Genomic DNA, 57211 nt, shown 5'->3' with positions numbered 1-57211 from the left:
CTGGAAGACCCTCGCCGACCCGGCCACCTACGGCGGCAACCTGAGCTGGGGCAACTACACCGTCTCCGCCGACGTCCTGCTCGAACAGTCCGGCTACGCCCAGATCCAGGGCCGCGTCGGCACCACGAACCTCGACCCGATCGGCCGGTACAACGGCTACTTCCTGCGGGTCACCGACTCCGGCTCGTGGTCGATCCTGCGCAACAACACCGCCGGGCAGCTCGCCACGCTGCGCAGCGGAAACGTCGCGGCGCTGGGCACCGGCCGCTGGCACAGCCTCGCGCTGGGCTTCTCCGGCACCACCATCACCGCCACCATCGACGGCACGACCGTCGGCACGGTCACCGACTCCACGTTCGGCACCGGCCAGGTCGGCTTCGGCACCAGCCAGGGCGAGACCGCCCAGTTCGACAACCTGTCGGTCGTCGCCGGCCCGGGCGGCAACCCCGGGGGTACGAGCGGCGCGTGGCTCAACCCCAACTCGAGCCGCTGCCTGGACGTGCCGAACCAGTCCCAGACAAACGGCACCCAGACGACGTTGTGGGAGTGCAACGGCGGCACCAACCAGCAGTGGACGACGACCTCCGGCCGACAGCTCCAGGTGTACGGCACCAAGTGCCTCGACGCCGAGGGACAAAGCACCTCGTCCGGCACCCGGGTCATCATCTGGGACTGCAACGGCGGTGCCAACCAGCAGTGGAACGTCAACACCGACGGCACGATCACCGGCGTCCAGTCCGGACTGTGCCTGAGCCCGAACGGCGGCGGGACCGGCAACGCCACCCCGATCGTCCTGTCCGCCTGCACCGGCGGCAGCAGCCAGAAGTGGAGCCGGGCGTGACGGCCCGACCTTCGCCGACCGTACCCATCCGCCGCGGCGCGGCCTACCGGGGAGATGACCTGTGAACTCAACGCTATGGAGACCCGACCGCCGGACCAGACGATGGCTCGCGCTGGCCGTGACCATGCTCGCCCTGCTCGGGCTGGCCCCGGTCGTCGCCGGCGGGCTGAGCCCGACCGTCGCCCGGGCGGACAACCCGATCGTGCAGACCATCTACACGGCCGACCCGGCCCCGCTCGTGTACAACAATCGGGTCTACCTGTACACCGGCCACGACGAGGACAACTCGACCTGGTTCACCATGAAGGAGTGGCGGGTCTTCTCGTCCGACGACATGGTCAACTGGACCGACCACGGATCGCCGCTCAGCCTCGCCACGTTCAGCTGGGCCAAGCAGGACGCGTGGGCCGGCCAGGCGGTCCACCGCAACGGCAAGTTCTACTGGTACGTGCCGATGGTCGTGCGGGCCACCGGCCAGATGGGCATCGGGGTGGCGGTGGCGGACAGCCCCACCGGCCCGTTCCGCGACGCCATCGGGCGTCCGCTGGTGAGCAACGGCGAGATCGACCCGACCGTGTTCATCGACGACGACGGTCAGGCGTACCTGTACTGGGGCAACCCGCGCCTGTGGTACGTGAAGCTGAACGCGGACATGATCTCGTACTCGGGCAGCCCGACGCAGATCCCGCTGACCACAGCGGGCTTCGGGGCACGGACCGGTGACGCGAACCGGCCCACCCTCTACGAGGAGGGGCCGTGGGTGTACAAGCGCAACGGCCTCTACTACATGGCGTTCGCGGCCAAGTGCTGCTCCGAGTTCGTCGCCTACTCGACCGCGCCCGGGCCGCTGGGCCCGTGGACGTACCGCGGGACGATCATGCCGACCCAGGGCAGCAGCTTCACCAATCACCCCGGGATCATCGACTTCAAGGGCAACTCGTACTTCTTCTACCACAACGGCGCGTTGCCCGGCGGCGGCGGTTTCACCAGGTCGGTGGCGGTGGAGAAGTTCTCCTACGGCGCGGACGGCTCGATCCCCACGATCAACATGACCACCACCGGCGCCCCGCAGGTCGGCACCCTGGACCCGTACGCCCGGCAGGAGGCCGAGACGATGGCCTGGGGGCAGGGAGTGGAGACCGAGGCGTCCTCCCTGGGCGGGCGGAACGTCGGCTACATCGACAACGGGGACTACATCAAGGTCAAGGGCGTGGCCTTCGGCGCCGGCGCGACCAAGTTCACCGCGATGGTGGCCTCGGCCGGTAGCGGGGGGTCAATCGAGCTGCGCCTGGACAGCGTGACCGGCCCGCTGGTGGGCACCTGTCAGGTGACCCCCACCGGCGACTGGCAGACGTGGACCAACCCGAGCTGCCCGGTCAGCGGTGCCACCGGCACCCACGACCTCTACCTGCGGTTCACCGGCGGCAGCGGCTCGCTGTTCAACATCGACCACTGGTGGTTCACCTCCAGCCTCAGCGGCACCCCGCCGCCGGTCCCGCCGTCGACCCCGCCGCCCTCCTCTCCCCCGCCGCCCAGCACGCCGCCGCCGACCGGCGGCGCCTGCACCGCCACCTACCGCACCACCAACTCCTGGTCCGGCGGTTTCCAGGCCGAGGTGACGGTCACCGCCGGCGCCGCGGCACTCAACGGCTGGTCGGTGCGGTGGAACCTCGCCGGTGGCCAGAGCATCAGCCAGGTCTGGAGCGGCACGCTGAGCACCAGCGGATCCACGGCGACCGTCCGTAACGCGGCGTACAACGGCTCGGTGCCCGCGTCCGGCTCGACCACGTTCGGTTTCATCGCCGACGGCTCCCCGTCCACCCCGTCCCTGACCTGCACCAGCCCGTGAGAGGAGCGTTCATGCGTACGACAGTGAGGAGATGGCTCACCGCGGGCGCCGCGCTGGCCCTGCTGGCCGCCGGTGTGCTCACGCCCGCCGGCCCGGCGGTCGCCGAGTCCAACGGCGGCACCCGGGTGATGCCGCTCGGTGACTCCATCACCGAGGGCACCCAGGTGCCGGGCGGCTACCGGATCGGCCTGTGGCAGCGGCTGGCCGGCGGCGGCTACCGGGTCGACCTGGTCGGCTCCCAGTTCAACGGGCCGGGCAACCTCGGCGACCACGACCACGAGGGCCACCCCGGCTGGCGCATCGACCAGATCGACGCCAACATCACCGGCTGGCTGAACGCCTACCAGCCGCGCACCGTGCTGCTGCACATCGGCACCAACGACATCCTGCAGAACTACAACGTCTCGACGGCGCCCAACCGGCTCTCCTCGCTCATCGACCGCATCACCACCACGGCGCCGAACGCGGACGTGTTCGTCGCGCAGATCATCCCGCTCGCCAACTCCGGCCAGGCGGCGGCGGTGCGCACGTTCAACGCCGCGCTGCCCGGCATCGTGCAGTCGAAGGTGAACGCCGGCAAGCGGGTCCACCTGGTCGACCAGTACTCGGCGCTGACCACCGCCGACCTGATCGACGGCATCCACCCGACCGCCACCGGCTACGACAAGATGGCCGCGGTCTGGTACCGCGCGTTGCAGTCGGTGTCCGGCAGCATCGGCACCCCAGGCAGCAGCGGCGGCACGTACCAGAACGTGCAGCTCGTCGGCGCCGGCTCGGGCCGGTGCCTGGACGTGCCGAACGGCAGCACCACGAACGGCACCGCCGTGCAGCTGTACGACTGCTGGGGCGGCACCATGCAGCGCTGGACCTACACCTCGGCCAAGCAGTTGCAGGTGCTCGGCAACAAGTGCCTCGACGCGAGCGGGCGGGGCACCGCGAACGGCACCAGCGTGATCATCTGGGACTGCAACGGCCAGCCCAACCAGCAGTGGAACCTCAACGCCAACGGCACGATCAGCGGCGTCCAGTCCGGGCGCTGCCTGGACGCGGCCGGCTACGGCACCGCCAACGGGACCAGGATCAACCTCTGGGACTGCCACGGCGGCACCAACCAGCAGTGGAGCGCACGCGCCTGACCGGCGTGCGACGGGCTCCCCGGCGGGCGACACCGCCGGGGAGCCCGTCCGGGCGGCGCCCGCCGCATGACCAGCGGCGGGCCCGGCGGGTACGTAGAGTGAGAGCCATGTCGAAGCCGCCGCTGCCCGAGCCCGCCGTCGCCATGCTGGGCAAGCCGAATCCCGCCGTCATCGCCACGCTGCGCGACGGCCAGCCGGTGTCCGCGGCCACCTGGTACCTGTGGGAGGACGGCCGCGTCCTGGTGAACATGGACGAGGGCCGCCGCCGGCTGGCACACCTGCGCAGCGATCCCCGGGTCTCCCTGACCGTGCTGGACGAGGGGAACTGGTACACCCACGTCAGCCTGATCGGGCGGGTGGTCGAGCTGCGCGACGACGAGGGCCTGGCGGACATCGACCGGATCTCGCAGCACTACACCGGGAAGCCGTACCCCCGGCGGGACCGCGCCCGGGTCAGCGCCTGGATCGAGATCGAGCGCTGGCACGGGTGGGGCGCGCACAAGGACAACAGCCAGACCGGCTGACGGCGCCCCCACGATGTCCGACCCATGCGGAAGAGTGTCGGGCATGAGTGAGCCGTACGACCCGAAGGCAGCGCTGCACCACTACCTGCGCGCGATCCGGGAGAACCTGATCTGGAAGCTCGACGGGCTGAGCGAACGTGAGGCCCGGCTCCCCCGCACCGCGACCGGGAACAACCTGCTGGGGGTGCTCAAGCACTGCCTGAACGTCGAGGCCGGCTACTTCGGGCCCACGTTCGGCCGCGAGTTCCCCACACCGGCGGAGCTGGTCGCCGCCGAGACGTTCGACGCGGACCCGCAGGCCGACTGGTACGCCCGCGAGGACGAGACCAAGGACGGGCTGATCGACCTGTACCGCCGGGTCGGCGCGTTCGCGGACGAGACGATCGAGACGCTGCCGCTGGACGCGCCGGGGCGGGTGCCGTGGTGGCAGCCGGGCCGGCAGGACGTGACGCTGCACCAGGTCATCGTGCACGTCTGCGTCGACCTGGCCCGGCATGCCGGGCACGCCGATGTCATGCGTGAGCAGCACGACGCGGCGATCGGGCTGGGGCGGGACAACCGGAACGTTCCCGAGGGCTACGACTGGCCGGCGTACGTCAGTAAGCTGTCGGCGCTCGCCGACCGGTTCGCGTAGGCGGCCTTCCGGTATGGCGGGCCGGAAGTTTCAACCATATTTCGGACAGCGGATCGACAGGACCAGCAGCATCGTGAAGCATCTATCCCATGAAGATCCGGCCCGCCGTCGCCCCGCCGACCGCTGAGGACACCGGTCCCGCGCAGCCCCCCGCCGACCGGCCCTCGGACGACCGCCCCACGGACGAGCGCCCGTCGGACGGCAGGCGCCGGTGGCGGCCGAACCCGGAGTGGACGCTGGCGATCCTGGGTAGCCTGCTGCTGGCGGTGGTGCTGACCTGGCCGACGATGCGGCACCCGGCGACCACGATCCCGGGCGACCTCGGCGACCCGACGTTGCAGGCGTGGCAGGTCGCCTGGTCCGGGCACGCCCTGCTAAGCGATCCGGCGAACCTCTGGAACTCGAACACGTTCTATCCGGAGCGCTACACCTACGCCTACAGCGACACCCTGCTCGGGTACGCCCCGTTCGGGATGCTCGGCTCCGGCTTCGAGGCCGCGGTGATCCGCTACAACGTGCTCTACGTGCTGCTGCACGCGCTGGCGTTCCTCGGGGCGTACGCGCTGGCCCGGCAGCTCGGCGCCAACCGCTGGGGCGGTGCGGTCGCCGGGATCGCGTGGGCGTACGCGCCCTGGCGGCTGGCGCACTCCGGTCACCTGAACATCCTGTCCAGTGGCGGGATCGCGCTGGCGCTGGCGATGCTGGCCCGCGGTCACGGCTGGTCGCTACGCCACGGCTACCGGCCGGAACGACGCAAGCCCGGCTGGGCGGTGGCCGGGTGGCTCGTCGCGGCCTGGCAGGTCACGCTCGGCTTCGGCATCGGGCTGCCGCTCGTCTACTTCCTGCTGGCTGCCGTGCTGGTGGCGGCCGGCTGCTACGGCTGGTCCTGGTGGCGCAAGCGGGAGCGGCCACCGTTCGGCCGGCGGCTGCTGATCGCCGACCTGGCCGGCGGCGCCGTGTTCGGCACCGTGACGCTGCTGCTCGGGCTGGTCTACCTGCGCGTGGTCGACCTCAACCCGCAGGCCGTCCGCTCGCTGGACTGGACGAAGATGTTCTCCCCGCCGCTGATCGGGTTCATCACCGCGCCCGGCGACTCGTGGTTGTGGGGGGAACGGCACGCCGCCGCCCGCGAACAGCTGACCTGGCCGCCGGAGATGGCACTGCTGCCCGGCATGACGCTGATCGGGCTGGCCGCGGCGGGGTTGTTCGTCTCGGCGTTCCCGGTGCGGCACCGGGTCGCGCTGGGGCTCGGCGTGACCGGCACCGTGCTGCTGGGCCTGGGCGCCACGCTCGGCGGCGACGGCGACCCCGGCTACCTGACGTTGTCAAACCTCCTGCCGGGCTGGGACGCGTTGCGCACCCCGGGCCGGATGATGCACTGGACCAGCCTGCTGCTCGCCGTGCTGGCGGCCGGGCTGGTGACAGCGCTGGCCGAGTCGTGGCGCCGGCCCGCCGCCGCGCGCGCGTCCCGGGCGGTGGCGGCGCTGGTCCTGCTGGTGCCGCTCGCCCTGGTCACGCTGGAGGGCGTGAACCGCACGCCGCACCCGGTGGTGCCGACGCCACCGGCGGCGATGCGGACCGCGCCGGAACCGATGCTGGTGCTGCCCGCCGGCGGGGTGGGCGACCTGAACTACATGCTGTGGTCGACCGACGGATTCCCCCGGATCACCAACGGGCTCGGCGGTTTCGAGCCGGTCACCCAGGCCCAGACACGGGTCGCCGTGGCGACGTTCCCCGACGCGGGCAGCGTGGCGTACCTGCGCGGAATCGGCGTGCGGTCGGTCGTCGCGGTGCCGAGCCGCGCGGCGGGTACGCCGTGGGAGGGCATCGAGACCCGGCCGGTCGACGGGCTGGGCATCACCCGGGAGGAAGTCGATGGCACGCTTGTCTACCGCCTCTGACGCCGTGGGCACCGGTCCCGCATGCCCGGGCCGGGCGGGGTGAGCGCCGTGCGGTTGTCGGTGGTGGTGCCCTGCTTCAACGAGGAAGCGTCGGTGGAGCGGCTGCACGAGATGCTCAGCGTCGCGTTCGCCGAGCTCACCGATGTGGACGTCGAGGTGGTGTACGTCGACGACGGAAGCGAGGACGGCACGCTGGTGGCACTGCGCCGGCTCGCCGCCGCCGACCCAGCCGTCTGCTACACGTCGCTGAGCCGCAACTTCGGCAAGGAGGCGGCCATGCTCGCCGGCCTGCGCCGGGCCACCGGCGACGCGGTGGTCATCATGGACGCCGACCTGCAGCACCCGCCGCGGTTGCTGCCCGAGATGGTGATGCTCTACCGCCAGGGCTTCGACCAGGTGATCGCCCGCCGGGACCGCCGTGGTGACCGGTTCATCCGGATGGTCGCCTCGCGCTCCTTCTACCGCCTGGTCAACTGGTGGATAGACGTACGCCTGCTCGACGGCGCCGGCGACTTCCGGCTGCTTTCCCGGCTCGCGGTGAACGCGATCCTGGCGATGCCGGAGTACAACCGCTTCTCCAAGGGCCTGTTCTCGTGGATCGGTTTCCGCACCGCCGTGGTGGCGCACCGCAACGAGACCCGGCAGGCCGGGCGGAGCCGCTGGACGTTCGGCAAGCTGTTCAACTACGCGTTCGACGGCCTGCTGTCGTTCAACAACCGGCCGCTGCGCCTGGCGATCTACGGCGGCCTGTTCCTCACGCTCATCGCCGTGGGCTACATGGCCTGGGTGGTCGCGGACGCCGTGGAGAAGGGCATCGACGTGCCCGGCTACACCACGATCATCGTCAGCGTGATCGGGCTCGGCGGCATCCAGATGATGATCCTCGGGGTGATCGGCGAGTACATCGGCCGGATCTACTACGAGACCAAACGCCGTCCGCACTATCTCGTGCAGGAGACCGAGCGCGTCGTCGATGCCCCCGGCCGGACCTCCCGGATTCCGGAGCAGCGTACGGTCACCGGCGAATCGATGGCCGGCGAAACCGGCTGAGCAACCCCGATCGGTGGGTGCCGATAGGCGCAGAATCGTTCTCTTTTCGCAGGTGGCGGGCGGTTGCTATGGTCGCCCGCGACGCCGGAGACCGGCGCCGAGGAAAGGGTTGCGATGGGGCTGATGGACAAGCTCCGGGGCGAACTCATCGACATCATCGAGTGGCTGGACGACAGCCGCGACACGATCGTCTGGCGGTTCCCCCGGTATCAGAACGAGATCAAGATGGGCGCCCAACTGGTCGTCCGGGAGTCCCAGACGGCGGTGTTCGTCAACGAGGGGAAGATCGCCGACGTCTTCACTCCGGGGACGTACACGCTGGAGACCCGCAACCTGCCGATCCTGTCCACCCTGAAGGGCTGGAAGTACGGCTTCAACTCGCCGTTCAAGGCCGAGGTGTACTTCGTCAACACCCGGCAGTTCACCGACATGAAGTGGGGCACCCAGAACCCGGTCATCCTGCGCGACGCCGAGTTCGGCGTGGTCCGGGTACGGGCGTTCGGCGCCTTCGCGGCCCGCGTGGTGGACGCGTCGCGCCTGCTGCGGGAACTGGTCGGCACCGACCCGCAGTTCCGCACCGAGGAGGTGCAGGAGTACCTGCGGCAGCTCATGGTGGGACGCCTCGGCGGCGCGCTCGCCACGGCCGGCGTGCCGCTGCTGGACCTCGCCGCGCACCAGGACGCGATCGGCCGGCGGCTGGCCGCCGTGCTGACCGAGGAACTGGCCGAAGTCGGCATCGCGATCCCCAAGTTCGTCATCGAGAACGTGTCTGTGCCGCCGGAGGTCGAGCAGGCGCTGGACAAGCGGACCAGCATGGGCGCGGTCGGTGACCTGGACCGGTACACCCGTTTCCAGGCCGCGAACGCGATGGAGGCCGCGGCGAACAACCCGGGTGGCGAGGCGGGCGCGGGCATCGGCCTGGGCATGGGCATGGCGATGGGCCAGCAGATGGCCCGGTCGATGGGCGGTGGCGCGGCCACGCAGCCGGCGCAGCTGGCCGCCGCCGAGCCGCCGCCGCTGCCGGGCCAGGCCCAGTGGTACGTCGGCGTCGGCGGCCAGCGCCAGGGTCCGTACGACCTCGGCGCGCTGGCCGAGCAGGCGAACGCGGGCGCGCTCGGCGCGGACACGCTCGTCTGGCGTACCGGGATGGCGCAGTGGCAGCCCGCCGGGCAGGTGCCCGAGCTGGCGTCGGTGCTCGCCAGCGTCCCGCCGCCGCTTCCGCCGCAATGAGCGACACGGCTGTCTCGCCGCCCTCCTACCAGTGCGGGGGGTGCGGCGCCCGGGTCGAGTTCGCACCCGGCACGACCGCGCTGAGCTGCCCGTACTGCGGGCACCGGCAGGAGATCGCCGGTGCCGGCCGGGAGGTGCGCGAGCATGCGTACGCGGAACTGGCGTCGCTGCCCCGCAAGCCGGTGGCGAGCGTCGGCGCGCACACGTTCGTCTGCCCGGGCTGCGGCGCACGGACGGAGAGCGACGCGCTGGCGCAGCGCTGCCAGTTCTGCGCGGCTCCCCTGGTGGCCGACGCCGGGGCGGGTGAGCTGATCGCGCCGGAGGCGGTGCTGCCGTTCGCCGTCGACCGCAACGGTGTGCGGACGGCCCTGGGCCAGTGGTGCCGCAGCCGCTGGTTCGCGCCCGGGAGCCTGAAGAAGATCAGCGAGGCGGAGACGCTGAAGGGCACGTACCTTCCGCACTGGACGTTCGACGCGCGGACCGTGTCGGACTACCAGGGTCAGCGGGGCGAGCACTACTACGTCACCGAGACGTACACGGTGACGGTCGACGGCAAGCAGGAGACGCGGACCCGGCAGGTGCGGCACACCCGGTGGCATCCGGCCGCCGGGACCGTACGCCGGGACTTCGACGACGTGCTGGTGCCCGCCACCACCCACCTGCCCACCGAGCAGTTGGACAAGCTGGCGCCGTGGCCGCTGGCCGAGGCGGCCGCGTTCCACGGTGACTACCTGGCCGGATACCAGGCGCTGCGGTACGACACCGAGCCCGAGGCGGGCCTGACCGAGGCGAAGGCGCGGATGGCTCCGGTCATCGAGGGGGACTGCCGGTCGGACATCGGCGGTGACGAGCAGCGGGTGTCCGCCGTGGACACCACGTACTCCGACGTGTCGTACAAGCTGGTCCTGCTGCCGGTGTGGATCGCCGCGTACCTGCACGCGGGCCGGTCGTACCAGGTGCTGGTGAACGCCCGCACCGGTGAGGTCATCGGCGAGCGTCCCTACAGCACGGCGAAGATCGTGGCGGCGGTGCTGGCCGCGCTGGCGCTCGTCGCGCTCGTGGTGGCGTACGCGATGAACCGCTGACGCGTACGGGCCACCGGTGTGCCGCACCGGTGGCCCGTACGCATCGCGCGAGGGGAGATGTCCGAGCGGCCGATGTGCCGCCGCGCGGGTCCACAGCAGAGTGAGGGCACCACCACCATCGGCCGGGCGGCGACGGAGGGAAGCCCCGATGGACTCACTGCGGAAGACCTCGCTGGTCGCGGGCGGCGCCTATCTGCTCACCTTCGTCTCGATCCCCACCGTCGCCCTGTACGCCCCGGTCCGCGAGCCGGACTACGTCCTCGGCACCACGTCGCAGGCCCCGGTCGTCCTCGGCGGCGTCCTGGAGATGGTCGTCGCGCTCGCCTGCATCGGCACCGCCGTCGCGCTGTACCCGGTGCTCCGGCAGCAGGGCCCGGCCCGCGCGCTGGGCTTCGTCGGCGCCCGGGTGCTCGAAGCCGCCGGCATCCTCGTCGGCGTCGCGAGCATCCTGACGCTCGTCGCGCTGCGGGACTCCGCCGCCGGGCCGGACGCGCTCGTCACCGGCCGGACGCTCGTCGCCTTCTACGACTCGGTGTTCCTGCTCAGCCAGGGCTTCCTGCCCGCCGTGAACGCGCTGCTGCTGGGCACGCTGCTCTACCAGTCGCGTCTCGTACCGCGCGTGCTGCCGCTGCTCGGGCTCGCCGGGGCACCGCTGCTCGTCGCCTCCGACCTCGGCACGCTGTTCGGCGCCTGGGACCGGCTGTCAGCGGTGGCGGCGGTCGCCGCGCTTCCCATCGCGGTGTGGGAGTTCTCGCTCGGCGTCCACCTGGTCGTCAAGGGCTTCCGGCCCTCTCCCGTCACGGCCGGCGCGGTGGAGCCCCGGCCGGTCCGGGACGCCACCGTCTGAGCCCTGTCAGGCCCGCGCGCCGCCGTCGACCCGCAGCACCGTACCGGTGACGAAGGAGGCGCGGTCGCTGAGCAGCCAGGCGGCGGCCTGGGCGATCTCGTCGGGCTCGGCGGCCCGGCGCAGCGGCGTGGCCGCCGCGAGACGGTCGATGATCCCGGGCGACTCGGCGTCCCAGGACCGCATCATCTCGGTGAGCGTGCTGCCCGGGGCGATCGCGTTGACGCGGATGCCCTCCGGTCCGTAGGTGACCGCCGCGGACTCGGTGAGGCTGTTGACCGCGCGCTTCATCGCCCCGTACGCGGGCAGCGCGGGGTTGCCCATCAGGCTGCCGACGCTGGAGTTGTTCACGATCGCGCCGGTGCCGGCGGTGGCCCGGATCGCCGCGACCTCGGCGACCAGGGCGAGCCACGGCCCCTTCAGGTTGACGGTGTAGACGTGGTCGAAGTCCTCTTCGCGCACCCGGTCCATCGGTCCGGGCGGCACGATCGTCGCGCCGTTGTTGAAGGCGACGTCGAGGCGGCCGTACACCTCGACCGTGCGGTCGACCGCGGCGCGCACGCTCGCCGCGTCGGCCAGGTCGCAGACGACGTACTCGGCGGTGCCGCCCGCGGCCCGGACCTGCTCGGTGACCGCCTTCAACTGCTCCTCGGTCCGGGCGGCGAGCAGCACCCGGGCGCCCTCGGCGGCGAACAGCCGGGCCGCCGCGGCGCCGATGCCGCGCCCGGCGCCGGTGATGAAGGCGACCTTGCCGGCGAGCAGGCCGGCGGTCGGGTGGACTGTCGTGTCGGTTCGTGTGGTGTCCATGCCGGCAAGCCTGGGGCCGGTCGCGGAGCCCATCCAGGCACCGGCGGTACCTGGTTACGCTCCGCGGCACGCGGGCACACTGGGGTCGTGGACCGACGTGAGCTGGCAGTGTTCCTGCGCAGCAGGCGGGAGCGGATCGCCCCGGCCGACGTGGGCCTGCCCGCGGGACGGCGCCGCCGCACCCCGGGACTGCGCCGGGAGGAGGCGGCGCGGCTGGCGTTCATCTCGACCGAGTACTACACCCGGCTGGAGCAGGGCCGGGGTCCGCGTCCGTCGCGGGAGGTGCTGGCCGGGCTGGCCCGCGCGCTGCGGCTGTCCGACGCCGAACGCGACCACCTCCACCACCTGGCCGGGGAGCCGCCCGCGCCGCCGCCCGGGCCACCCCGGGAGGTACGCCAGAGCGTGCTGGACCTGCTGCACCGGCTGCCGCAGGCGGCGGCGTTCGTGACCTCGGCGACGTTCGAGGTGATCGCCTGGAACGACCTCGCGGCAGCGCTCATGGAGGACTTCTCCGCGGTGTCCCGGCGGGACCGCAACCTGGTCCGCCGGGCGTTCCTCGGCCCGCACCTGATGTACGGCGTGTCGGACGCGAGCGAGTTCGCCCGCCACTCGGTCGGACGGCTGCGCGCCGCCGCGGCCCGCTATCCGGACGACCCGGAGATGGCCGCGCTGATCGCCGAGCTGCTCGCCGGGAGCAAGGAGTTCGCCCGCCTGTGGGCCTCCCACGACGTCGGCGGTGCGCGGACGCTGTGCAAGACGTTCCGGCACCCGCTGGTCGGGCCGGTGACTGTCAACTGCGACGTCCTCGACATCACCGACCGCGACCAGCAGGTGGTCATCTACACCGCCACGCCCGGCTCCCCCTCGGAGGAGGCGCTGCGGCTGCTCTCCGTGATCGGCACCCAGCGGATGACCGTCGAGCACTGAGCCGCCCGCCCGCGCTGGAACGCCACGGGTGTCCGGGCGGCCTGCGGCACCCGTGGCGTTCCACTCGCTGTGGGTCAGCAGCCGATGCGGGTGGAGCCCATCGCCACGTCGTCGTACCAGAGGGTGTCGGCGCCGCCGCCGTAGCTCTCCCAGCCCAGCTTCAGGTCGGTGAGCTGCGGTCGCCAGGTGCGGTTGTACCACTGGCCGTCGATGTCGTGCGTCGGTACGCCGTCGGCGGTCAGCCCGGTCACGGCGACGCCGTCCAGCCAGGTACGCAGCTGACCGGCAGAACCGTCCACCATGAACTCCAGGCAGGCCCAGCGGTTTGTGGGCAGCGGCACGCTCTGTGCCACCCCGGCCGGGCTCTGCTCGGGCAGCGTGGCGTCGTCGGAGGCGCGGTTCCACTGCAGCGCGCCGTTCTGGCCGCCCAGCCGCAGGTCCCGGTTGCCGTCGGCGGCGTCGGACATGGTGATCATCGTGGTGTGGTCGGTGGGCTGGGCGGTGGTGTGCCGGACCCAGATCCGGGCGTACCTGACGCTGCCCAGGCTGCTGAGGTTCTTCGTGGTCCGGACGAAGACGTGGTTGCAGTACCCGGCCGCGCCGTTGATCCGTACCGCCCGGCTGCCGCTGTGCGTGGTGGACGTGTCGATGGTGGCCGTGCCGGCGCCGGAACAGTCAGGGCTCACCACGCTCCAGTCACCCGACGGCGTCGAGCCGGTCTGGTTCTCGAAGCCGTCGCAGAGCACCGCCCCCGCGCACCCGCTCGGCGGTGGGGTGGTCGGCGGCGGCGTCGTGGGCGGCGGGGTGGTCGGTGGAGCAGTCGTGGGCGGCGCAGTGGTGGGCGGTGGCGTGGTCGGCGGGGCGGTGGTCGGCACCGTCGTGGTGGGCGGCGGTGTGGTCGGCCCGGCGCCGTTGCACGGTACGCCGTTGAGGCTGAACCCGGTCGGCGCGCCGCCGGCGGTGCCGTACGTGCCCTGCACGCCGAACTCGGTCGAGCCGCCGGCCGGAATGCTGCCGTTGTACGACATGCTGCGGGCGGTCACCGTCGACCCGGACTGGCTCACTGTGGCGTTCCAGCCGTTCGTGACGCGCTCGTCCCCGGCATACGTCCAGGTGACGGTCCAGCCGGACACGGCGGTGTCACCCGGTGACACAGTGATGTTCGCGGTGAACCCGCCGGGCCACTGGTTGGGTGTGTAGTCGACCCGGCAGCCCTGTGCGGCTGCGGCCGGGCCGGTGAGCAGGGCCGTACCGGCCGCGGTGACGGCGGCCAGCGCGGCGACGGCCGCCACGAGCGGGGCGGGACGGGCACGGAGAATCGTCATGGGAAGTCCTTCGGCGTCGGACAGGGCGCAGCAGCGCGCGTCCTCGTCGGACGCGGCGGTGCGCGAGGGTGCGGCGCGGCGATGCGCCACGGTGAGTGGTCGATGCGTACGACCGATGTGCCCGGCTCGAAGGTGGCCCGGTCAGCCGCCGGGGTCCGGTTCTCGCGGACCTCGGCGGCGCCCAGCCCAATCTATTTACCGTCGCCTATCCAATCAAGGCCTCCGCCCGCGCGGATGCCCGTCATCCCGGATCGGCGCCCACGCCGCTGCGCAGGGGTTGCCAGCCGTCGCGGTAGCGCACGCCGCCGGGTCGCAGCCGGACCCGGTCGTGCGGCGTACCGGGGACCGGCTCGGTCCGGATCACCTGTGGCCGGTCCACCACGACGCAGACGTCCTCCCCCGGCCACCACCAGCCGCAGGAGCGGGCCAGGTCGGCCCAGGTGTCCAGGTGTCCGGCCTCGTCCGGCCCGTACCGGGCGAGACCGAGCCGGCGCAGCACGTCGTAGTAGGCGATCCACGACGCGTCCTGCTGCCCGTACCAGCACACGGGCACCGGGCCGTCACTTGCGAGCGCCGCACGCACCGGCAGGTAGAACCCGTGCGCGAGGCTGCGGTGCAGCGCCGCGCGTACCCCCTGGTGCAGCACGACGGCGAGCGGTACGCCCCCGTCGAACGCCCGCTGCGGTGCCAGCTCGGGCCACGGCTCCTTGGCCTTGCCCCGGCGCGCGGGCGACAGCTCGGGATCGGTGTGCACGACGCCCGCGCTGAGCGCGCCCCGGAGCTGGGAGACGACCATGGCGATGTCGCTCGCCAGCAGCGGCGTCCGGGGCGGCCGTATCGCCCGGATGCGCTCGTGGAGCCCTTCGAGGGTGGGCCAGCCGCTGACCATAGGCAGCGCCTTGGCCGGCGAGTCGACCCATTCGAAGCGAGGTCGCGGCCGCGACGCCCTCGCGTAGACGGCGGTCAGGCAGCGCTCGGCGGTCTGCCGGTCGGCCGGCTGTGTGGACAGGGCGTGGTCGAGCCATTCCTGGCGGATCCGGACCGCCTGCTGCCACAGTTCGTGCGGGATCTTCGCGGCGTCGTCGCGCCGCGGGGAGGCGCTCATCGCGCCGGGGCGTCGCCGCCCTTCCGGTAGGAGATCATGGAACGACTCTGACCCATGTCTCGGCACCGCTCAAGCGAATTCCGTACCGTGACCGCATCCGCAGTGCCCGGCCAGGAGAGAAGGGAACACCGTTGCCCGTGGACAGTGACCGCTTGACCCGACCCCCTGTCATCACCGCGCAGATGCTCATCCGCCGGCCCGCCGCCGAGGTCTTCCAGGCGTTCGCCGACCCGGCGGTGACCACGAGGTTCTGGTTCACCAGGAGCAGCGGCCGGCTGGAACCCGGCGCCGTCGTCACCTGGGACTGGGAGATGTACGGCGTCTCCACTGTCGTGACGGTCAAGGAGGTGGAGGAGAACCGCCGCATCCTGGTCGAGTGGGATCCGGAGTCCCCCACTCGGGTCGAGTGGCGGTTCCTGCCGGGTGGGGACGACACCACGCTGGTCCGGGTCACCGAGACCGGCTTCGCCGGCAACGCCGACCAGGCCGTGAGCAAGGCGATCGACTCGATGGGCGGGTTCATCATGGTCCTCTGCGCCGCAAAGGCGCTGCTGGAGCAGGGGGTGCTGCTGAACGCGGTCGGCGACGCCCACCCGTCCGGCTTCGAGGAATGACCACGCCGGCCACCGGCGCGAACAGGGGCGGAGCCGGATCGGCTGCCCGGATCGCGGCCACGAGCTGCGCCAGCTGCGGGTAGTCGGCGCGGGCCGCGTGGAGAAGGTGGTCCGCGTCGTTGTGGTTGCCGAGATACGACTCGGCGGCCGCCCGCAGAAGGAGCGCGACGGCACAGAGGTCGACCGGCTCGGCACCCGGGCGGACGTCGAGGAGCAGCGATCGCGCATCCTCGGGCCGCTGGTTGAGCAGATGTGCCAGGCTCATCGCGATCCGGGCGGACAACACTCGCGGCTGCGTCCGGGCGGCGATCCGGGCGAGTTCCGAGATCTCCCGCACCTCCCGGCGTTCCAACGGCGCGCCGGCCACCACCGCGGCGTACAGGTACCACAGCCCGAACTGGACGCTCAGCGTCTGGCCGATCGCGGCGGCGGCTGCGGGATCGGTGCTGCCCGCGCGAGCCAGTGCCGCGAGCCGCTCGGCCTCCGTGATCAGTTCGGCCGACGGGGTGGCTTCCGCCATCAGTCTCTGCTGGTAGGCAGCGAGGGCCAGGAGCGGAGCCTCGTCGGCGCGGGCCTGAATCCCGACCCGGTGGACGTCACCACCCGCTCGGGTGACCGCCCGCAGAGCCCTGATCACCTCCTCCTGGTAGTAACCCGCCCGCAGCCCGTCACGGGCGGCTGCCGGAGCCCGGAGCCAGCGGAGCACGTTCTGGCCGTCGCTGCAGGTCGAACGCCCCGGAAGGAGGAGGTTGGTCAGGCCGAGCAGCGCCCCGACGAACGCGGCGCAGAGCAACGTCAACCGCGTCGACGCCGTACCGGTGGACGTCGACGCGACGGCGAGTGCCGTCGCGACGCACAGGTTGGTCAGCGGGCCACCCAGATTGAACAGCACCATCCGCAGCGGCAACGCCGGCATCGACGGCGAAGGCCGGACCGCCACCTCGTTGCGCCAACCGTTGAACGGCGCGATACGGACCGCGACGACCGGCAGGCGCAGCAGCTTCGCCACGACGAGGTGCCCGCACTCGTGCAGGGCGAGGTGCAGCCACAGCGACGCGCAGGTGAGGCCGGCGGCAGCGATCGCACCCGTCACGGACTCGGTGACGAGCAGCGCGAACGCCGCCGCCTCCACCGCCAGGAGGAGTGACACGGCGACCAGCCGGCGGCGGAGCTTCACCAGGAGAGGGTACGGCCGGACAGGCGGCTGCTGGGGGACACCCACACCCGCGCCCGGCATCACCACGACCCTGCGGTACGGCCTGATGCGGCCGGAGCTGCGTGCCGAGGCCGGCGCCTTCACGGCCGAGACCGTCTGAAGCTCCATTCTCGCTCCGAAGCTGTGTCATCCGGCATGCGTTGACGCCGGATGACACGCTTGCGCCGATGGATGCGTTCGTCTCACAGTTGCCGGCGCTGCTCGGCGTCGTCGTCGGTGCCCTCGGTACGGGTCTGGTGACCTTCCTGTCCACCAGAAGTCAGTGGAAGCGCGGCCAGTCCGTACGGTGGGACGAACGACGACTGGAGGCGTACGGCGAGTTCGCACAGGTGCTCAAGGAGATCCAGGCGATCTCGCTGCGGGTCCTGGCCGCGGCGGACGGCGACAAGTACCGCTCAGGGTTGGACAAGGCCGCGGCGCTGCCCCGGCTCGCCGACGCCGACATCAGGCACACCCTCGCGTGGGAACGCCTGTTGCTGCTCGGGGACGCCGCCACGGTCGCCGCCGCGCAGGACTGGCGCGAGGCGGTCTGGCGGCTGGAGCACCGAGCCCGCGAGGTCGGGGAGACCACCGAGCCGCTGAGCGGCCTCTACCAGCAGGCCAACGCGAGCCGTGATCGCTTCTATGACGCGGCTCGACGCGGCCTGGGCGTGAGAGGCGGATCAGTCGCCCAGTCCGACCGCCTGCAGCAACGCCTCGCATCCCCCGAGGACAACCAGTCCGAGGCCCCCCGCATCTGATCCTGGACTTCGTCCCGCTCCGGGCGCGATGAGTTCGCCCGCCCTGGCCGGTCTGACCGGTGTATCCGATCGAATGCCGGAAACCGGCAGACCGCCAGGAGGGACGAGAACCATGACCGTTGCCGACACCACTCCCCAGCCCGTCGCCCGCGGATTGCACCGGACGCTGTGGGTGCTCCAGGTTTTCCTCGGCGTCTTCTTCATCGTCGCCTCGGCCGGCCCCAAGCTGTTCGGCGAGACGAACGCGGTCCAGACCTTCGAGGACATGGGCTCCGCGCCCTGGTTCCGCTACCTCGTCGGCCTGCTGGAACTGGCCGGCGGCATCGGGCTGCTCGTGCCGAGGCTGGCCGGCCTGGCCGCTGTCGGGCTCGCGCTGCTCATGATCGGCGCCGCCGTCACCCAGGCGTTCATCCTGGACGGCGGCGCGCTGGTCCTCACACCGGTGGTGCTGTTCGTGCTGTTCGTGTTCATCGCGTGGGGCCGCCGCCACTCGATCACCCGGCTCCTCGGACGCTGAACCGGGGTGCGCCGGCCGACCCGTCAGGGCGTCCAGCGCACCCCCGGGTTCACCCGCCCGTACCAGTCGAAGAGGGCCATGTTGTCCCACCCGTTCCCGGTGCCGTTGATGTTCGCCGGGTCCCAGCCGTTGCCGGGGACGGCGTACCAGGTGGGTTCCCAGTAGAAGACCCCGATGGCGCCGGCGTTGCGGGCGGTGTTCTGGACCCAGTCGAACTGCTGGGCCTGCCCGGCCCAGGTCGCGCTGATGCCGTCGCAGGTGGCGTCGCCGCCGATGACGTTCGGCTGGCTGTCCGCGTCGTCCCGGGTGAACGGGTACGCGGTCTCCACGATCACCACCGGCTTCCCGTAGCGGCTCCGCAGGTCGACGATGTTGTTGTAGAGGTTCGCCAGGCTGCCGTGCCACATGCAGTAGTACGACAGGGCCGTCATGTCCCACTGCACACCCTGGGCGCGGATGCCGTCGTAGAACCAGCGGGCGTTGGCGTTGCTGTCGGCGTTCGCGGTGTGGATCATGACGGGGATGCCGCCGCCGCACGCCTTCACCGCGTTGTAGCCCTGCTTGAGCAGCCCGGCCAGGGGGGCGAAATCGTTGTTCACGACCTTGCCCTCGTTCCACAGCATCCCGACGTTGATCTCGTTGCCGATCTGCACACTGTCCGGCAGGGTGCCCTGCCCACGCAGGGCGGCGCAGACGTCGTACGTGAAGGCGTACACGTCGTTGCGCAGCTGACTGAGGCTGTGCCCGGCCCAGGCGGCCGGCTTGTACTGCTTGCCGGGGTCGGCCCAGGTGTCGGAGTAGTGGAAGTCGATCAGCACCTTGAGGCCCTTGGCCTTCGCGACGCGTGCCTGGGCCAGCACCTTGGTCTTGTTGTTGTAGCCACTGGCCGGGTTGTTCCAGACGCGCAGCCGGACGTAGTTGAGACCGACGGACCGCAGGATGTCCAGCGGGTCACGGGCCACCCCGCCCGCGTCGTAGTACTTGGCACCAAGGTCCAGGCTGCGCTGCAACGAGGAGACGTCGGCGCCGCGCATGCTGAGCGTGTTAGCGGCGGCGACCGGCGCGGGCGTACCCCCGACTGTGGTGGTGACGGCGAGGACGACGGCCGTGACGGCACCGACCAGGGCGCGGCGGCGGTGGCGTGTGGTCACAGGACTTCCTCTCAGCCGACAGTGCAGGGGACGCCGTTGAGCGAGAAGCCGGTCGGCGGCGCGTCGCTCGTGCTCCACCGCCCTTGGAAGCCGAAGGTCGCGGAGCCGTTCGACGCGATGACCCGGTTCCAGTCGACGTTGCGGGCGGTCACGGCGGCGCCGGCCTGCCCGACTGCGGCGTTCCACGCGTTGGTGACCTGCTGGTCGCCGGGGAAACCGAACGTGACGATCCAGCCGTCGACCGGCGCCGTCCCGGTGTTCTGCACCGTCACAGTGGCGACGAAACCGCCCTGCCACTCGGACTGGTTCCGGTAGGTCACCCGGCAGGTCGAGGGCGGCGGTGGCGGCGGAGTCGACGTCGTGGGCACGGTGACCGTGTTGGAGGCGATCGACACGTTGCCGGCGGCGTCCCGGGCCCGCACGTAGTACAGGGTGCGCAGCGGCGTCGACGGGGGCAGCGGCCCGGTGTACGTGGTCCCCGGCACGGTCGCGACGAGCGTCGAGGTGAACCAGCCGTCGAACCGGTAGACGTTGTATCCGAGCACGCCGACGTCGTCGGTCGACGGCGCCCAGGACAGCGTGGCGGCGGAGCCGGTGACCTCGCCGACGGTGAGGTTCTGCGGGGCGCTCGGCGGCGTGGTGTCCGGGCCGGTGTCGGTCACCGGAGTGACCACCTTCAGCTCGTCCGTGGCGGGCGAACGGCGGCCGTCGCCGTCGCGGGCCGACACCCGGAACGAGTACTGCTGGCCCGGCTGAATGTAGTTGGTGATCGTCACGGTGGTGACGTCGCCGAGGCTGAGGCTGTAGATCACGTCGCTGAACGCCTGGTAGTAGGTGATGTCGTACCCGACGACGGGGCAGCAGCCGCGCGCGGCTGCCGTCCAGGTCAGGGTGACCGACGTGGTCCGCACCTGGGTGGCGGCCAGGTGCGTGGGCGCGCTCGGCGGGAACGGCGTGGTGCTGGGCGGGTCGGGCGTCCTGGGCGTCGACGTGGGCGTCACAGTCCCGGTCGGGTCCGCGAGGGGCACCGCGGCGCCGCCGGGCGCCGTCGCGGCAGCGGGGTACGCGGTGCCGGCGCCGGCCGACGGCGCGGCGATCAGGGCGGTGACCAGTACCGCGGCCGACAGCACGCCTGCGGCCGGCAGACCCGGCCGCAGGCGGCGGAACAGCGAGGACGACGAGACGGCAGCCATACGTCGACGATGCCGCCAATACATCGATGATCGCCAACATGTCCCACACCTCGGTCGGCGCGGCAACCTCTTGCGAGGTACGACTCCTGCCTGATTCGTCGTTTTCCGCCGCCTATCCGGCTGATCAGCCACAATCGGAACGACAGGGTGAGCCGATGCAGGAGGCCACCGCACGCACGAAGGCTGGACGGGAAGCCGCGATGGCCACCTTCGAGTACCGCTGCCCGCAGGACGGCAACTTCGACGTCGTGATGCCGATCGGCACCGCGGGCCCGTCGACGAGCTGCCCCCGGTGCGGACGCCCGGCGACACGGGTGTTCTCCGCGCCCCGGCTCACCCGCATGCCGGCGGCGCTACGCGAGGCCGTGGACCGGACCGAGCGCAGCGCGGAACAGCCGGAGGTGGTCGGGCGGGTACCCGGCGGTCGCCCGGCGCGCCGCTCGACGAACCCGGCCCACGCCCGCCTGCCCCGATGGTGACCACGAGAAGGGCCCGAGACCGTGCCTGAACTGCTGTTCCCCCTCGACTCCACGAAGAGGTTCACCGACCAGGAGAAGGTCGGGCACAACCGCTGGCATCCCGACATCCCGCCCGTGGCGACGGTACGTCCCGGACAGTCGTTCCGTGTCCACTGCCGCGAGTGGTTCGACGGCGCGATCCACAACGACGACTCCGCCGAGGACATCCGGGACGCGCCGCTGACCCGGGTCCACGCGCTCAGCGGCCCGTTCGCCGTCGAGGGCGCCGAGCCGGGCGACCTGCTCATGGTCGACATCCTCGACATGGGCCCGATCCCCCAGGAGTCAGGCCCGCTGGCCGGCCAGGGCTGGGGTTACACGGGCATCTTCCCCAAGAACAACGGCGGCGGCTTCCTGACCGAGCAGTTCCCCGACGCGTACAAGGCGGTCTGGGACTTCTCCGGCCGCAAGGCCACCTCCCGGCACATCCCCGGCGTCTCGTTCACCGGGATCGCCCACCCGGGGCTGATGGGCACCGCCCCGTCCGCGTCGCTGCTGGCCACCTGGAACCAGCGGGAGGGTGCGCTGATCGCCACCGCGCCCGACCGGGTGCCGCCCCTGGCCCTGCCCCCCGAACCGCAGAACGCGATCCTCGGCAGCCTCACCGGCGCCGACTTCGACCGGGTGGCCGCCGAGGCGGCGCGGACCGCGCCGCCCCGGGAGAACGGCGGGAACCAGGACATCAAGAACTTCACAGTCGGCAGCCGGGTCTTCTACCCGGTGTTCGTGCCGGGAGCCAACCTGTCCCTCGGCGACCTGCACTTCTCCCAGGGGGACGGAGAGATCACCTTCTGCGGCGCCATCGAGATGGGCGGCTTCGTCGACCTGCACGTCGACGTGATCAAGAACGGCATGCAGACGTACGGCGTCGCCGAGAACACCATCTTCATGCCGGGCGACACCCCGCCGCAGTACTCCCAGTGGCTGGCCTTCTCCGGACTCTCGGTCACCCTCGACGGCGAACAGCGGTACCTCGACTCACAACTCGCCTACCAGCGCGCCTGCCTGCACGCCATCGACTACCTGACCCGCTTCGGCTACCAGCCGGAACAGGCGTACCTGCTGCTCGGTGCCGCACCGATCGAGGGCCGGCTCTCCGGCGTGGTGGACATCCCCAACTCCTGCGCGACCGTCTACCTGCCCACCGAGATCTTCGACTTCGACATCCGCCCCTCGGCCGCCGGTCCGACCCGGATCGACCCGGGCAAGGGCGCCCCGAAGGCCACCATGCCCTGAGCGGGTGACCGGGCTAAGGTTCGCGGATGAGCATCCTGCCCAGCGGCGGCGCGCATTTCGCCAGGGTCGAGGCCCTACGCGCCGCCGAACGGCGCCTTCAACGGGCCCAGTTGTCCTCCGACGTCGCGGCGCTGGATCGGTTGATCGACGACCGTCTCGTGTTCACCGGTCCGGACGGCCGTCTCTACTCCAAGCAGGACGACCTGCACGTGCACCGATCCGGCCGGCAGACGATGACCCGGGTGGACGAGGAGGACCTGGCGGTCCTCGTGGCCGGTGACACCGGCGTGACATGGTTCCTCGGCACCGTGGAGGGCACCCTCGCCGGTGAGCCGTTTCTCGCCCGGGTCCGCTACACGCGGACATGGATCCTCGACGAGGACGAGGGGTGGCGCCTGCTCGCGGCACACGTCGGCCCGGCCGGCTGAGGATGCCGTCAGATCGCGGCGAGCGCCCTGGCGATGTTCCACTCGGCGAGGTCCAGCATCCACTTGCGGTCCGGGAAGTCGGTGTCCGCGATCCGCAGTGGCCCTTCGATCAGGGACAGGGTCTGCGCGTACCGGTAGAGCGCCAGCCGGTGGGGATCGAGATCGACCGGACGCAGCGCCGGGTAGGCCTCGTCGAAACGCATCTGCAGCCAGGCATGGTCCCACTCGACGTCGAAGTACGTCAGCCCCTCGAAATCGATCATGACGGCCTCGCCGGCGGCGGTGACGAGCACGTGATCCGGCCCGAGTTCGCCGTGCACCAGCCCGTACTCCTCGCGCGGGGCGACCGCGCTCCGGAGACGGCGTACGCGGGCGGTGATCCGGTGGTGGGCATCGGCCAGCCGAACGTCGCGAGCCGCTGCCGCGTCGAGGTGGCCGAGCGCGCGGTCGACGATCACGTCTTCGGTCCGCCGCGTCTGGGATGCCTCACCTCGGGCGACGGCTGCGACCTTGCCGTAGTGCGGTCCGAAGGCGGTGTGCATGCGACGCAGGGCGTCACCGAGCGCGGACAGCGGCCCGGCGGCGGTGGCCGGATCGTGTTCCAGCAACGCCTCCAGCCGGAGCGCGCCCGCGTCCTCGACGAGCGCGATGTCGGCGTCGAGGTGCCGGCCGTCCCGGTCGATCATCGTCAGACGCGGTACGCGCACACCCGCTGCCGTGAGCGCCTCGTGGCCGGCGGCGAAGAGATCGGCGCCCGAAGCATCCGTGAACGGGTCGTCCGGGACTGCCGGTGACGGTGGCCAGTAGTTCTCGGCCGCGGCCCACACGTACAGCATCACGGTCGTCCGGTCGTCCAGCCGAAGCCGGTAGACGCCCTTCTTGGTGCCGCCGGTCAGTCGGTCCAGGGCGGCGAGGCGCCGGTCGGAGCCGAACTGGTCCGACACGAGGTCGTGCAGGTCGTCCGGCTGCAGGAAGGTCCGCGTCATGGCCGCCTCTCGTCAGACCGAGGCAGCCAGGCTGCCAGACCGGGCAGCGGCACACAACCGAGTTGACGGCCGTCCGGTGCGCCGCCGCCCGGCTGCCGATCAGGCGCGGGTGCGCCGCCGCTGCCGGGTCGACACGACCGCGACGACAGCCATCAGGACCGCGACGACCAGGGACGGCAGGGCGTCCGGCCGGCGCAGCAGCTCCCCCGTCAACCCGGCGTTGTCGAGCTGGTGCAGCGTGCCCAGCAGCAGGGTGGGGACGACGGCGATCAGCAGCCGCTGGTCGGCCGTCGCCACCCACAGGAAGGCGGCCACCCCGGCGATCACCAGGGCGGCGGCGGCGATCCGTGGACCCGCGTCGACCATGCGGAGGCCCCCCGCGGGGATGAGATGCAGGGCGAGAATGCCGGCGGTGACCAGGACGGCGTTGGCCCGGGGCGCCGGCGGCACGTCCGCCGGGCGCCGCAGGCCCAGCACGATCAGCGGCGCGGCGACGACCGGCGCCCACCACTGCGGCAGGCCGTTGAGGAACAGGTACGGCGAGATCAGGCTCGGCACCACCGCCGCGGTCACCGCCAGGACGGCGGCGGTACGGGCGCGACCCGCGACGAGTGCCACCAGCGCGGCGGTCAGCACGAGCTCGTGGACGCCCTGGTTGCGCAGGACGGTCAGGGGGTCCGTGAGCCCGCCGTACTGCAACGCCTCGACGAGGTCGTCCAGGCCGATGAGGACTCCCAGCGCCAGCACCGCCAGGGCGCCGAGGTGGAGGCCCTGCCAGAACAGCACGGCGGCGGGCCGGACGGCGCTGCTGCCGCCGTACACCCGCAGGCCGCCGCGGACGAGCGAGGCCGCCTCCCGGGCGCTGGGCCAGCGACGGGTGGTGGGTTCGTCGCCGATCAACGTGTCGATCAGTTCGTCGGCGCGTTCGCGCCGGTAGCCGGCCGGGTAGGCCCGCAGCAGCATGCGGTAACGCTTCTCCAGGACATCGGAAGTCATGCGGGTCTGATCCTCACGGTGGAAGGTTGACGGGCACCTGCCTGCGATGCGACCCGGCCTGGCAGGCGGTCCATGACCACCCGGGCGGCCTGGGCGAGCCGGTCGGCCTCGTCGGTGAGTACGCGACAGCCCTCGTCGGTGAGCCGGTAGTAGCGGCGGGCACGCCCGTTGACGATCTCCTCGCCGTCGGCGATGACGAGACCCTCGCCGAGCAGCCGGTCGATCACCGAGTACAGCGATCCGGCGGCGAGGGTCACCCGCCCGCCGGACAGCTCGGTCACCCGCTTGATCACGGCGTAACCGTGGAGCGGCCCGCCGAGCAGGGCGGCGAGGACGAAGTACGACGGTTCCCGTAGCGCGGGACGCGATGCCGATCCCATGAGCCGAATATACAACCAACTTGAGTATTCGTCCAAGGTGACTGTTCACAGTGACCCTTGCCCGAATCATCTTAATGATTAAGGTAATTGGATGAGCACATCGACGGACTTCTCGGTGGCGATCTCCGGCGCCGGCCTCTCCGGCCTCTGTCTCGCCCAGTACCTGACGCGCGCCGGCATCGACGTACACGTCTACGAGCGGGACCCGGGCCCCTTCGTCCGGCGGCAGGGATACCGGATCATCCTCGACCGGTACGGGCTGGCGGCGCTGCGTGAGAGCCTGCCCCGGCCGCTGTACCGGCTGGCGCTGGCCACCGGCGACGAGCCCGGCGGGCACCTGCGCTTCACCGACAGGCGGCTGCGGGACGCCTTCACGATCACCTTCAAGCACGACCCGCACGAGACCCGTCAGGTGGACCGGCTGACACTGCGGTCGATCCTGCAGTCCGGGCTGGACGGGCGCATCCACTACGGCAAGGACGGCGTCGCGGTGGACAGCGGTGGCCCGGCCGGGCTGCGGCTGCGGTTCTCCGACGGCGGGGCCGCCGCGGCCACAGTCGTGGTGGGCGCGGACGGCGTCGGTTCGGCGCTGCGCGCGCAGCTCACGCCGGACGCCGACCCGGCGGACACCCCGATGGCAGGCATCTACGGCCGGTCGCCGCTGCGGCGCGACGGCGCCAGCGTCATCCCGGACGCGTTGCGGACCAGCGGGGTCCTCGCCATCGCCGACCGGCCGGGCAGCGCCTTCTTCTTCACCTCGATGCGGTTCGGCGAGAGCCCGCGGGAGGCGTTCACGCGCCTGGCTCCGGGCAGCTACGCCCCCACCGGCGACGACTACGTCATGTGGGCACTGCTGCTCCGGCGGGACGAGTTGCCCACCGGCGTCCGCGGGGACCTGCGGGCGCTGTGGCACGTGGCCGCCCGGAAGAGCATCGACTTCCACCCGCTCGTCCGGCGGCTGGTCGACACGGCCGAACTGGACGCCACGGTGCTCAACCTGTTCGCCACCGGCCGGCGCCCGCACCGGTGGACGGTGCCCCGGGCGACGATGATGGGCGACGCCGTGCACGTCATGCCGCCGTTCGGCGCGCACGGCGGCAACACGGCGCTGCGCGACGCCGCCCTGCTCGGCCACAAGCTGGTCGAGGCCCGAACGAAGGGCACGCCGGTGGAGGAAGCGATCGGCGGATACCAGGACGAGATGGTGCCGTACGCCTTCCACGCCGTCGACAGTGCCGCCAAGCTGATGCACCGCCTCACCGGCGGCGCCGCCGCACCGCACTGGGTGCTGACCCGCGTGCTACCTCGGCTGCACCGGGTCACCGTGCCGGAGGCATGATTGCCCGCATGTCCCACGATTCGGCCCGCGCATCCGCGATCGCCGACCTCATGCGCGCCGGGCGGGAGACGTCGCGGCTGTCCATGGTGTTCCGGTACGCCATCGCGGAGCGGCTGGGCCTCGCGGTGAGCGACCTGGAGTGCCTCGACTACCTGGCGGACATCGGCTCCGCTACCGCGGGGCAGATCGCCGAGCGGACCAACCTCACCACCGGTGCGGTCACCAGCATGCTCCGCCGACTCCAGCAGGCCGGCTACGTGACGACCGAACGCGACCCGGCCGACCGGCGGCGCGTCGTCGTCACCATACGGCCGGAGCGGATCGCCGACCTGGAGCGGCCGTACGAGCGTTTCGCCGAGCGGGCGGGACGGCTCGTCGAGGGCTACAGCGCCGAGGAGGTCCGGCTGCTGGTCCGGCACCACGACCGCCTGCAGGCGATGTACCTCGCCGAGTTGGATCACCTCCGCGACGGCGACACCGCGCAACGGCCCGTCTGAGCCGGCGTCTCGCGCCGCTATCCCACGGTCGCCAGGAAGTCCGAGTAGAACAGGCCCAGGCCGGCGGCGACGCAGACACCGGCCACGATCCAGAACCGGACCACGATGGTGGACTCGCTCCAGCCCGCCAGCTCGAAGTGGTGGTGCAGCGGCACCATCCGGAAGACGCGCCTGCCGGTGGTGCGGTACGAGACGATCTGGATCACCCAGGTCGTGGTGATGATGACGAACAGCCCGGCGATCAGGATCGAGAGCAGCGTCGTACGGGTCACCACCGCGAGCCCGCCGATCAGGCCGCCCAGCCCGAGCGCGCCCACGTCACCCATGAAGATCCGCGCCGGGGAGGTGTTCCACCACAGGAAGCCCACACAGGCGCCGGCCGCGGCGGCCGCGATCATGGCGATCTCCAGCGGGTCGCGGACCTGGTAGCAGTACTCGTTCACGCGGGCGTACCCGTCATCTGCGCACCAGTGCCGGTACTGCCAGAAGCCGATCAGCGAGTATGCGCCGAGCACCAGGATCGACGCGCCGGTGGCGAGGCCGTCGAGGCCGTCGGTGAGGTTCACGCCGTTGGACATCGCCGTGATCACGAAGATGAAGACCATGACCGCGCCGACCTTGCCGACGTCCAGCCAGCTGATGTCGCGGATGAGCGAGATGTGCTCGCTGGCCACGGTCTGGCCGTTGGTGCTGGGCACGTAGAGCGCGGCCACGCCGAACCCGCCGCCGACGAGCGCCTGGCCGAGCAGCTTGCCCTTGGCGGACAGTCCGTCGGAGTTGCGCCGGCGCACCTTGAGGAAGTCGTCGAAGAAGCCGACCGCGCCGCAGAAGACGAACAACCCGAGCAGCACCAGGGCCGTCATGGTCGGCCCCTCCTGCGCGATCTGCCGTTCGGGCAGCGTGGTCAGGGCGAGGTGCCCGGCGACGTACGCGAGGACCGTCGCCACGATGAAGACGACGCCGCCCATCGTGGGCGTACCCACCTTGTGCTCGTTGCTGGCGAGCCCGATCGACCGGATCGGCTGACCGGCCTTCAGCGCGGTGAAGACGCGAACCGCCACCGGCGTGCCGAACAGGGAGATGACGAACGCGACAGCGGCCGCGACGATGACAGCCCTCACCGGCGTACCTCCACGAGCTCCGGATTCTCATCGGTCACGAGACGTGAGCTTGCCATCCGGCGGCGGACGGAGCAGCCCCCTGACCGTCACCACGCCGAGGCTGGCGCGTAGGCCGTAGCGTCGACGGCATGAGAACGATGCTGGTGTCGATCGCGGTGATCGTGGTGGTGGTGCTCGCGCTCGTCGTCTTCGTCGCCCGGCGCGACCGGACGAGGCGCCCGTCGGACGAGGATTCGGCTGCGGTTCGCCAGGCCGGCGCCGACCGGCACCGGCACGACGCGCAGCGGCAGGTCGCGTCGGGCCTCGCCGAGCGGCACCGCAACCCGCCGAGCACCTAGGCACGACCGGCGGTGCGGGCCGGTTTTATCGGTGGCCCCGCGTCGACCCGTCGCGCACGATCACCTGGTGGTCCCACCCGACACCGTTCTCTCCGACCTCCGCGAGGCGTGGCGCCGCACGCTGGCGGGCAGGCTGCTGGGCCTGTACCTGCACGGGTCGCTCGTGACAGGCGACTTCGACGTGAACCGCAGCGACCTCGACCTGCTCGCGGTCCTCACCGACGACCCGGACGAGAAGCTCCTCGACGTCCTCGCCGACCTGCACGCGGACCTCGAGCGGCGGCACCCGCTGTGGGCGGGCCGGATCGAGGTGGAGTACGTGTCACTGGCCGCGGTGCGCGCCGTTTCCGGCCGGGACCACATGATCGCCCGGATCAGTCCCGGGGAGTCGTTGCACCTGCTGCCCGCCACCACCCACCGCGTCGTGACCTGGGCCGCCGTGCACGACTACGGCCGTACGCTGCTGGGACCGCCGGCCGGCGAGCTGCTGCCCGCCGCCGACCCCGGCTTCGTGCGCGCCGCTCTGCGGGACCACGTCCGCGACTGGCCGACCTGGGTACTCGAGATGACCCCACCCGGAGCCCAGTCGTACGCGGTGCTCACGCTCTGCCGGGCCTACCAGCGCATGTGCGACGGGCGGCAACTGTCCAAGCGGCAGGCCGCCGAGCGGACCGCCGCCGCCCTCCCGCGATGGGCGGACCTGATCTTCTGGGCACGCGACTGGTGGTACGACTCCGGCCAGGACAGCGATCCCGGCCGGTTCGACGAGGTCCGGGCGTTCGTGCACGAGGTCAGCGCCGCCATCCTGGCCGAGGAACCCGACAGGCGGTGACACCGCTCCTACTCCTTCAGGCCGATGTTGTCGATCGGCGGAGCGCTGAGCAGCCGCCGGACCGGCCACACCGTGCTCACCAGCGCCAGCAGCGCCGTACCGCCGAGCACCGCCGCCCACCCGAGCGGCGGCACGTACGGGATCGGACTGCCGGTCAGTCCGTTGACGATCGCGCTCAGCGTCAGCACCGCGATCGTCGCGCCGATCAGCACCGCGGTGCCGAGCAGCCCCGCCTGTTCGGCCCGGACCATCCCGCGAATCTGACGCCGGGTGACCCCGACCAGTTGCAGCAACGCCAGCTCGCGGCGGCGGGCCAGTGCCGCCATCACCATCGTGGTGGCCGCCGCCAGCGCCGCGTACCCGACCATCACGCCGATCAGCAGCCGGTTCAGCCAGGCCCCGAGCGCCAGATCGGTGCCGAGCAGGCGCGTACGGGTCGCGGCGTCGAGAATCTCGGTGCCGGGCCGCGCCGCGGCCCACGTGGCCAGCGCGGCGCCGGCGTCCGGGCCGCCGCGGACCAGCACCTCGTCGACGGTGTTCGCCGCCGTGTGCCCGGCGACCGTCTCGGCGGCCACTGTGACGTCGCCGAAACCGAGGCCACGGTCGTAGATCGCGATCACGTCCAAGGTGACCGGGGTGCCGTCGCCCAGCCAGAGCTCCGCCTTGTCGCCGACGTCCCAGCCGGACGAGGACGCCTGCATGGTGGACAGGGCGACGGTACCGGCACCCAGGTCGGCCAGGGTGCCCCTGCGCACGGCGAGGTCCATCGTCGACGTCACGCCGGCCGGGTCGACGGACAGCGCGGCTACCGGCTCGATGCCGCCGAGCGCCCGCACCACGACCTGGGTGCGGCGTACCCCGGTGGCCGCCTGCACCCCGGCCAACTCGCGGATCTCCCGCGCCGCGTCCCCGGGAAGTCCGCCCGGAGCGACGAGCACCCGCTCGGCGAGGGTTCCGGCGCTGCTCTGCGTGGCGGTCTGCCGCTCCAGGTTGTCCTGCAGGAACCAGACCGAGCCGCCGAATCCCACGGACAGCACGAGGGCGGTCAGGACGGTAGCCATGCCCTGCGCGTTCGCCCGCAGGTTGGCCGCGGCCAGGTAGCCGCCGGCCCGCCAGATGCGCGGCAGCACCGGGGTGAGCAGTCGTGCCGCGTACGCGTTGATGTGCGGTGCGAGCAGCGCCACCGCGATGACGAACAGGTAGAGCATGCCGACCGCGCCGGCCAGCGCCCCGGCCGACCCGGCGCCGAGCGTGAACGCCCCGGCGCTGCCGGCCGCCGTCAGCGTCAGCACGCCGGCGATCGGCCGTACCGGGCCGCCACGCCGGGGTTCGACGGCGATCTCGCCGAGCGCCTCGACCGGCTTGATGGCGGTGACCCGGCGTGCGGCAATCAGCGCGGCGACCACCGCCACCAGGACGGCCGTACCGATGGCGGCCGGCACCGCGAACAGACCGCCCGCCATCGGGAAGCCGGCCGGCACGAACCCGCGCCCGACCAGTTCGCCGTGCACCCAGCGGGCGGCCAGCAGGCCGGCCGGGCCGCCGATCGCGGAGCCGGCCAGGGCGAGCAGCGTGGCCTCGGCGACCAGCATGCGGCGCACCTGCCCCGGCGTGGCGGCGACCGCGCGCAGCAACGCCAGGTCACGGCGGCGGTGCCGGACGGACAGCCCGATGGTGCCGGCCACCACGAACACGATCAGCAGGACGACGTACCCGCCGAAGGCTGCCCCGGCCCCGACCAGCAGGCTCTGGGCGGCCAGGTGGTCCGACTGCTCGGCGTTTCCGCGGTCCTTCCCGGCGTACGCCGTGGCGCCGGCCGCCGACGCGATCTCGCGCACCGCGCCGACGTCGGCGCCGGGTGCCATCCGTACGCCGATCGCGTCCACCCGGCCCGGGTGCGCGGACAGGCGAGCGGCCTGCGCGTCGGTGAAGAACACCGCCGCCGAGCCGGTCTCGGTGGTCCCGCTCACCCGGTACGACCGGCCGACCCCACCGACGACCAGGTCGATGCGGCCGCCGGGCGCCACGCCGAGCCGGACGTCGACCACCACCTCGTCGTCGTTCCGCGGCGCGTTGCCCGCCGTGAGGGGACGACCGGTGAAGACGTACGTGTCCCAGCCGTGTCCCACGGCGGCGGGTGAGCCGATCAGCACCCGGTCGTCGCCGGTGACTGCGGTGACGCCCGGCACCCGGCGGATCCGGTCCACCAGGCCGGCGTCCACAGTGCCACCCTCGGGCAGCGTCACCGTGCTCGTGGTGGTCTCGCCGTCGAACTCCCGGAACGTCTGGCTGATCGTGCGGTTGGCGACGACCACGTCGGCGCTCGCCCAGAGCCGCGGCTCCGGGCGGAACCGCAGCCCCGATTCGACGAGCGAGCCCATCGCCACCAGGATCAGCACGCCGACGATCAGGGCCAGCAGGGTCGCGGCGGCGGGGCCGGTGCGGTGCCGCAGCAGGCGGGCGGCGAGGCCGGTCATCGGAGGACCCGCCCGTCCAGCGACGCCAGGTGCTCGGCGATCCGGACGGCGCCGAGCTGCGGGAGGTCCGCGACCATCGCACCGTCGGCCAGCACCAGCACCCGATCCGCGTACGACGCGGCGATCGGGTCGTGGGTCACCATCACCACCGTCTGCCCGTGCTCGTCCACGACCGCGCGCAACAGCGCCAGCACCTCCGCCGCGGTCCTCGAGTCGAGGGCGCCGGTGGGCTCGTCCGAGAAGATCACCTCGGGGCGGGTGGCAAGCGCCCGGGCGATAGCCACCCGCTGCTGCTGACCGCCGGACAGCGCCGCCGGCCGGTGGTGCAGCCGATCGGCGAGGCCGACCCGCTCGACCACGTGGGTCAGCCAGGCCCGGTCCGGGCGGCCGCCGGCCAGGCGCAGGGGTAGCACGATGTTCTCCTCGACGGTGAGCGCGCCGATCAGGTTGAACGCCTGGAAGACGAACCCGATCCGGGTACGCCGCAGCTCGGTCAGGCGCGTCTCGGACAGCCCGGACAGGTCGGTGCCGCCGAGGACCACCCGGCCGTCCGTGGGGCGGTCGAGCCCGGCCGCGATCTGCAGCAGCGTGCTCTTGCCGGAGCCCGAGGGCCCCATCACCGCGGTGAAGGTGCCCCGGCCGAAGTCGACATCGACGCCCGCGAGCGCGGTCACCTGGTTGCGGCCGGTGCCGTACACGCGGGTGAGTCTTTCGACGCGTACCGCCGGCTCGACGGTCTGTCCCATTCTGGTGGCCTCTCTCCGTGTCTTCGGCAGGATCTGCGCGCACCAGAAACGCTATTGAGCTGGGGGAACAGCGACCATCCAGCGGGCTGCCCAGTCCGGGTACAGCAGGCACCACCTTCGACCCGTACCTCAGCGGGCCGGCGTCGGAAGGTGAAGGCGGCCGTCGTGGACTTCGGCGACCTGGTCGACGGCGGTGAGGTTCGTGCGGTCGTGGGTGACCAGGACGGTGGCGGTGCTCTGCTGGTGGGTGAGACGGGTGATCAGCTCGATGACGGCGGCGCCGCGTTCGTGGTCGAGGGCGCTGGTGGGTTCGTCGACGAGCAGGACGGTGGGGTCGTTCATCAGGGCGCGGGCGATGTTGACGCGCTGGCGCTGGCCGCCGGAGAGCTGGTGCGGCCGGCGGTCGGCCTGGCCGGCGAGGCCGACCGCGTCGAGGAGTTCCACGGCGCGGGTACGGGCTCCGGCCGGTCGGCGGCCGTCGATCTGGGCCATCACCTGGAGCTGCTCGGCGGCGGTGAGGGAGGGCAGCAGGTTGGGCTGCTGGAAGACGATGCCGATCTTGTGGCGGCGCAGGTCGGCAAGTTCGCCCCGCGTCATTCCGGTGGTGGCGGTGCCGTCGATGGTGACGGTGCCGGAGTCGGGGGTGATGAGGGTCGCCGCGACCGCGAGGAGGCTGGACTTGCCGGAGCCGGAGGGGCCGATCACGGCGGTCAGGCTGCCCTTGGGTACGTCAAGGGTGACGCGGTCGAGGGCGGTCAGGCGGCCCTCACCGTCGGGGTAGGTGAGGGTGATGTCGGTCAGGTTCAGGCTCATCGGGCGCTCCCCAGGGCGGTCAGCGGGTCGACGGAGGTGATCCGGCGGATGGCCAGAGCGGCGCCGAGGGCGCCGAGGACGACGATCACGGCCGCGGGAAGGAGGACGGTCACCGGGGTGAGGAGGAACGGCACCGTGGACCCGGCGACGAGGGCGCCGAGCGCGGCGGCGATGCCGGTGCCGAGCAGGGTGCCGCCGGTGAGCAGCACGACGGCCTGTCCGAGGGCGTCCTTGAGAAGGTTGGCGGTGGGGGCGCCGAGTGCCTTGAGCACTGCGACGTCGCCGCTGCGCTGGATGGTCCAGACGGTGAAGAAGGCCCCGATGACGAGGGCGGAGATGGCGAACAGGAAGCCGCGCATCAGCTGTAGCGAGCCGTTCTCGGAGGTGTAGGAGCCGATCGCGGACAGTGAGTCGGAGACGGAGACAGTCCTGGTGCCCGCCTGCCGGTCGGTGGCTCCCGGCTCGGCGTCCGAGGTGGTGGTCAGGGCGACGACGGTGGCCGTCTGGCTGCCGTCGCCGGTGCCGGCCGGAGGCGCGATCCTCTGCCACACGCCCAGGCTGATCCACACCACGGGGGTGTGGCTGAAGGAGGCGTCGCCGCGTACGGCCGCCACCGTGAGTCGCTGCCCGGCCAGGGTGACGGAGTCGCCGGCCTGCACACCGAGGTCGTCGGCGGCCTTGGTGGACAGCACCGCCGAGCGGTCGTCGATCCGGCCGCTGTCGGGGGCCAGGCGGGAGCCGGACTGGACGCCGAAGGCGGAGACCCCGACGCTCCTGTTCCCGGCGGTGGCCCTGGTCGTGGTGATGCCCAGCGGTTCGGCACCGGTCACGCCGGGGGCCTCGGCCCACTGCCGCCACTGCTTCTCGGTGACAGTGGAGTTGGAGTACGACACGTCCTGGCCCTCGCCGGGCGCCTGGAAGGCGATCCTGTCGACGGGCAGGTCGGTGATGGCGGAGATGTTCTGCCGGCCCAGTCCGGCCGTCAACCCGGACAGCAGCCCGACCAGCAGGGTGATCAGCACGATGACGGTACCCATCAGGGCGAAGCGCCCCTTGGCGAACTTCAGGTCTCTCCAGGCGACGAACACGGCAGTGGCCTGTCCTTTCGGCGGTGGAAGCGGTACGACTCCACGATCGCGGCCGGCGCCCGTGTCCGCGTCTGGCCTAGGGCGGCACTTCGCGGGCCGAAGGACGGCGCCCGGGTTCTAACTTTCGATAGAGGCCCTCGGGGCGCCGGCGTCGGTAACGTGGGACGCACTGTGAGCACCGCTGCCCCTGCCCTGACCCCGACCACCCGAGCCCTGGCCTGGTGCCTGCACCTGCTGATCATCGGCCTGCTCGTCCTGGCCGCCGGCCGGGCGGTGGCCGACGACCGGCCGCACGCCGGCTCGATCGTTGCCGTGGCGGTGGCGTGCGGTCTGGCGTACGCCATCGGGCCGCTCCTCCCCCGCATCCGGTGCTCGCGGCGGGCCGCCGCCTGGTGGCTGGCCGCCGTCGGGGCCGTGTGGCTGGTGTTGCTGGGCCTGTCCCCCGACGCGATCTGGGTGGCGTTCCCGCTGTACTTCCTCCAGCTCCACCTGCTGCCGCGCCGCGCCGGCCTGGCCGCCGTGATCGTCACCGCCGTGGCGGCCGTCGCCGGGTTCGGCGCCCACACCGGCTCCTTCACCCCGGCCACGGTGATCGGTCCCGCGCTCGGTGCCGCCGTCGCCGTCGGGGTGGTGTGGGGGTACCAGGCCCTGTATCGGGAGAGCGAGCAGCGCCGGCAGCTGATCGAGGAACTCACCGCCACCCGGGCCGACCTGGCCCGCGCCGAGCACACCGCCGGCGTGCTCGCCGAGCGCGAGCGTCTGGCCCGCGAGATCCACGACACCCTCGCCCAGGGCCTGTCGAGCATCCAGCTGCTGCTGCGCGCCGCCGAGCGCGCCCTGCCCGGCCGGCCCGGTGCCGCCTCGGGTCACGTCGACGCGGCCCGTCAGGTCGCCGTGGACAACCTCGCCGAGGCCCGCCGCTTCGTCGCCGCGCTCACCCCGCCCACCCTGGAAGGCACCACCCTGGCCGGGGCCCTGGAACGCCTGTGCACCACCACCAGCGCCCGCCACCGCCTCACCGCCCGCTTCCACCTCGTCGGCGACCCCGTATCGCTGCCGACCGCCCACGAGGTGGCGCTCCTGCGTATCGCCCAGTCCACAGTCGCGAACACGGTCCGCCACGCCCAGGCCACCACCGCCGAGATCACCCTCAGTCATCTCGGCGACCGCATCGCCCTTCACGTCGTCGACGACGGGCGCGGCTTCGACCCGGACCACCTGCCCGCCCCCGACGTAGACGGCGGCGGCTTCGGCCTGGCGGCCATGCGCGCCCGCATGGCCGCCCTCGGCGGCACCCTGGCCGTCGCATCCGCGCCCGGCCGGGGCACCGCCGTGACCGCCGAGCTTCCCCTCACCCCGCCCACCAGCACCGAGCCCGAGGGCCGCCCGTGACCGACGACGTCCCCATCCGCCTCCTTCTGGCCGACGACCACCCGGTCGTACGGGCCGGGCTGCGCGCCGTGCTGGAAACCGAACCCGGCCTGGTCGTCGTGGCCGAAGCCGCCACCGCCGAGGAGGCAGTCACCCGCGCCGCCGCAGGCGACATCGACGTCGTCCTGATGGACCTGCAGTTCGGCAAGGGCATGGGTGGCGCCGAAGCCACCGCCCGGATCACCGCCCGCCCGGATGCGCCGCGTGTGCTGATCGTCACCACGTACGACTCCGACGCCGACACCCTGCCCGCCATCGAGGCCGGCGCCACCGGCTATCTCCTCAAGGACGCCCCACCCGAGGACCTGGCCGCCGCCGTCCGCACCGCCGCCGCCGGACGCACCACGCTGGCGCCCACCGTCGCGAACCGGCTGATGAACCGCCTGCGTACGCCGGCCACCACCCTGACCCGGCGCGAGACCGAGGTCATCGCCCTGGTCGCCGACGGTCTGTCGAACCACAGCATCGGCACCCGCCTCCACCTGACCGAAGGCACCGTCAAGTCCCACCTGGCCCGCATCTACGCCAAGCTCGGCGTCGAGTCGCGTACCGCCGCCGTCGCCACCGCCACCGAACTCGGCCTCATCCGCCGCTGACCCCGGGCAGGTGCGGGTCGTCGGCCAGGCCGGCTGCCGGCGTCAGCGATTGAGCAGGTCACGGCCGGGGTAGTGGCCCTCCTCGCGGAAGATCAATCGGCGGCCGGGTCCCGGCCTGTCCGGCGAGAGGGGTACGACCGGTGCGGACCTGGGTGCGCGACGCCGTCGGGCGGTTGCGCGGCGACGGGATGACAGTGGTCGAGCTGACCGCCGCCGCTGTGGTCGCCTGGATCGTGGCGGCGCTGGTGATCCGTCACCCGGACCCGTTCTTCGCACCGACCGCCGCGCTCGTCGTACTCGGCGAGTCCCGCGGGCGACGGCTGCGGCAGACCGTCGAGATCCTGCTCGCCGTGGCAGCCGCCGTCCTCGTCGCGGAGCTGCTGGTGTACGCGCTGGGCCCGGGCACCGAGACGGTCCTGCTGGTGCTGCTGCTGACCACCACGACGCTCGTGGTGATCGGGGCCCGACGTGCCCTGGTCGTGCAGGCCAGCGTCTCGGCCATGTACCTGGTCGTGGTCTCCGCGCCGAACGGGACGCTGATGCCGTTCCGCTTCGTCGACGCGCTCATCGGCGGCGCGGTGGCGCTCGCCGCCAGCCAGCTGATGGCCGCCCGTGACCCGCTGGCACCACTGGTGGCCCAGGCCCGGCGCAGCTACACCGACCTGGCCGACCTGCTCGACCAGGTCAACGCGGCACTGAAGGGCTGCGACGAGGACGCCGCCCGCGCCGCGCTGGACCGGGCGCGGCAGGTGGACGACTGCGTCGCCGAGATGCAGGCCGCGGTGCTCGCCACCGGCGAGACGCTGCGGCTGGGACTGCGCCGCCGGCACCTGGGCAAGCTCGCCGAGGTGGAGGCCACACTGCGGCAGCTCGACTACGCCGCCCGCAACATCCGCGTGCTGGCCCGGGCCGGCGTGACCCTGACCCGCCGGCACACCGCCACGCCGCCGGAGCTGGCCGCCGCGATCGGCGCGCTGACCTCCGCCGTACGGTCGGCTGGTGAGGCCATGGCCCACGACCTCACCGGCGCCGACGCCGACCGGCACGCGCAGCGGGCCGACGCGGCGGCGCTGGAGGCGGTCCGGATCGCCGCGGGCCTGCTGCGGACCGACCCGCCGCTGCCGGTCACCATGATCGTCGGGCAGATCCGGGCGACAGCGATCGACCTGCTGCGCGGCGTCGGCCACGACGACGTGACGGTGCTGGATCGGGTGGACGAGGCGCTCGGCCTGAGCCGGGGGTGACACGTACGCCGCCGGTCCGCTCAGCGGTGGTGGATCGGTGTGTCGAGGTCCGTCAGCCGCCGCCCGGAGCCCCCCGGCGGTCAGGGCGACGCGGTTCGGCACCTGCGGCAGCGGCCCCATCGCGATGTCCGCGGCCCGGGTCAGCAGCAGCGGCTCGACGGAGCCGACAGCCGGCAACGATTGGGCGGCACCGCTGATGATGTCGTCTACACCTGGCAAGGCCATCCTCCGTCCCGCAGCCTGGCGGCCACGTGGGAGCAAGCTACGGCCGCGTCAGCGGCCTCCCCTTTGCCTGTCGGGTTGGGGACAGCCTTGTACACGGCGACTTTGTTCGCTGCCACCAAGTCAGCCGCTCGGAAAGTCTCAGTCCATACAGATTGATCGGGCTCCGGCCGAGCCTGGTGCGATCGTTTACCGTCAGGTTGTTGCCTCTGCCGCTCCCGTGGTCCGCCCCTCTGTGGCCGACGAAGGCGCCCCTCAGAGAGAACACCCACGCCAGAAGCTGCCACGGCCACCTTTGACAGCCGTCCTACGCCCGCTCGTACCCTCGCAAGGCAGCAGCGGCGCGGGCAGCCTTGGGCGGCGTGCCGCCGCCCAAGATCCTTTTCCTCCGGGCCCTCGGCATGTCGGCATGCAAGTTCGTCACCTTCAGGTACTTGGTCCGTTATCAGTCACCGGGGTTGCGACGGGATCTGCACGCTGGGACGATTTATACCAATGCATCGATCCGTTGGGAGGAATTCCGTTGATTCGTCGTGCCATTGCCCTAACAGTTGCGGCCCTGACTTCAGTCCTCGCAACCACCGCCATCCGCACTATGCCCGCTCATGCCGCGACAGCATACGCCAGCTGCAACAACGATTGGGTCGCCGTGAAGAACTATAACAAGATCCCCGTTTACAGTTCTTATAGCAGCACCAAGGTTCTTCGGGGGTATCTTGTGCGGCATACGATAATCGCCTGCGAACGCCCCATGACCCTTGGCTCACGGTATAACGGTTGCGGGGCCACCAACGCAAACGCCTGGCTCTATGTCGTCGATACCATCGAGACAGGTCTCGTGGGCTGGACCTATGCGACCTGCTTGGAGGATTAGCACTCCAGCCGCAGTTGCCTGATCTAACGTTTCAGCAGCTCACGGGGATGGCTGACGTCGGAGTGGCGGCTGCCGTGTAGCTGCGGATGTCGATGCTATCCGGCGGACGGGTATGCGGCCGCACCGTCTGTCTGTTGTGGTTGGTCGTAAGGCGGGCAGGCTCCCGTGCTTGTGTTGATCGATGAGATCGTGGGCTGGCGGGCGGGTCTGGATGATCTGCTGGCGCGGTTCGCGCACCGGTTCGGGCGTGCGAAACCGCGCCGGCAGGCGCTGGCGTACCTGGTCGGGTTGCTGTCGCCGCTGGCGAGCAAGATCGGCTGGACCCTCGCCGAGGCCGCCGGCGATACCACGCCGAATCGGATGCAACGGCTACTGAACCGGTCCGCGTGGGACCCGGACGCTGTTCGCGACGACTTGTTCGCCTACGTGTCCGAGCACACCGGCCATGACGACGGGGTGTTGATCGTCGACGAGACCGGGTTCCTAAGAAGGGGGTCAAGTCCGCGGGGGTGCAGCGCCAGTACTCCGGCACGGCCGGGCGGACGGAGAACTGCCAGCTCGGAGTGTTCCTGGCCTACGCCAGCCCGGCCGGGCGCACCCTGATCGACCGGGAGTTGCATCTACCCCGCCGCTGGTGCGACGACGCTGCCCGCCGCGAGGAAGCCGGCATCGCCGCCAGCGTCGGGTTCGCCACGAAGCCCGCGCTGGGCCTGCGGATGCTCGAACGTGCCATCACCGCCGGCCTGTCGGCGAGATGGGTGACCGCTGACGAGGCATACGGGCAGGGCTCGAAGTTCCGGACATGGCTGCAGCAGCAGCGCATCGGTTACGTGCTGGCCGTGCCCTGCAACCAGCGGGTCCCGACCACGGTGGGCAGTTCCCGTCCGGACGTCCTCGCCGCAAACGCGCCGGCACTGGCGTGGAAGCGCACGCACCACTGGCCACCGCACGATCGATCTCGGATACCGTGGCTCGGCTGCGATGTCACACTGCCGCAGTGGAGCGCTTTCGGTGTGCGGGCTGCGGGAACACGCTGAGCGTCCCGGTCCGGTTGGTGGAACTGCCGGCGGCGCCGCACTGGTCGGTCCTGGACTGCCACCACGTGAATCCACCACTCCTGGATCCCGGCGCGTACGCGATCGACGAGGCCGCCTACGGCCGTGATCAGCTCACCGGCACCTTCGTCCTCTCACCCGGCGACGTACGCGGGACGCGCTTCGTCCATGACCGTGTCCGCACGGGCTGCTGGTCGCTGGTGGGATGGATCCCCTGCGTCGCCTGTCAGGGCTGCGGGGCCGTGGTCGCCTCGCGGGCCGACGACTGCAGGATGGCCCAGGAACTACGCTTCCATCCAGCGATGGTTGTCCGTGAGCTGTGTGACGACGGCCCAGGCGGCCGGGGCGTCGACCCTTTCGCGCTGATCGCCGACTGGGACCGCCCCGCGCCCGACACCAGACGACACCGCTGGATGCCCGAGCCGACCCGCCCTCGTCCCGAACTCGTCGCCACCCGCTGGGGCGGCCGAGGCGTGCGGGACGCTCTCTTCCGGGACGATCCGCCGGCCTGACCCGGCCGCGCCTGACCACCTCTGCCGCCCCTCAGGCGTCGGCGAGCAGCCGGTTGGCCAGGGCCCGTACCTCGTCCTTGAGTTCGTCCGGTCGGTCGATCGTGAACGACCAGCCGAGCCCGGCGAGCATCTGCGCCGCACCGTCGAGCCGTTCGGCTCGGGCGGTGAGGCGCACTCCGCCGGGCACCTCGGTGAGCGTGCCGACCGACTGCGGGATCCGTCGCTGCGCCTGTTCCAGGCTGGTGTGCAGCACCACGGAGATGTCGTGCGCGTACGGCACTGCTGCCAGACCGGTGAGTACCTGCGTGGTGGGATCGAAGCCGGCCGGGATCTCGAACCTGCCCGGGGTGGGGCGGGCGGTCCCGATGCGGTCGAGCCGGAACGTCCGTACGGCCCGGCGGTTGTGGTCGTGGCCGGTGACGTACCACCGGCCGGCGTGGAAGACCAGCCCGTACGGGTCGAGCCGACGCTCGGCGGACTCGCCGCGCCAGGTGGTGTAGGTGATGTCCACCGGTTGCTGATGTCGGGCTGCGTCCGCGAGCACCAGCAGCACCTCGATGCCGGCCGGAGCGGACTTCCGGACCCGTGCGGTGAAGTCCACGGTCTCCAGCAGCGAATCGATCCGCCGGGCGAGAACGGCCGGCAGCACCCGGCGGATCTTCGCGGTCGCGCTCTCGGCGGCCGCGCCTTCGGCGGTGACCAGCCCGGCCCGGCCGGCGGCCACGAGCCCGAGCATGACGGCGACCGCCTCCTCGTCGGTGAGCATGAGTGGCGGCAGCTTGTATCCGGGCGCGAGCCGGTATCCGCCGTAGCGACCGCGCCGGGCCTCGACCGGGATGCCCAGGTCGGCGAGATGCGCGGCGTATCGGCGGACCGTGCGCTCGTCGACGCCCAGCCGACCGGCCAGGTCCGTGACGGTGAAGTCGCCGCCGGCCTGGAGGATCTCCAGCAACGCCAGTACGCGCGCGGTCGGCCGGGTCACAAATCCCTACTTCCAATCCGGGCGGAACCTGTCCGGTATTGATCGTAGCGTGTCAGGCATGACGACCTTCGTACTGGTTCCGGGGTTCTGGCTCGGCGCATGGGCCTGGCGCCCCGTCACCGCCGCCCTGCGCGCGCACGGCCACGAGGTGTACCCGCTGAGCCTGACCGGCCTTGGCGAGCGCGCCCACCTGGCCCGCCCGGACACCGACCTCGACGTCCACGTCACCGACGTGGTCAACCTGCTGCGCTACGAGGACCTGCACGACGTGGTTCTCGTCGGGCACAGCTACGCCGGCGCGGTCGTGACGCCAGCCGTTGCCGACCGCATGACCGACCGCATCGCCCAACTGGTGTTCGTCGACACCGGCCCGCTGCCCGACGGGGCGGCGAACGAGGACTTCAGCCCGCCCCCGGAGCGTGAACGCAACGCGGCGGTGGTCGCCGAACACGGCGACGGCTGGCGGCTGCCGCCCCCGCCGTGGGCCGAACTGGCGGCGGGAGCAGCAGACGTGGATGACTCGGTCGTCGCGTTGCTCGATGAGCGGTCGGTGGCACAACCGTGGGCGACTGCCACCACCCCGGTACGGCTCACCGGGGCGTGGGAGAAGCTGCCCCGCCTCGGCGTGCTGTCGAGCTTCACCGCCGAGCAGGCACGCGAGATGGCCACCACCGTGCCGCTGTGCCGGCACATGGCCGGCGATTCGTGGCGGTACGAGGAACTGCCGACATGGCACTGGCCGATGCTCAGCCGGCCGGACGAGCTGGCCCGGATCCTGCACGAAGCCAGGCCGACGGCATAGCCCGCGGTGCCCGGGCGACCGTACCCGGGTCACCCGGGCACCGACACGGGGGAACCATCGGGTGGGTCCAGGTCCCTTAATGAGGTATGGGCTTGCTTCGCAGAGCGGAACCTGTCGGCTACGAGGAATTCGTCGCCGGCCGGTATCGCGAGATCGTTCGCTTCGGCGTGCTGCTGACCGGTGACGGACGGCTGGGTGAAGACCTCGCCCAGGAGGGTCTGATCGCGGCCTACCGGTCGTGGCACCGGTTGGGCGTGCCGGAGGGGCGGCCGGAGGCGTACGTCCGCCAGGTGATGATCCGTGCCGCGATGCGGGCCAGGCGCCGGCGTTGGCGCGACGAGGTGCCGACCGGGGAGCTGCCGGACGCGTCCCGTGGTGGGTTCGCGGATCAGTCGGATCTCAGCGTGCAGGTGCTCGCCAGTCTGCGGCGATTGCCTGCCGACCAGCGGGTGGTGCTCGTGTTGCGGTTCTGGGCCGACGCCTCCGAGGCCGAGGTGGCGCAGACCCTCGGCGTCGCGGTGGGAACGGTCAAGAGCCGCACGTCCCGTGCCCTGGCGGCGCTTCGCGCCAGCGGTCTGTTCGCCGAATCCTCCAAGGAGACGCCGTGAATCCCACCCACGTCAGCGAACTGCTCGACCGCGTAGCCGCCTCCGTGACGCCGGCCGAGACCGATCCCGCCTCCCGGCTGGTCCGCCTCGGGCGGCGCAGCGTGCAGCGCCGCCGTCGTGCCTTCGGAACTGCCGGCTCCGTCGCCGTCGCGGCCGCGGTCGCGGCCGTCGTGGCCCTGCCCCAGGTGAGTGCGCCCCCGAAGGGGTCCGAGACCGCGGGGGCCACGGTGAGCCTGGGTGGCCTGTCCGTCGCCGTTCCGGAGGGCTGGCGGACGAGCGAGGTCACCACCCTCGATCCCTGCACCGCCGAGCCGCACACCGTCTACCTCGCCGCACAGTGGGATCCCCGGGCCACGCGACCGACGTCTGTCCCGCCCGGGGCCGCACCCTTCAGGTGCAAGTCGGATGGCCAGGCGTGGATGGCTGTCGTGCAGCAGGGCGTCGCCGCGGCCGTCAGCCCGAACCGGCTGGTCGTCAAGGACGGGCAGCTGATCCAAGTCGATCAGCCCAACCAGTACGCAATCCCGTCCGTGTGGACCTACCGCGCCTTCAACGACGAGATTCAGGCGACGACGGCCTTCATCTCCGGGGACGAGAAGGGCCGCGAGCAGCTGCTCAAGCACGTCACCTGGCCCGCCGGCCCGGCGGCCCCGGCCTCCGGCGGCCTGGTGCTGCCCGACCGCATCACCAACGCCACCACCGAGGCGCCGCCCACAAACGGCATGGTCGTCGCGACGGACGCCGAGACGCTGAACCAGATCCGGACATCCCTCGCCGCGCTGCGCGACCCCGTGCCCGCAGGAGAGGAATGCACACTGCAGAAGCCCGGCGCGGTCGGAATCAACCTCGGCGAAGTCACAGTGATGCTGGGTGACGCGACATGCCCGCAGGCGATCTCGACCGGCGGCGGTCGCGTCCGGATCGCGGCCGGGCTGGGCAAGGAACTGCTGGACCTCATCGTGGCGAGCGACCGTGCCGCGACCGAGCGGGCCACAAAGGATTGACCGAACCACTCCCGCCTGCGGCGGGGGTTTCCGGCCCGCACCGTCGCCACGGCGACGACACGAGAGCGACGAGTACGGCGGCGAGCACCGGACCGACCGCGACCGCACCTTGATCCATAAGAGCATTCGACCAGCCGGCGCCCCCTCAGATGTTGGAGCCGTCCGGCGGCAGGCCGGGCGGTGGCTGGGGGGATCCGCCCCGGCCGGCGGCCGGTGGACAGGACATGCCCAGGGTGTAGGCCGTCATGGACAGCGAGCCGTAGGCGTAGCCGTCGACGAGGACCTCGGTGTCGGGGGTGTCCGTGGCGGCGGCCAGACCGGCGAGATACAACGCGGGGATGAAGTGATCCGGTGTCGGTACCGCAAGGCGGAAGTCCCGGTGGGCGTCGAGGGTCGCGTACTCGCCCGGGTCGGTCAGCATCCGGGCCTTGGCGTCCTCGTCGAAGCGTCGCGCCCAGTCGAAGCCGTCGTCGGTCAGCGCCCAGTCCATGCCGCGCAGGTTGTGCACGACGTTGCCACTCGCCACGATCAGCACACCGCGCCGGCGCAGTGGAGCGAGCCGGGCGCCGAGTTGAAGGTGGTAGTCCATCGCCTTGTCGGCGTTGATGCTGAGCTGGACGACGGGAATCGTCGCGTCCGGAAAGGCGTGCATCAGCACCGACCAGGTGCCGTGGTCGATGCCCCAGCTGTCGACGTCCGCCCCGACCCAGGTCGGATGGACGACGTCACTGACCTCCTCGGCCAGCTCGGGCAGCCCCGGCGCCGGGTACTGCACCTCGAACAGCTCCTGCGGAAACCCGTAGAAGTCGTGGATGGTCCTCGGCCGGGGCATCGCGGTGACGGCCGTGGCGTTGATGTACCAATGTGCGCTGACCACCAGGATCGCGCGGGGACGCGGCACCGCGGCGCCGAAGGCTCTCCATGCGGAGGTGTACCGGTTCACCTCGAGGGCGTTCATCGGGTTGCCGTGGCCCAGGAACGCCGCGGGCATCAAGACATCCAGGGCCGGATGTACGTCTGAAGGCACGTGAACACGATAGTGCCGCCTCCAGCGGTTCCGGCCTGAATCACGCTCCCCGGCAGGCTGCCCATTCGGGCGGCTGCCGAGTGACTCCTGGCGATGGGACCATGAGCGGGTGACGCCCTTCCGCATCGATGTGCCCGAAACCGTCCTGGACGACCTGCGCGCTCGGCTCTCGCGGACGAGGCTCGCGCCGGCCGCCCCGGGACAGCCGTGGGCCGCCGGCACCGACCCCGGGTACCTGGCGGATCTGGTGCGGTACTGGCTCGACGGATTCGACTGGCGTGCGGTCGAGCGTGCCCTCAATCGGCACCCTCAGTTCGTCACCACGATCCGAGGCACGCCGGTCCACTTCGTTCATGTCCGCTCGGCATCGCCCGACGCCACGGCGCTGATCCTCACCCACGGCTGGCCCAGCACGTACACGGAGATGCTGCCCCTGGTGTCCCGGCTCGCAGACTTCGACCTCGTCATACCGAGCCTGCCCGGCTTCGCCTTCTCCGGAGCGCTCGCCGAGGGCCCGACGACCGAGGCGGCCGTCGCGGACGTGTGGGCCGAGCTGATGACCCGTCTGGGCTACGACCGCTTCGGCGCCTACGGTGGCGACATCGGATCCGGCGTGACGACGTGGCTCGGCGCCCGCCACGCAGATCGGGTCATCGGGGTCTTCTCGCAGCACATCAAGTTCCCGCCGGCGGACCGCAGGGGCGACCTCAGCCCGGCCGAGGAGGCGTTCGTCGCCATGCTCGACGCGAAGGCCCAGGATGACTGGGGCTACGGAATCATCCAGGAGACACGGCCCGACACCCTTGCGGCCGCGCTGAGCGACTCGCCGGCCGGACTGGCCGCATGGATCGTCGAGAAGTACCAGCGCTGGAGCGACTGTGGCGGTGACATCTCCCGCCGGTTCGGCTTCGACGAGCTGCTGACCACCGTGATGCTGTACTGGGTCACCAACTGCATCGGCACGTCCTTCCGGCCCTACCGTGACGACCACCTGGCCCCGCATCTGCCGATGGTCGACGTGCCCGCCGGCATCACGGTCAGCGTGGAGGACGCCGGCCTGCCCCGGTCGTTCGCCGAACGCACCTACGCCGACCTCACCCACTGGCGCGAGCCCAGCGTCGGCGGCCACTTCCTCGCCCAGGAAGAGCCCGATCTGCTCGCTGCCGATCTGCGCGCCTTCTTCAACGCACTGCGGTGATCCAGAAGCCCAACCGAACGCCGCGCCACGCAGGCCACGACGCCCGAGGCGGCCGACGGTGAACTGCGCGTCGGGGCCCTCAAGTGGTTGGGTGCGAGAGCGTCACGGCAACCACTGGTCCGATCGCAACGCTGAGCAGGTAGGCGAGGTTGAACAGACCCAGTGCTTCGGCCCGGTGGGAGGCGGATACGACGCCGGCCGCGTGCAGGGCGAGTACGCCTTGGCCGGTCGCGGCGGCCAAGGAGCCGAGCGTCATCGCCGCGAGCAGCAGCGGTACGGCGGTGGTGATCGCCGCCAGCAGCAGCGCGGCGGCGCCGGTGACGAGCAACGTGGCGGCCGCGACGCGGCGTGACACTCGCACGGATGCCGCGACCAGGAACCCGGAGCAGACGCCGCCGATCAGGTAGGGCGCCAGCAGCACGATCCCGCTCCGGGTGCCTGCCCATCCCGCGTGCTGTCGCAGCAGGTCCGGCGCGGCGTAGAGCAGGGCGAAGTTCCCCACTCCCAGCGCGAAGGCCAGCGCGCACGCCGCGAGGAACCGGCCGTTCCGTGCCACCGCAGCAGGCACGAAGCCGTCCGGACGGACCTTGGTCCGGAACACCAGCAGAGGCAGCAGTACAACGGTGGCCGAGCCGGCCACCAGCGGCCGGTGCGGAATGAGGACGGCTGCGGTGACCAGCACGGCCAGGATGGTCATTCCGAAGACGTCGAACGGCGCCGGCACCGCGTCCGGTGAGGTGGTGCCGCGGCGAGCCGCGGGCACGGCGAGCACCGCCAGCAGCGGCAACGCCAGTGCCGCCTGCCACGAGGAGACGTCGGCGATCAGTGCGCCGGTCAGCGGACCGGTGGCCCCGACGACCGCCAGCGACGCGGCGACCACGCCCATCTGCCGGGCCGAGTCGGCCAGTTTCATCGCGGTCACGGTGAGGCCGGCGGACCCGAGTCCCTGCACCGCCGCACCGGCCACCATCGCAGGCACGCTCGGGATCAGCACGAGGATGAGCGTCCCCGCGGCCACCAGCGCGGACGCGACGGTCAGGACCGCTTGTACGCCGCGACGGGCGAGCAGCGCCGCCAGCAGCGGTGTCCCCAACGCGATCCCCCAGCCGAAGGCGGTCACACCGGCGGTCGCGGCCTGTTCCCCGCTACCCGTCGCGCGCGCCAGGTCGTCGAGCAGCAGTGCCGGTGCGGCAATCCCGAACGACAGCGGACCGGCCAGCAGGGCGAGCCAGGGTGTGGCCACCCGCCCTGGTGCGAGCTGCCTGTGGCGGGAAGCGGCTCGGCGCCGCTGTAGCTGATCCATGTCGTTCCTCCGGTGTCGGCTGGATTCAGCCTGCCGGGGGCTCCTTACCACCGGCTGATGACCGGCTGACGTACGCGTCGGTGACCCCGCGCCGTTTCCCGGTGAGCGGACCGGTGGTCGGTGGACGTTCGCGGGGCGGGACAGCCGGCTGGCTAGTGTGAAGCGATGAGGTTCGGAGTGCTGGGCGACGTCGCGGTGTGGACGTCGGACGGCACACCTGTCGCCGTGCCCGGCCTCAAAGTGCGTGGTCTGCTGGCTGACCTGCTGGTTCACGAGGGACGCCCGGTGACCGCCGACCGGTTGATCGAGGATCTCTGGGGTGACGAGGCGCCCGGCAACGCGCTCGGGGCGCTCCAGACCAAGGTGTCGCAGTTGCGCCGCGCACTGGGGGCGGGCGAGGCGGGTGGCCGTGCGCTGGTCGAGTCCGGGGAAGCCGGCTACCGGCTGCGGACGCCGTCGGAATCGGTCGACGCCGGACGCTTCGCCGCTCTGTTGCTACGTTCGGGCGCGCAGCGGGAGCCGGCTGTGCGGGCCGCGACGCTGACGGAAGCCCTGTCGCTGTGGCGCGGTTCCCCGTACGCCGACTTCAGTGACGAACGATTCGTCCGCCAGTCGGTCGAGCGGCTCAACGACCAGCGCCTGACCGCGCTGGAGGAGTTGGCCGAGGCCCGGCTCGATCTCGGTGAGCACCATCTGCTCGCCGGGGAACTGACCGACCTGGTCGCACGCCACCCGTGGCGTGAGCGACTACGGGCCGCGCACCTGCGCGCCCTGTACGGCTCGGGACGCCAGCATGAGGCACTGTTCGCCTACGAGCAGTTCCGTCGGCAGGTGCGCGACGAACTCGGCATCGATCCCGGTAGAGAGTTGGTCGAGCTGCACGGGGCGATCCTGCGCCAGGATCCCGCCCTCCAGCCGCCGGCACCGGCGTCGAGTCCGGCCCGGACCAATCTGCCGGCGCCTCTGTCGCCTGGTCCGTACGGCGGGCTGATCGGGCGCGACGCGGCCGTCGAGGCGGTGCGGGAGCGGCTGACGAACGAGCGGCTGGTGACCCTGACCGGTCTGGGTGGGGTGGGAAAGAGCAGGTTGGCGATCGAGGCCGCTCGTGCGCTGGGTGACACGTTCCCCGCTGGAGTGTGGCTCGTCGAGCTGGCCGGCCAGCCGTACTGCGGCGACCACGCGACCTGCGCCGAGATCGTCGACATGGTGGCGGCGACGCTCGAGATCCGGGACGACGGCCCGCCCGGCCTGCCCGGTGATCGATCACCGCGCGAGCCGATGGACCGGCTGGTCGCCGCGCTGCGAGGCCGGCGAATGCTGTTGCTGCTCGACAACTGCGAACACGTGGTGGCGCCGGTCGCTCAACTGACCGAGAAACTTCTCGGCGCCGTGGCCGACCTGCGCATCCTGGCGACGAGCCGCGAGCCGCTGGGGATCCCCGGCGAAGTCGTCTTTCCGGTGCCGCCGCTGGGCCTGCCGGAGCCCGGAGCCGGCGCGCGGCAGGTCGCCGAGGCTCCGGCGGTTCGGCTCTTCGTCGCCCGCGCCCGCGCCACCGAGCCGGGGTTCACCGTCGATCAGCGGAACGCGGATGTGGTCGCCGTCGTCTGCCGGCGTCTCGACGGCGTACCGCTGGCGCTGGAACTGGCCGCGTCCCGCCTGGCCGTTCTCGACCCGGGCGAGCTGGCGGCACGGCTCGACGACCGCTTCCGGCTGCTGTCCTCCGGCCGGCGCACCGCGCCCGCGCGTCAGCAGGGGCTTCGCGCCGTGATCGACTGGAGTTGGGAGTTGCTGTCGCCTCCCGAACGCGCGGTGCTGCGCCGGCTTGCGGTCTTCGCCGACGGCGCCACCCTGGCCGCCGCCGAGCAGGTGTGCGGGGGCGGGCAGGTGGCATCGGACGAGGTCCTCGGTGTGCTGGCACGCCTGATCGACAGATCGCTGGTCATGGTGCGGCACGGCGAGGGTCCGCGACGCTTCCGGCTGCCGGAGACGGTGGCTGCCTACGGTCTGGAACAGCTCGACCGCGCCGCCGAACTGCCCGCGACTCGTCGCCGTTACGCCACCTGTTTCGCCCGTCTCGCCGAGCAGGCCGCCGGACGGCTACGTGGTCACGATCAGAGTCGCGCGCTACGCGAGCTCGACGCCGAGAACGCAAACCTCCGGGCGGCACTCGACGTAGCCGCCACCGACGGTCTGGCCCGCGTGGGCTTGACCCTCGCCACCTCGTTGTCCTGGTACCGGCTGCTCCGGGGTCGGTTCGGAGAGGTGAGCCGGTCACTGCGAACGGCGTTGGACATCGTCCCGAGGAGCGAGGACGACGTCGCACCGGACGGCCTGCGGCGACATGCGCAGATGTGGCTGACCGCTCTCGCCACCCGGGACGGCGATCCGACCGCTCCCCGGCAGCGGATCCTGGAGAGCTACCAGGACACCGAGGGGCCGGAGAAGGCGTTCGCGCAGTGGTTGTTCGCCTCCATGATGCTCGGCTCCGGAGATCCGGGCGAGGCCGCCGCCCTGGTCGACGCGGCGCTGGCGGCGTTCCGCGCCGGCGGGGACCGGTGGGGCATCGCCGCCGCCTGCGCCATCCGGGCGGACCTCGCGCTCGTACTCCGCAGCGACCTGCCCGCCGCGCAGCGTGACTGCGAGACCAGCCGGTCGCTGTTCGAGCAGGTGGGCGACCGCTGGGGACAGGTGCATCCGACGAGCCTGTTGGGAACCCTGGCCGAGATCCACGGCGACTACGATCGCGCCGCCACGCGCTATCGGGAGGCGCTGCGCATCGCCGAACACCTGCGGCTGTGGACGTCGGTGTCCCGGCAGCTCGCATGCATCGGCCGGCTCGCCATGTTGAGAGGCGACCTCGACGAGGCCGCCGTCAGTCACAACCGCGCGCTACAGGTGGCCCAGGAACAGTCGAGCCCCTCCGCCGTCGCCTTCGCCGGCACGGGCCTGGCAATGATCGCGCGACGGCGGGGCGACCTCGACGCCGCCGAGACCCAGCAGCGGGATCTGCTCGACTGGAACCGCCGTGCCGGCTTCCTGCCGGGCTGCGCGCTCGCGCTGGCCGAGTTGGGGTTCATCGCGGAGCACCGCGGTGATGCCGTCCTCGCCGAGCGCCACCACCGTGAGTCGCTCGACGCGGCGCGCGCCACCGGGGATCAACGGGCGATCGCCCTGGCTCTCGAGGGCCTTGCCGGGGCCATCAGCCTCGGCGGTGACAGCCGCCCCGCCGCGCGGCTGCTCGCCGCGGCACGGACGCTGCGCGAGGCCGCCGGAGCGCCGCTGCCTCCCGGCGAGCAACACGACGTCCAGCGCATCACCGTCCGCCTCCGGGAGGCGCTCGGCAGCGACGAACTCACAGCCGAGATGAGCCGCGGCGCACAGCTCGACCTCGACGAACAGCCGTTCAGCGGCGTCGGTAAGGGGATCGTCAGCGAACGGTAAGCCTGCTCGGCACGGTTGACCGAGAACCGAGCCGACCCAGGAGGCACCATGCAGACCGATGCCAGGATCGCCGTCATCTACTACTCCGCCACCGGCACCGTGCACCGGCTCGCGCAGGCATTTGTCGACGGAGCCGCGGACGCCGGCGCGGAGGTCCGCCTGCGCCGGGTGGCGGAGTTGGCGCCGGAGCACGTCATCGATGCCAAGCCGCAGTGGCGAGCCCACCTCGACGCCACTGCCGACATCCCGGTCGCCACCCTGGACGACCTCCGGTGGGCCAACGGGTACGCCTTCGGCACGCCGACCCGTTTCGGGAACATCTGCTCCCAGCTGCGCCAGTTTCTCGACACCACGACCGTCCCGTGGCAGGCGGAGGAACTGGCCGACAAGCCGGCGACCGGCTTCACCGCCACCTATGAGGAACACGGCGGCCAGGAGGCGACCCTGCTCAGCCTCTACCAGACCTTCCACCACTGGGGGTCGATCATCCTCCCCACGGGCTACCTGAACTACGACACCGCTCACGCCGCCGGCGGAAACCCGTACGGCGTCAGCCAGGTGGAGAGCCGCGCCGGCCGGGATCCGGAGTACGCCAGAGCTGTCCTCGAGACGGCCTGCTTCCAGGGCGCACGCCTGACCCGGATGGCAGCCGCTCTCGCCGCCGCCCGCACGGACAGCAGGCTCGGGTAGGAGCCAGGCGGCCTTCGCCGATGCCGGCGGAATCCATCGGCGTGGAAGCGGTGCGGATGCGGGAAGTCAAGGACCCGGGTGGGGCCGCGGGCCCGTCGCCCGCCGCCTCGCGGGCGGTCACCACGAAGGTGTACGGAGTGTCAGCGCTCAACCGGCCAGGTCATCGGGTGCCTGTCGGGGCATGCGCCGAAGGTGATCGTGGACAACTGATGCGGGGCGCCGCTTCCTCGCCTAAGCTGCGTTCCATATGCATCGACACTGATCAATGATAGGTGATGGTGGGGTCGAGGCCGACCCCACCAAGCATTCACCGACTCCGATTGGAGTACCCGATGACCTGGCGTCCAACCATCGCCGCACTCACCGGCCTGTGCCTGGCGCTCACCACCGCACAAGGCCCCGCCGGTGCCGCACCCCCGGCATCTCGGGACGCCCCTCATGTGAACGTTCACACCTACCCGTTCACCGGCCCACCCGGCGCTCCACCAGGAGTCTGCCCGGAGGGCGCCGCGTACGGCCCGCCCCTGCCGGCCGGCCTCGTGTCCGCGACGAAGATCCAGAGCGGGTTCTCGTTCCTCGAAGGACCGGTCTGGATCGCCGACGGCGGCTACCTGCTGATGTCGGACATGGCCGCGGCCACCGGGCCGTACAACGTGCAGCCCTCCACGATCCGCCGGTTCACCCCGCCCGCGACCTTCGACACCTTCATCGCCGATGCCGGAAGCAACGGCCTGGCACTCAGTCCCGACGCCCAGCAGATCATCGCCGCCACCCACGACCAGCGGAACGTCTCCGCATACCGGCTGAGCGACCGGACCCGCAGCACCGTCGCCGCCGACCACCAGGGCCGGGCGTTCAACTCACCAAACGACGTCACGGTCCGGTCCGACGGCGTCGTCTACTTCACCGACCCCAACTTCCAGCGCGGCAACCGACCCGACCAGATGAGCGGACGTACCAGTGTCTTCCGCGTCTCCGGCGGCCAGGTGTCGCTTGTGGACGACCGGCTGCGGCAACCCAACGGCATCGCGCTCTCCCCGGACGGCGGCACGCTCTACGTGGGCGCCTACTCCGAGAACAAGATCTACAAGTACGTCGTCCAGCCCGACGGCAGCACGGGCGCCCGCAGCGTCTTCGTGAACTACCTCGGCGGTCCCGACGGGGTCACCGTCGACTGCGCCGGCAACGTGTACTGGGCCTCCGGCTCGGACGGGCTGATCCACGTCTACTCGCCCGCCGGCGCGCAGCTCGGCACGATCCGCTCCGGCGGCACCGGCACCACCAACGTGGCGTTCGGCGGACCCGACCGGCAGACCCTCTACATCACCTCCGGCCGGACGAACGATTCGGGCCTGTACAGCGTGCGGCTCAACGTCCCCGGCTACCCGTACTGACCAAGAAGACCCGGGAAGGAAAGCATCCGTGCGGATCAATCCTCGCCAGTTCCGACACCGCGTACCGCTCGCCCTGCTGATCTGCGCCGGCACCATCCTGACCGGCGTACCCGCCAACGCCGCGACGGCCGCGCCGGCGACCGGGAGCCGGCCGACGGCCCGGCTCGCCGCGGACACCAGCCCGCCCACCCGGCCGACCGGCCTGCGCAGCACCCGGCTGACCTGCCAGTCCGTCACGCTCGCCTGGTACGCCTCCTGGGACAACGTCGGCGTCGCCTTCTACGACATCTACCACGACGGCCAGCTCGTCACCTCGGTCCCGGGCCGGACGCGGACCGCAACGCTCAGCGTCGTGCAGGGTGTCACCTGGGGCTGGTACGTCAACGCCCGCGACGCCGCCGGCAACGTCTCGCAGGCCAGCTCCACGCTCTCGGTCACCCCGCCGTTCTGCCAGCAGGACACGTCTCCGCCCAGCACGCCGACCAACCTGGCCGCGACGGTGAACGGCACGGACGTGACCCTCACCTGGTCGGCCTCCACCGACAACGTCGCGGTCACCGGCTACACCATCCTGCGCAACGGTACGGCGGTCGGCTCCACCACCGGCACCGCCGGCAACCCGCCGGCGACCACGTTCACCGACACCGGGCTGACGCCCGACACCGACTACCGGTACACCGTGACCGCCCGGGACGCCCAGGGCAACGCCTCGGGGGCGAGCGCCGCGGTCACCGCGCACACCGGCTCGGGCTGCACGAGCCCGATCTGCGGCGCCACGGCGATCACCACCGAGAGGGACCTGCCGTGGGGCCTGGTGCAACTGCCCGACGGCACGGTCCTCTACGGCCGGCGCGACCTGTTCGACATCGTCGCCATGAACCCGGACGGCACCGACAAGCGCAGCATCGGCACCGTGCCGAACGTGGCCGGCACCAGCGGCGAGGGCGGCGTGCTCGGGCTGGCCGTCTCGGCCACCTTCACCACCGACCGTTGGCTGTACATCTACCACACCACCACGACCGACAACCGGATCGTGCGCATCCGCTACGACGGCACGCTGCAAACCGACACCAGGCAGGTGCTCGTCACGGGAATCCCGCGCAACAAGTACCACAACGGCGGCCGGCTGCGTTTCGGCCCCGACGGCAAGCTCTACGCCGCCACCGGCGACGGACAGGATCCGGACGTGGCCCAGGACACCGGCAACCTGGGCGGCAAGGTGCTGCGGCTCAACCCCGACGGCACCGTGCCCGCGGACAACCCCTTCGGCAACCACGTGTGGAGCTACGGCCACCGCAACCCGCAGGGACTCGCCTTCGACTCCCAGGGCCGGCTCTTCGAGCAGGAGTTCGGCAACAACGTCATGGACGAGACCAACATCATCGTCAAGGGCGGCAACTACGGCTGGCCCGCCTGCGAGGGCACCTCCGGCGACTGCGCCAACCCGAACTTCAGGGCCCCGATCCGGACGTACCCGGTGGCCGAGGCCTCGTGCAGCGGCATCGCGATCGTCCGGGACGTGCTCTACATCGCCTGCCTGCGTGGCAACCGGATGTACCGTGCGGAGATCAGCGGCAACACGCTCACCAACGTCCAGCAGTACTTCGTCGGGACGTACTTCCGGCTGCGTACCGTCGAACCGACCCTCGACGGCAACCTGTGGCTGACCACGAGCACCGGCGGGGACAAGGACAGCACCCCGAACAACAGCAACGAGAAGATCCTCAAGGTGACCCTCGGCGGGGCGACGTCGGGCCCCACGAGCTGAGGGCGAGCCGGGGATCCGGCACCGCCTGCCCTCGGAGGGTGCCCACGTCGCGCGGGCACCCTCCGAGCGGTCCGGGCCGGTACTGCGGCGGACCGCCGCCGGAGTGTCGACGAGGCAGCAGGTCAGGTGACGCCGATGTTCAGGTAGAAGTGGCCGAGCTTGAGCGACAGAGAGGCGCCTCCGAAGTGGTGAATGACCAGGGCCAACAGGATTACGATCAAGATGCAGACGACGAGCCAGATCAGGGACCACACGAACCTCGGGATCCCGTAGCGACCGACGCGAGCCATCAGGCTCGCCCCCTCGGCGTTGGCGCTGCAGCAGGCGCCGCCACGCATGGCCTTGTCGGCTGTTGATAACTGCGCCCGACGCTAGCGGACGTCTCCATGCCCCCTCCTTCATCGAGGTGTCCGCGAAACTTCCCTACCGAGGCTCGCGTCAAACTGGGGGCGGAGCAGCTGACCATCGGCCCGGCCGGGACCTGCCAGATCCGGTAACCGGCTGGCAGCCGCCGACCGGACACCCCTGGCTTGGCATCCCGCGCGTGGGCGAGGTCTCACGCCGAACGGGCGGCGCTACGCCTGAGGGGTCCAAGTCTGATACGGCCAGGTGCCGGCGGCACGAGCCCGGTCCACCAGCTCGGGCGCCCGGGTGGTGACCTCGATGGCGAGCTGTCCTGCATACCCGGCCATCGCTTCCGGGTACGTCCGCAAGGCAACCAGCAGTCGCCCAACTGCGCTGAGACGTTCGACGGCGATTCGCCAGTCCTGACGGTCGACGGCGAGGGCGGCGGTGAGCAGCAGTGTGTTCGCATACTCCCAGGCTGCGCGCTGGTCCAGCACGGCCAGCTCATGACGGATAGCGTAGGCATGTTCGGCCAAGGGCGCCGCGGTCGCTGTCTGCTGGCGTTCGAGCATCGCGGCGGCGAGATTGTGCAGGGCCGTGCCGAGGATTCGACGCAACCTTGGGTAGGCCGCGTCCGCGTCCGCGCAGCGGTCGATGACCTCGGACAGCAGCATGATCTGGTCTTCGTCACGTCCGGTGGCTTCCGCGACCACGGCGGCGTCGACCATGTGAGTGACCGCGTCGGCCAGCGCCTCCCGCTCGGTGGCAGTCCCGCGTAGCAGGCCCTCGTGCCGCCGGACGGCAACGACCACGGACAGCCAGGCAAGGTCCCAGGCGTCGTCGCAGTGGCCGATCCGGTGCCGGAGCATCGCCCGCTGGTAGAGGGCCGCGGACCAGAGGCGCCGGACGTCCCGCCGGGCCGGGTCCGACGTCGCCCCGTCGTACAGGCTCAACTCGTCGGCGAGCTCGGCGAGGACGCGGTCGGCCTCAATGATCTGATCTGCGTCGGCCAGAGAGATCCCTTGATCGAGCCGGGAGGCACAATCGGCGATCACCGACGGGTCAGCGGGCGGGCGGTTGCCGGGTGCACGGCCGGTCACCCGCGACTCCGCCGCCAGCCGAGCCGCGAACCCGCCGGCGGTAACGCCGGATGGTGCGGGCTGGGCCAGCAGGTCCAGGTAGGAGCGGCGGATCCGCCATGCGCCCGAGTCGGGCACCACGAGGTTTGCCGGCGCGGCTTGTCGCAGCTGCGCCAGCGACGCCTCGATCCGCTCTAGTCGCTTCTGCGCTCCGGAACCCTGGAACATCTGTTCCACTGAGTACTGTTCGGTCAGCGCCACCCGCATCAGGTCCGGCCGCCCCAGACTGCTGGCGACCCGCGCGAAGATTCCAAGGGCATCCGCCAGGTCGATCACGGCGGCCGCCTCGCCCGTGTCGCGGGCGAGCCCACGCTGCAGGTCGACCATCTCTGCGGCCAACGGTCCCAGGACGGAGGGGTCCGTCCCGAGTCTCAGGGTGACCAGCCCAGTCAGTGCTGCGGTCCGAGCGCGGCAGGCGTCGAGGCCGTCGGCGGGCCGGGGCGCGACCAACCGCCACACCCGTTCGACGACATCGCGCCCGCGATCGACGAGCCCGATGCCGGCCAGGATCTGGCCCGCCTGCACGGTGCGGACCACGGCATCGGCATGCCAGTCCGGATCGGAGAGCAGATCGCCGGCGAGCGCGATGACCTCCTCGGCCTGTCCCCGCAGCTCAGTGACGTCACCGCCATCGGCGAGCCGTTCCTGAGAGAGGTTCAGAGTGGCGCGGCCCAGAGCGTGCAGCAGACGCCCCGGATCGCCCAGACCACGGGCAGCGGCAACCGCCTGCTCAACGGCCGCCCGGGTGTCCGGGCCGAGACCGGCCCGCGCGGTGATCTCGTCGGCGGCGCTGAGCAGGCGGTCGACCTCGGCAGGTTCGCTCATCACACCTCCAGTGCTGGACGACGAGTTGCCGTGACCAGCTGCGTGCCCGCACTGAGCACCGCGAGCAGCAGTCGACCGATCATGAAACCCGAGGCACCGCCCGCCCCGGCGAGGCAAACCCCGCGCAACGGCGGCGAGCCAGCACGTCGCGATCCGCGCTCATCCACCAGTGACGTGATACGCCGTGAGGGCATGTCGCACTTCTACCAGGAGCCAGAGGAGAGAAGAAGAAGGTCAATGCGGTCTCGCGGATGCCATGAAGTTCTG

52 protein-coding genes and 1 pseudogene (1 of these 53 cut by a window edge) are annotated in these 57211 nt (G+C 71.6%); 34 read left to right on the top strand and 19 right to left on the bottom strand.

Annotation, left to right across the window (positions count from 1 at the left end):
• From IRY44_RS13725 to IRY44_RS13680, 10 genes are all read left to right on the top strand, one after another.
• On the top strand, window positions 1–841 hold the 3' end of the coding sequence (locus tag IRY44_RS13725; protein WP_194800790.1) for a ricin-type beta-trefoil lectin domain protein. 1589 nt of this gene lie to the left of the window's left edge; only the last 841 of its 2430 coding nucleotides appear in the window; its start codon lies off the left edge, out of view; the stop codon is at window positions 839–841.
• Between the two features lie 124 nt (window positions 842–965).
• Window positions 966–2690, top strand: coding sequence for a family 43 glycosylhydrolase (locus tag IRY44_RS13720; protein ID WP_194801036.1), 1725 nt, complete (start codon window positions 966–968; stop codon window positions 2688–2690).
• A gap of 11 nt (window positions 2691–2701) precedes the next feature.
• On the top strand, window positions 2702–3826 hold the full coding sequence (locus IRY44_RS13715) for a ricin-type beta-trefoil lectin domain protein (RefSeq protein WP_194800789.1): 1125 nt from the start codon (window positions 2702–2704) through the stop codon (window positions 3824–3826).
• Between the two features lie 107 nt (window positions 3827–3933).
• A complete protein-coding gene (locus tag IRY44_RS13710; RefSeq protein WP_194800788.1) occupies window positions 3934–4350 on the top strand; it encodes a PPOX class F420-dependent oxidoreductase in 417 nt (138 codons plus the stop codon).
• Window positions 4351–4393: 43 nt separating this feature from the next.
• Window positions 4394–4984 carry a DinB family protein gene (locus IRY44_RS13705; protein ID WP_194800787.1) on the top strand — a complete coding sequence of 197 codons (591 nt, stop codon included), beginning with the start codon at window positions 4394–4396 and terminating at the stop codon, window positions 4982–4984.
• Window positions 4985–5073: 89 nt separating this feature from the next.
• Complete coding sequence (locus IRY44_RS13700) at window positions 5074–6885, top strand: hypothetical protein (RefSeq protein WP_194800786.1); 1812 nt, start codon at window positions 5074–5076, stop codon at window positions 6883–6885.
• A 21-nt stretch (window positions 6886–6906) separates the two neighbouring features.
• Window positions 6907–7935, top strand: a complete 1029-nt coding sequence (locus IRY44_RS13695) for a glycosyltransferase family 2 protein (RefSeq protein ID WP_228532063.1) — start codon at window positions 6907–6909, stop codon at window positions 7933–7935.
• 114 nt (window positions 7936–8049) lie between these two features.
• Complete coding sequence (locus tag IRY44_RS13690) at window positions 8050–9165, top strand: SPFH domain-containing protein (RefSeq protein WP_194800785.1); 1116 nt, start codon at window positions 8050–8052, stop codon at window positions 9163–9165.
• Entirely contained in the window at window positions 9162–10250 is a 1089-nt protein-coding gene (locus tag IRY44_RS13685) for a hypothetical protein (protein ID WP_194800784.1), read from the top strand. Before IRY44_RS13690 ends, IRY44_RS13685 begins: the two co-directional genes overlap by 4 nt.
• Window positions 10251–10398: 148 nt before the next feature.
• On the top strand, window positions 10399–11097 hold the full coding sequence (locus tag IRY44_RS13680; protein ID WP_194800783.1) for a DUF4386 domain-containing protein: 699 nt from the start codon (window positions 10399–10401) through the stop codon (window positions 11095–11097).
• 6 nt (window positions 11098–11103) lie between these two features.
• Here IRY44_RS13680 and IRY44_RS13675 read toward each other — a convergent pair whose 3' ends face one another.
• Window positions 11104–11901: an SDR family NAD(P)-dependent oxidoreductase gene (locus tag IRY44_RS13675; protein WP_194800782.1), complete on the bottom strand. Its 798-nt coding sequence runs from the start codon at window positions 11899–11901 to the stop codon at window positions 11104–11106.
• A gap of 87 nt (window positions 11902–11988) precedes the next feature.
• Here IRY44_RS13675 and IRY44_RS13670 point away from each other — a divergent pair, with 87 nt between their 5' ends.
• Window positions 11989–12828 carry a helix-turn-helix transcriptional regulator gene (locus tag IRY44_RS13670; RefSeq protein ID WP_194800781.1) on the top strand — a complete coding sequence of 280 codons (840 nt, stop codon included), beginning with the start codon at window positions 11989–11991 and terminating at the stop codon, window positions 12826–12828.
• Between the two features lie 74 nt (window positions 12829–12902).
• Here IRY44_RS13670 and IRY44_RS13665 read toward each other — a convergent pair whose 3' ends face one another.
• Together IRY44_RS13665 and IRY44_RS13660 are read right to left on the bottom strand one after the other, a co-directional pair.
• Window positions 12903–14153 carry a cellulose-binding domain-containing protein gene (locus IRY44_RS13665; RefSeq protein WP_194800780.1) on the bottom strand — a complete coding sequence of 417 codons (1251 nt, stop codon included), beginning with the start codon at window positions 14151–14153 and terminating at the stop codon, window positions 12903–12905.
• 241 nt (window positions 14154–14394) lie between these two features.
• Window positions 14395–15258: a DUF6745 domain-containing protein gene (locus IRY44_RS13660; RefSeq protein ID WP_194800779.1), complete on the bottom strand. Its 864-nt coding sequence runs from the start codon at window positions 15256–15258 to the stop codon at window positions 14395–14397.
• A 152-nt stretch (window positions 15259–15410) separates the two neighbouring features.
• Here IRY44_RS13660 and IRY44_RS13655 point away from each other — a divergent pair, with 152 nt between their 5' ends.
• Window positions 15411–15872 carry an SRPBCC family protein gene (locus tag IRY44_RS13655; protein ID WP_228532061.1) on the top strand — a complete coding sequence of 154 codons (462 nt, stop codon included), beginning with the start codon at window positions 15411–15413 and terminating at the stop codon, window positions 15870–15872.
• Here the strand turns inward: IRY44_RS13655 and IRY44_RS13650 are convergent.
• A complete protein-coding gene (locus IRY44_RS13650) occupies window positions 15781–17004 on the bottom strand; it encodes a hypothetical protein (RefSeq protein ID WP_370584933.1) in 1224 nt (407 codons plus the stop codon). The two genes, IRY44_RS13655 and IRY44_RS13650, sit on opposite strands and share 92 nt — an antisense overlap.
• A gap of 251 nt (window positions 17005–17255) precedes the next feature.
• Between IRY44_RS13650 and IRY44_RS13645 the strand changes: the two genes are divergently transcribed.
• Window positions 17256–17828, top strand: a complete 573-nt coding sequence (locus IRY44_RS13645) for a hypothetical protein (RefSeq protein ID WP_194800778.1) — start codon at window positions 17256–17258, stop codon at window positions 17826–17828.
• 112 nt (window positions 17829–17940) lie between these two features.
• Entirely contained in the window at window positions 17941–18345 is a 405-nt protein-coding gene (locus IRY44_RS13640; protein ID WP_194800777.1) for a DoxX family protein, read from the top strand.
• 23 nt (window positions 18346–18368) lie between these two features.
• On the opposite strand, the gene IRY44_RS13635 is transcribed toward IRY44_RS13640, so the two are convergent.
• The gene (locus IRY44_RS13635; RefSeq protein WP_194800776.1) at window positions 18369–19496 is read right to left on the bottom strand and encodes a glycosyl hydrolase 53 family protein; all 1128 of its coding nucleotides are present in this window, start codon (window positions 19494–19496) and stop codon (window positions 18369–18371) included.
• An 11-nt stretch (window positions 19497–19507) separates the two neighbouring features.
• Window positions 19508–20689: a cellulose binding domain-containing protein gene (locus IRY44_RS13630; RefSeq protein ID WP_194800775.1), complete on the bottom strand. Its 1182-nt coding sequence runs from the start codon at window positions 20687–20689 to the stop codon at window positions 19508–19510.
• Window positions 20690–20889: 200 nt separating this feature from the next.
• Here IRY44_RS13630 and IRY44_RS13625 point away from each other — a divergent pair, with 200 nt between their 5' ends.
• From IRY44_RS13625 to IRY44_RS13615, 3 genes are read left to right on the top strand one after another with little or no spacing between them, the layout of a single operon-like run.
• On the top strand, window positions 20890–21168 hold the full coding sequence (locus IRY44_RS13625; RefSeq protein WP_194800774.1) for a zinc ribbon domain-containing protein: 279 nt from the start codon (window positions 20890–20892) through the stop codon (window positions 21166–21168).
• Window positions 21169–21189: 21 nt separating this feature from the next.
• Window positions 21190–22443 carry a formamidase gene (fmdA, locus tag IRY44_RS13620; protein ID WP_194800773.1) on the top strand — a complete coding sequence of 418 codons (1254 nt, stop codon included), beginning with the start codon at window positions 21190–21192 and terminating at the stop codon, window positions 22441–22443.
• 26 nt (window positions 22444–22469) lie between these two features.
• Window positions 22470–22871 (top strand): nuclear transport factor 2 family protein, encoded by a 402-nt coding sequence (locus tag IRY44_RS13615; protein ID WP_194800772.1) that lies wholly within the window; start codon window positions 22470–22472, stop codon window positions 22869–22871.
• Between the two features lie 8 nt (window positions 22872–22879).
• Here IRY44_RS13615 and IRY44_RS13610 read toward each other — a convergent pair whose 3' ends face one another.
• The 3 genes from IRY44_RS13610 to IRY44_RS13600 form a co-directional block, all read right to left on the bottom strand.
• On the bottom strand, window positions 22880–23857 hold the full coding sequence (locus IRY44_RS13610; protein ID WP_194800771.1) for a phosphotransferase family protein: 978 nt from the start codon (window positions 23855–23857) through the stop codon (window positions 22880–22882).
• Window positions 23858–23956: 99 nt separating this feature from the next.
• Window positions 23957–24853 (bottom strand): hypothetical protein, encoded by an 897-nt coding sequence (locus IRY44_RS13605; RefSeq protein ID WP_194800770.1) that lies wholly within the window; start codon window positions 24851–24853, stop codon window positions 23957–23959.
• The gene (locus IRY44_RS13600; protein ID WP_194800769.1) at window positions 24850–25233 is read right to left on the bottom strand and encodes a PadR family transcriptional regulator; all 384 of its coding nucleotides are present in this window, start codon (window positions 25231–25233) and stop codon (window positions 24850–24852) included. Before IRY44_RS13600 ends, IRY44_RS13605 begins: the two co-directional genes overlap by 4 nt.
• A gap of 91 nt (window positions 25234–25324) precedes the next feature.
• Between IRY44_RS13600 and IRY44_RS13595 the strand changes: the two genes are divergently transcribed.
• Window positions 25325–26572, top strand: coding sequence for an NAD(P)/FAD-dependent oxidoreductase (locus IRY44_RS13595; protein ID WP_194800768.1), 1248 nt, complete (start codon window positions 25325–25327; stop codon window positions 26570–26572).
• 8 nt (window positions 26573–26580) lie between these two features.
• On the top strand, window positions 26581–27069 hold the full coding sequence (locus tag IRY44_RS13590; RefSeq protein WP_228532060.1) for a MarR family transcriptional regulator: 489 nt from the start codon (window positions 26581–26583) through the stop codon (window positions 27067–27069).
• 17 nt (window positions 27070–27086) lie between these two features.
• Here IRY44_RS13590 and mraY read toward each other — a convergent pair whose 3' ends face one another.
• Window positions 27087–28190, bottom strand: a complete 1104-nt coding sequence (gene mraY, locus IRY44_RS13585; RefSeq protein ID WP_194800766.1) for a phospho-N-acetylmuramoyl-pentapeptide-transferase — start codon at window positions 28188–28190, stop codon at window positions 27087–27089.
• A gap of 128 nt (window positions 28191–28318) precedes the next feature.
• Between mraY and IRY44_RS13580 the strand changes: the two genes are divergently transcribed.
• Together IRY44_RS13580 and IRY44_RS13575 are read left to right on the top strand one after the other, a co-directional pair.
• On the top strand, window positions 28319–28528 hold the full coding sequence (locus IRY44_RS13580; RefSeq protein ID WP_194800765.1) for a hypothetical protein: 210 nt from the start codon (window positions 28319–28321) through the stop codon (window positions 28526–28528).
• 67 nt (window positions 28529–28595) lie between these two features.
• Window positions 28596–29360, top strand: a complete 765-nt coding sequence (locus IRY44_RS13575) for an aminoglycoside adenylyltransferase domain-containing protein (RefSeq protein ID WP_194800764.1) — start codon at window positions 28596–28598, stop codon at window positions 29358–29360.
• Window positions 29361–29368: 8 nt separating this feature from the next.
• Here IRY44_RS13575 and IRY44_RS13570 read toward each other — a convergent pair whose 3' ends face one another.
• From IRY44_RS13570 to IRY44_RS13555, 4 genes are all read right to left on the bottom strand, one after another.
• Entirely contained in the window at window positions 29369–31837 is a 2469-nt protein-coding gene (locus IRY44_RS13570) for an FtsX-like permease family protein (protein WP_194800763.1), read from the bottom strand.
• Complete coding sequence (locus IRY44_RS13565; protein ID WP_194800762.1) at window positions 31834–32583, bottom strand: ABC transporter ATP-binding protein; 750 nt, start codon at window positions 32581–32583, stop codon at window positions 31834–31836. Before IRY44_RS13565 ends, IRY44_RS13570 begins: the two co-directional genes overlap by 4 nt.
• Window positions 32584–32712: 129 nt before the next feature.
• Window positions 32713–33396 carry an ABC transporter ATP-binding protein gene (locus tag IRY44_RS13560; protein WP_194800761.1) on the bottom strand — a complete coding sequence of 228 codons (684 nt, stop codon included), beginning with the start codon at window positions 33394–33396 and terminating at the stop codon, window positions 32713–32715.
• Complete coding sequence (locus IRY44_RS13555; protein ID WP_194800760.1) at window positions 33393–34484, bottom strand: FtsX-like permease family protein; 1092 nt, start codon at window positions 34482–34484, stop codon at window positions 33393–33395. The genes IRY44_RS13560 and IRY44_RS13555 overlap by 4 nt, the downstream gene beginning before the upstream one ends.
• A 171-nt stretch (window positions 34485–34655) precedes the next feature.
• Between IRY44_RS13555 and IRY44_RS13550 the strand changes: the two genes are divergently transcribed.
• The 5 genes and pseudogenes from IRY44_RS13550 (at window position 34656) to IRY44_RS13530 (ending at window position 40418) form a co-directional block, all read left to right on the top strand.
• Window positions 34656–35876, top strand: coding sequence for a sensor histidine kinase (locus IRY44_RS13550; protein ID WP_194800759.1), 1221 nt, complete (start codon window positions 34656–34658; stop codon window positions 35874–35876).
• Window positions 35873–36511 carry a response regulator transcription factor gene (locus tag IRY44_RS13545; protein WP_194800757.1) on the top strand — a complete coding sequence of 213 codons (639 nt, stop codon included), beginning with the start codon at window positions 35873–35875 and terminating at the stop codon, window positions 36509–36511. The genes IRY44_RS13550 and IRY44_RS13545 overlap by 4 nt, the downstream gene beginning before the upstream one ends.
• A 140-nt stretch (window positions 36512–36651) precedes the next feature.
• Entirely contained in the window at window positions 36652–37755 is a 1104-nt protein-coding gene (locus IRY44_RS13540) for an FUSC family protein (protein ID WP_194800756.1), read from the top strand.
• Between the two features lie 1261 nt (window positions 37756–39016).
• Window positions 39017–39888: pseudogene (locus IRY44_RS13535) on the top strand (IS701 family transposase).
• Window positions 39849–40418 (top strand): hypothetical protein, encoded by a 570-nt coding sequence (locus IRY44_RS13530; RefSeq protein WP_194800754.1) that lies wholly within the window; start codon window positions 39849–39851, stop codon window positions 40416–40418. Before IRY44_RS13535 ends, IRY44_RS13530 begins: the two are co-directional and overlap by 40 nt.
• A 31-nt stretch (window positions 40419–40449) precedes the next feature.
• Here the strand turns inward: IRY44_RS13530 and IRY44_RS13525 are convergent, their stop codons facing one another.
• Window positions 40450–41400, bottom strand: coding sequence for a YafY family protein (locus tag IRY44_RS13525; RefSeq protein ID WP_194800753.1), 951 nt, complete (start codon window positions 41398–41400; stop codon window positions 40450–40452).
• A 58-nt stretch (window positions 41401–41458) separates the two neighbouring features.
• Between IRY44_RS13525 and IRY44_RS13520 the strand changes: the two genes are divergently transcribed.
• From IRY44_RS13520 to IRY44_RS13510, 3 genes are all read left to right on the top strand, one after another.
• Entirely contained in the window at window positions 41459–42202 is a 744-nt protein-coding gene (locus IRY44_RS13520; RefSeq protein WP_194800752.1) for an alpha/beta fold hydrolase, read from the top strand.
• A gap of 92 nt (window positions 42203–42294) precedes the next feature.
• Window positions 42295–42810 (top strand): SigE family RNA polymerase sigma factor, encoded by a 516-nt coding sequence (locus IRY44_RS13515; RefSeq protein ID WP_194800751.1) that lies wholly within the window; start codon window positions 42295–42297, stop codon window positions 42808–42810.
• 44 nt (window positions 42811–42854) lie between these two features.
• Complete coding sequence (locus tag IRY44_RS13510; RefSeq protein ID WP_194800750.1) at window positions 42855–43814, top strand: hypothetical protein; 960 nt, start codon at window positions 42855–42857, stop codon at window positions 43812–43814.
• 145 nt (window positions 43815–43959) lie between these two features.
• Here the strand turns inward: IRY44_RS13510 and ygiD are convergent, their stop codons facing one another.
• Window positions 43960–44805 (bottom strand): 4,5-DOPA dioxygenase extradiol, encoded by an 846-nt coding sequence (ygiD, locus tag IRY44_RS13505; RefSeq protein WP_194800748.1) that lies wholly within the window; start codon window positions 44803–44805, stop codon window positions 43960–43962.
• 145 nt (window positions 44806–44950) lie between these two features.
• Between ygiD and IRY44_RS13500 the strand changes: the two genes are divergently transcribed.
• On the top strand, window positions 44951–46039 hold the full coding sequence (locus IRY44_RS13500) for an epoxide hydrolase family protein (RefSeq protein WP_194800747.1): 1089 nt from the start codon (window positions 44951–44953) through the stop codon (window positions 46037–46039).
• A 79-nt stretch (window positions 46040–46118) separates the two neighbouring features.
• Here IRY44_RS13500 and IRY44_RS13495 read toward each other — a convergent pair whose 3' ends face one another.
• Window positions 46119–47282: an MFS transporter gene (locus IRY44_RS13495; protein ID WP_370584931.1), complete on the bottom strand. Its 1164-nt coding sequence runs from the start codon at window positions 47280–47282 to the stop codon at window positions 46119–46121.
• A 225-nt stretch (window positions 47283–47507) separates the two neighbouring features.
• On the opposite strand from IRY44_RS13495, the gene IRY44_RS13490 reads away from it, so the two are divergent.
• The 4 genes from IRY44_RS13490 to IRY44_RS13475 all read left to right on the top strand — a co-directional run bounded on the left by IRY44_RS13490 (window position 47508) and on the right by IRY44_RS13475 (window position 54635).
• Window positions 47508–50783 (top strand): BTAD domain-containing putative transcriptional regulator, encoded by a 3276-nt coding sequence (locus tag IRY44_RS13490; protein ID WP_228532059.1) that lies wholly within the window; start codon window positions 47508–47510, stop codon window positions 50781–50783.
• A 48-nt stretch (window positions 50784–50831) separates the two neighbouring features.
• A complete protein-coding gene (gene wrbA / locus IRY44_RS13485; protein ID WP_194800745.1) occupies window positions 50832–51473 on the top strand; it encodes an NAD(P)H:quinone oxidoreductase in 642 nt (213 codons plus the stop codon).
• A 332-nt stretch (window positions 51474–51805) separates the two neighbouring features.
• Window positions 51806–52867 carry an SMP-30/gluconolactonase/LRE family protein gene (locus IRY44_RS13480; protein ID WP_194800744.1) on the top strand — a complete coding sequence of 354 codons (1062 nt, stop codon included), beginning with the start codon at window positions 51806–51808 and terminating at the stop codon, window positions 52865–52867.
• 28 nt (window positions 52868–52895) lie between these two features.
• Window positions 52896–54635 carry a PQQ-dependent sugar dehydrogenase gene (locus IRY44_RS13475; protein WP_281600635.1) on the top strand — a complete coding sequence of 580 codons (1740 nt, stop codon included), beginning with the start codon at window positions 52896–52898 and terminating at the stop codon, window positions 54633–54635.
• A 122-nt stretch (window positions 54636–54757) separates the two neighbouring features.
• Here IRY44_RS13475 and IRY44_RS13470 read toward each other — a convergent pair whose 3' ends face one another.
• Window positions 54758–54973 carry a hypothetical protein gene (locus IRY44_RS13470; protein WP_194800743.1) on the bottom strand — a complete coding sequence of 72 codons (216 nt, stop codon included), beginning with the start codon at window positions 54971–54973 and terminating at the stop codon, window positions 54758–54760.
• Between the two features lie 237 nt (window positions 54974–55210).
• A complete protein-coding gene (locus IRY44_RS13465) occupies window positions 55211–56944 on the bottom strand; it encodes a hypothetical protein (RefSeq protein ID WP_194800741.1) in 1734 nt (577 codons plus the stop codon).
• Window positions 56945–57211: the final 267 nt, after the last annotated feature.

The sequence above is a fragment of the Micromonospora sp. ANENR4 genome, assembly GCF_015354395.1.
GTDB classification, from domain to species: domain Bacteria; phylum Actinomycetota; class Actinomycetes; order Mycobacteriales; family Micromonosporaceae; genus Micromonospora; species Micromonospora aurantiaca.
The sequence above is the reverse complement of the archived record's forward strand: the minus strand, read 5'-3'. Positions and strand labels throughout refer to the sequence as shown.

Coding starts and splice junctions, on each gene's coding strand:
- IRY44_RS13720 (WP_194801036.1), top strand. CDS start 966: ATGCTCGCCCTGCTCGGGCTGGCCCCGGTCGTCGCCGGCGGGCTGAGC.
- IRY44_RS13715 (WP_194800789.1), top strand. CDS start 2,702: ATGCGTACGACAGTGAGGAGATGGCTCACCGCGGGCGCCGCGCTGGCC.
- IRY44_RS13710 (WP_194800788.1), top strand. CDS start 3,934: ATGTCGAAGCCGCCGCTGCCCGAGCCCGCCGTCGCCATGCTGGGCAAG.
- IRY44_RS13705 (WP_194800787.1), top strand. CDS start 4,394: ATGAGTGAGCCGTACGACCCGAAGGCAGCGCTGCACCACTACCTGCGC.
- IRY44_RS13700 (WP_194800786.1), top strand. CDS start 5,074: ATGAAGATCCGGCCCGCCGTCGCCCCGCCGACCGCTGAGGACACCGGT.
- IRY44_RS13695 (WP_228532063.1), top strand. CDS start 6,907: ATGCCCGGGCCGGGCGGGGTGAGCGCCGTGCGGTTGTCGGTGGTGGTG.
- IRY44_RS13690 (WP_194800785.1), top strand. CDS start 8,050: ATGGGGCTGATGGACAAGCTCCGGGGCGAACTCATCGACATCATCGAG.
- IRY44_RS13685 (WP_194800784.1), top strand. CDS start 9,162: ATGAGCGACACGGCTGTCTCGCCGCCCTCCTACCAGTGCGGGGGGTGC.
- IRY44_RS13680 (WP_194800783.1), top strand. CDS start 10,399: ATGGACTCACTGCGGAAGACCTCGCTGGTCGCGGGCGGCGCCTATCTG.
- IRY44_RS13675 (WP_194800782.1), bottom strand. CDS start 11,901: ATGGACACCACACGAACCGACACGACAGTCCACCCGACCGCCGGCCTG.
- IRY44_RS13665 (WP_194800780.1), bottom strand. CDS start 14,153: ATGACGATTCTCCGTGCCCGTCCCGCCCCGCTCGTGGCGGCCGTCGCC.
- IRY44_RS13660 (WP_194800779.1), bottom strand. CDS start 15,258: ATGAGCGCCTCCCCGCGGCGCGACGACGCCGCGAAGATCCCGCACGAA.
- IRY44_RS13645 (WP_194800778.1), top strand. CDS start 17,256: ATGGATGCGTTCGTCTCACAGTTGCCGGCGCTGCTCGGCGTCGTCGTC.
- IRY44_RS13640 (WP_194800777.1), top strand. CDS start 17,941: ATGACCGTTGCCGACACCACTCCCCAGCCCGTCGCCCGCGGATTGCAC.
- IRY44_RS13630 (WP_194800775.1), bottom strand. CDS start 20,689: ATGGCTGCCGTCTCGTCGTCCTCGCTGTTCCGCCGCCTGCGGCCGGGT.
- IRY44_RS13625 (WP_194800774.1), top strand. CDS start 20,890: ATGGCCACCTTCGAGTACCGCTGCCCGCAGGACGGCAACTTCGACGTC.
- IRY44_RS13615 (WP_194800772.1), top strand. CDS start 22,470: ATGAGCATCCTGCCCAGCGGCGGCGCGCATTTCGCCAGGGTCGAGGCC.
- IRY44_RS13610 (WP_194800771.1), bottom strand. CDS start 23,857: ATGACGCGGACCTTCCTGCAGCCGGACGACCTGCACGACCTCGTGTCG.
- IRY44_RS13605 (WP_194800770.1), bottom strand. CDS start 24,853: ATGACTTCCGATGTCCTGGAGAAGCGTTACCGCATGCTGCTGCGGGCC.
- IRY44_RS13600 (WP_194800769.1), bottom strand. CDS start 25,233: ATGGGATCGGCATCGCGTCCCGCGCTACGGGAACCGTCGTACTTCGTC.
- IRY44_RS13595 (WP_194800768.1), top strand. CDS start 25,325: ATGAGCACATCGACGGACTTCTCGGTGGCGATCTCCGGCGCCGGCCTC.
- IRY44_RS13590 (WP_228532060.1), top strand. CDS start 26,581: ATGTCCCACGATTCGGCCCGCGCATCCGCGATCGCCGACCTCATGCGC.
- IRY44_RS13580 (WP_194800765.1), top strand. CDS start 28,319: ATGAGAACGATGCTGGTGTCGATCGCGGTGATCGTGGTGGTGGTGCTC.
- IRY44_RS13570 (WP_194800763.1), bottom strand. CDS start 31,837: ATGACCGGCCTCGCCGCCCGCCTGCTGCGGCACCGCACCGGCCCCGCC.
- IRY44_RS13565 (WP_194800762.1), bottom strand. CDS start 32,583: ATGGGACAGACCGTCGAGCCGGCGGTACGCGTCGAAAGACTCACCCGC.
- IRY44_RS13560 (WP_194800761.1), bottom strand. CDS start 33,396: ATGAGCCTGAACCTGACCGACATCACCCTCACCTACCCCGACGGTGAG.
- IRY44_RS13520 (WP_194800752.1), top strand. CDS start 41,459: ATGACGACCTTCGTACTGGTTCCGGGGTTCTGGCTCGGCGCATGGGCC.
- ygiD (WP_194800748.1), bottom strand. CDS start 44,805: ATGCCCGCGGCGTTCCTGGGCCACGGCAACCCGATGAACGCCCTCGAG.
- IRY44_RS13490 (WP_228532059.1), top strand. CDS start 47,508: ATGAGGTTCGGAGTGCTGGGCGACGTCGCGGTGTGGACGTCGGACGGC.
- wrbA (WP_194800745.1), top strand. CDS start 50,832: ATGCAGACCGATGCCAGGATCGCCGTCATCTACTACTCCGCCACCGGC.
- IRY44_RS13480 (WP_194800744.1), top strand. CDS start 51,806: ATGACCTGGCGTCCAACCATCGCCGCACTCACCGGCCTGTGCCTGGCG.
- IRY44_RS13470 (WP_194800743.1), bottom strand. CDS start 54,973: ATGCGTGGCGGCGCCTGCTGCAGCGCCAACGCCGAGGGGGCGAGCCTG.
- IRY44_RS13465 (WP_194800741.1), bottom strand. CDS start 56,944: ATGAGCGAACCTGCCGAGGTCGACCGCCTGCTCAGCGCCGCCGACGAG.